Origin of the sequence: Deinococcus ficus (assembly GCF_003444775.1) — a bacterium.
GTDB classification, from domain to species: domain Bacteria; phylum Deinococcota; class Deinococci; order Deinococcales; family Deinococcaceae; genus Deinococcus; species Deinococcus ficus.
Map to the genome: position 1 here is coordinate 2548733 of NZ_CP021081.1, position 55803 is coordinate 2604535.

General features: G+C 69.9%; 52 protein-coding genes and 3 tRNA genes (2 of these 55 only partly in view). 26 read left to right on the top strand and 29 right to left on the bottom strand.

What is annotated here, in order from left to right:
• From DFI_RS12490 to DFI_RS12510, 5 genes are all read left to right on the top strand, one after another.
• On the top strand, nt 1-1916 hold the 3' portion of the coding sequence (locus tag DFI_RS12490; RefSeq protein ID WP_229829514.1) for a putative baseplate assembly protein. Its footprint begins 178 nt before the window's first position; the window shows 1916 of its 2094 coding nt (coding positions 179-2094); the start codon falls outside the window, past its left edge; its stop codon occupies nt 1914-1916.
• A gap of 40 nt (nt 1917-1956) precedes the next feature.
• Nucleotides 1957-3036 carry an FHA domain-containing protein gene (locus tag DFI_RS12495; RefSeq protein WP_081425944.1) on the top strand — a complete coding sequence of 360 codons (1080 nt, stop codon included), beginning with the start codon at nt 1957-1959 and terminating at the stop codon, nt 3034-3036.
• Entirely contained in the window at nt 3029-7837 is a 4809-nt protein-coding gene (locus DFI_RS12500; protein WP_027463801.1) for an FHA domain-containing serine/threonine-protein kinase, read from the top strand. Before DFI_RS12495 ends, DFI_RS12500 begins: the two co-directional genes overlap by 8 nt.
• An 84-nt stretch (nt 7838-7921) precedes the next feature.
• Complete coding sequence (locus DFI_RS12505) at nt 7922-8518, top strand: CIS tube protein (protein WP_051308134.1); 597 nt, start codon at nt 7922-7924, stop codon at nt 8516-8518.
• The gene (locus DFI_RS12510; protein WP_027463802.1) at nt 8515-10293 is read left to right on the top strand and encodes a VgrG-related protein; all 1779 of its coding nucleotides are present in this window, start codon (nt 8515-8517) and stop codon (nt 10291-10293) included. The genes DFI_RS12505 and DFI_RS12510 overlap by 4 nt, the downstream gene beginning before the upstream one ends.
• 63 nt (nt 10294-10356) lie before the next feature.
• On the opposite strand, the gene DFI_RS12515 is transcribed toward DFI_RS12510, so the two are convergent.
• Nucleotides 10357-10653, bottom strand: coding sequence for a hypothetical protein (locus DFI_RS12515; protein ID WP_027463803.1), 297 nt, complete (start codon nt 10651-10653; stop codon nt 10357-10359).
• Nucleotides 10654-10833: 180 nt separating this feature from the next.
• On the opposite strand from DFI_RS12515, the gene DFI_RS12520 reads away from it, so the two are divergent.
• From DFI_RS12520 to DFI_RS12535, 4 genes are all read left to right on the top strand, one after another.
• Nucleotides 10834-11376 carry a hypothetical protein gene (locus tag DFI_RS12520; protein WP_027463804.1) on the top strand — a complete coding sequence of 181 codons (543 nt, stop codon included), beginning with the start codon at nt 10834-10836 and terminating at the stop codon, nt 11374-11376.
• Nucleotides 11377-11492: 116 nt separating this feature from the next.
• Nucleotides 11493-12077 (top strand): 3'-5' exonuclease, encoded by a 585-nt coding sequence (locus tag DFI_RS12525; protein ID WP_027463805.1) that lies wholly within the window; start codon nt 11493-11495, stop codon nt 12075-12077.
• Nucleotides 12077-12706, top strand: a complete 630-nt coding sequence (locus tag DFI_RS12530) for an RNA ligase family protein (RefSeq protein WP_027463806.1) — start codon at nt 12077-12079, stop codon at nt 12704-12706. Before DFI_RS12525 ends, DFI_RS12530 begins: the two co-directional genes overlap by 1 nt.
• Nucleotides 12703-14001: an AAA family ATPase gene (locus tag DFI_RS12535; protein ID WP_162899078.1), complete on the top strand. Its 1299-nt coding sequence runs from the start codon at nt 12703-12705 to the stop codon at nt 13999-14001. The genes DFI_RS12530 and DFI_RS12535 overlap by 4 nt, the downstream gene beginning before the upstream one ends.
• Before the next feature lie 59 nt (nt 14002-14060).
• Here DFI_RS12535 and DFI_RS12540 read toward each other — a convergent pair.
• The 4 genes from DFI_RS12540 to DFI_RS12555 form a co-directional block, all read right to left on the bottom strand.
• Nucleotides 14061-14137 (bottom strand) — tRNA-Arg (locus DFI_RS12540).
• Nucleotides 14138-14152: 15 nt separating this feature from the next.
• Nucleotides 14153-14240: transfer RNA gene (locus tag DFI_RS12545), tRNA-Ser, on the bottom strand.
• A 17-nt stretch (nt 14241-14257) separates the two neighbouring features.
• Nucleotides 14258-14345 (bottom strand) — tRNA-Ser (locus tag DFI_RS12550).
• Nucleotides 14346-14413: 68 nt separating this feature from the next.
• Nucleotides 14414-15664, bottom strand: coding sequence for a nitrilase-related carbon-nitrogen hydrolase (locus DFI_RS12555; RefSeq protein ID WP_027463807.1), 1251 nt, complete (start codon nt 15662-15664; stop codon nt 14414-14416).
• A gap of 43 nt (nt 15665-15707) precedes the next feature.
• Between DFI_RS12555 and DFI_RS12560 the strand changes: the two genes are divergently transcribed.
• From DFI_RS12560 to DFI_RS12580, 5 genes are read left to right on the top strand one after another with little or no spacing between them, the layout of a single operon-like run.
• Nucleotides 15708-16379 carry a 5-oxoprolinase subunit B family protein gene (locus tag DFI_RS12560; protein WP_081425945.1) on the top strand — a complete coding sequence of 224 codons (672 nt, stop codon included), beginning with the start codon at nt 15708-15710 and terminating at the stop codon, nt 16377-16379.
• Nucleotides 16372-17349 (top strand): 5-oxoprolinase subunit C family protein, encoded by a 978-nt coding sequence (locus tag DFI_RS12565; RefSeq protein WP_244940274.1) that lies wholly within the window; start codon nt 16372-16374, stop codon nt 17347-17349. Before DFI_RS12560 ends, DFI_RS12565 begins: the two co-directional genes overlap by 8 nt.
• Before the next feature lie 3 nt (nt 17350-17352).
• Nucleotides 17353-18114 (top strand): LamB/YcsF family protein, encoded by a 762-nt coding sequence (locus DFI_RS12570; protein ID WP_027463810.1) that lies wholly within the window; start codon nt 17353-17355, stop codon nt 18112-18114.
• 53 nt (nt 18115-18167) lie between these two features.
• Nucleotides 18168-19292: a PfkB family carbohydrate kinase gene (locus DFI_RS12575; RefSeq protein ID WP_027463811.1), complete on the top strand. Its 1125-nt coding sequence runs from the start codon at nt 18168-18170 to the stop codon at nt 19290-19292.
• 57 nt (nt 19293-19349) lie between these two features.
• Nucleotides 19350-20282: a pseudouridine-5'-phosphate glycosidase gene (locus DFI_RS12580; RefSeq protein ID WP_027463812.1), complete on the top strand. Its 933-nt coding sequence runs from the start codon at nt 19350-19352 to the stop codon at nt 20280-20282.
• Between the two features lie 11 nt (nt 20283-20293).
• On the opposite strand, the gene DFI_RS12585 is transcribed toward DFI_RS12580, so the two are convergent.
• Both DFI_RS12585 and DFI_RS12590 read right to left on the bottom strand, forming a co-directional pair.
• Nucleotides 20294-20668, bottom strand: coding sequence for a hypothetical protein (locus tag DFI_RS12585; RefSeq protein WP_051308137.1), 375 nt, complete (start codon nt 20666-20668; stop codon nt 20294-20296).
• A 76-nt stretch (nt 20669-20744) separates the two neighbouring features.
• Entirely contained in the window at nt 20745-21794 is a 1050-nt protein-coding gene (locus DFI_RS12590; protein WP_027463813.1) for a bifunctional nicotinamide-nucleotide adenylyltransferase/Nudix hydroxylase, read from the bottom strand.
• 98 nt (nt 21795-21892) lie between these two features.
• Here DFI_RS12590 and DFI_RS12595 point away from each other — a divergent pair, with 98 nt between their 5' ends.
• The 5 genes from DFI_RS12595 (at nt 21893) to DFI_RS12615 (ending at nt 25947) form a co-directional block, all read left to right on the top strand.
• Nucleotides 21893-22798 carry a DUF1206 domain-containing protein gene (locus DFI_RS12595; RefSeq protein ID WP_081425946.1) on the top strand — a complete coding sequence of 302 codons (906 nt, stop codon included), beginning with the start codon at nt 21893-21895 and terminating at the stop codon, nt 22796-22798.
• Between the two features lie 119 nt (nt 22799-22917).
• Nucleotides 22918-23256 (top strand): methylglyoxal synthase, encoded by a 339-nt coding sequence (locus DFI_RS12600; protein ID WP_420810881.1) that lies wholly within the window; start codon nt 22918-22920, stop codon nt 23254-23256.
• A 53-nt stretch (nt 23257-23309) separates the two neighbouring features.
• Nucleotides 23310-24422 (top strand): PP2C family protein-serine/threonine phosphatase, encoded by a 1113-nt coding sequence (locus tag DFI_RS12605; protein ID WP_051308141.1) that lies wholly within the window; start codon nt 23310-23312, stop codon nt 24420-24422.
• 35 nt (nt 24423-24457) lie between these two features.
• Entirely contained in the window at nt 24458-24835 is a 378-nt protein-coding gene (locus tag DFI_RS12610; protein ID WP_027463816.1) for a RidA family protein, read from the top strand.
• Between the two features lie 236 nt (nt 24836-25071).
• Nucleotides 25072-25947, top strand: a complete 876-nt coding sequence (locus DFI_RS12615) for a PSP1 domain-containing protein (protein ID WP_051308145.1) — start codon at nt 25072-25074, stop codon at nt 25945-25947.
• A gap of 10 nt (nt 25948-25957) precedes the next feature.
• Here DFI_RS12615 and DFI_RS12620 read toward each other — a convergent pair whose 3' ends face one another.
• The 4 genes from DFI_RS12620 to DFI_RS12635 form a co-directional block, all read right to left on the bottom strand.
• Entirely contained in the window at nt 25958-26701 is a 744-nt protein-coding gene (locus DFI_RS12620; protein WP_027463817.1) for a metallophosphoesterase family protein, read from the bottom strand.
• Between the two features lie 55 nt (nt 26702-26756).
• On the bottom strand, nt 26757-27026 hold the full coding sequence (locus DFI_RS12625) for a hypothetical protein (RefSeq protein ID WP_027463818.1): 270 nt from the start codon (nt 27024-27026) through the stop codon (nt 26757-26759).
• Between the two features lie 17 nt (nt 27027-27043).
• On the bottom strand, nt 27044-27526 hold the full coding sequence (locus DFI_RS12630) for a flavin reductase family protein (RefSeq protein ID WP_027463819.1): 483 nt from the start codon (nt 27524-27526) through the stop codon (nt 27044-27046).
• Nucleotides 27527-27602: 76 nt separating this feature from the next.
• Nucleotides 27603-29198 carry a glycoside hydrolase family 10-like protein gene (locus DFI_RS12635; RefSeq protein ID WP_027463820.1) on the bottom strand — a complete coding sequence of 532 codons (1596 nt, stop codon included), beginning with the start codon at nt 29196-29198 and terminating at the stop codon, nt 27603-27605.
• Between the two features lie 662 nt (nt 29199-29860).
• Here DFI_RS12635 and DFI_RS12640 point away from each other — a divergent pair.
• Nucleotides 29861-30961, top strand: coding sequence for a PxKF domain-containing protein (locus DFI_RS12640; protein ID WP_162899079.1), 1101 nt, complete (start codon nt 29861-29863; stop codon nt 30959-30961).
• A 62-nt stretch (nt 30962-31023) separates the two neighbouring features.
• Here DFI_RS12640 and dnaX read toward each other — a convergent pair whose 3' ends face one another.
• The 10 genes from dnaX to DFI_RS12690 all read right to left on the bottom strand — a co-directional run bounded on the left by dnaX (nt 31024) and on the right by DFI_RS12690 (nt 42208).
• Nucleotides 31024-33390 carry a DNA polymerase III subunit gamma/tau gene (gene dnaX / locus DFI_RS12645; protein WP_118375891.1) on the bottom strand — a complete coding sequence of 789 codons (2367 nt, stop codon included), beginning with the start codon at nt 33388-33390 and terminating at the stop codon, nt 31024-31026.
• A gap of 207 nt (nt 33391-33597) precedes the next feature.
• On the bottom strand, nt 33598-36786 hold the full coding sequence (locus tag DFI_RS12650) for an efflux RND transporter permease subunit (RefSeq protein WP_027463823.1): 3189 nt from the start codon (nt 36784-36786) through the stop codon (nt 33598-33600).
• Nucleotides 36783-37265 carry a MarR family winged helix-turn-helix transcriptional regulator gene (locus DFI_RS12655; RefSeq protein ID WP_043779081.1) on the bottom strand — a complete coding sequence of 161 codons (483 nt, stop codon included), beginning with the start codon at nt 37263-37265 and terminating at the stop codon, nt 36783-36785. Before DFI_RS12655 ends, DFI_RS12650 begins: the two co-directional genes overlap by 4 nt.
• A 131-nt stretch (nt 37266-37396) precedes the next feature.
• Nucleotides 37397-38233 carry a 3-hydroxyacyl-CoA dehydrogenase family protein gene (locus DFI_RS12660; RefSeq protein ID WP_027463825.1) on the bottom strand — a complete coding sequence of 279 codons (837 nt, stop codon included), beginning with the start codon at nt 38231-38233 and terminating at the stop codon, nt 37397-37399.
• A gap of 241 nt (nt 38234-38474) precedes the next feature.
• Nucleotides 38475-38846, bottom strand: coding sequence for a WapI family immunity protein (locus DFI_RS12665; protein ID WP_043779084.1), 372 nt, complete (start codon nt 38844-38846; stop codon nt 38475-38477).
• Nucleotides 38847-38944: 98 nt separating this feature from the next.
• Nucleotides 38945-39253, bottom strand: a complete 309-nt coding sequence (locus DFI_RS12670; RefSeq protein WP_022800934.1) for a YciI family protein — start codon at nt 39251-39253, stop codon at nt 38945-38947.
• A gap of 24 nt (nt 39254-39277) precedes the next feature.
• Nucleotides 39278-40456, bottom strand: a complete 1179-nt coding sequence (locus DFI_RS12675) for a thiolase family protein (protein WP_027463827.1) — start codon at nt 40454-40456, stop codon at nt 39278-39280.
• A gap of 68 nt (nt 40457-40524) precedes the next feature.
• A complete protein-coding gene (locus DFI_RS12680; protein ID WP_027463828.1) occupies nt 40525-41406 on the bottom strand; it encodes an alpha/beta fold hydrolase in 882 nt (293 codons plus the stop codon).
• Complete coding sequence (locus tag DFI_RS12685) at nt 41403-41681, bottom strand: nucleoside triphosphate pyrophosphohydrolase (protein WP_027463829.1); 279 nt, start codon at nt 41679-41681, stop codon at nt 41403-41405. Before DFI_RS12685 ends, DFI_RS12680 begins: the two co-directional genes overlap by 4 nt.
• 62 nt (nt 41682-41743) lie before the next feature.
• Nucleotides 41744-42208, bottom strand: coding sequence for a hypothetical protein (locus tag DFI_RS12690; protein ID WP_022800930.1), 465 nt, complete (start codon nt 42206-42208; stop codon nt 41744-41746).
• 164 nt (nt 42209-42372) lie between these two features.
• Here DFI_RS12690 and DFI_RS12695 point away from each other — a divergent pair, with 164 nt between their 5' ends.
• From DFI_RS12695 to DFI_RS12710, 4 genes are read left to right on the top strand one after another with little or no spacing between them, the layout of a single operon-like run.
• Nucleotides 42373-43878 (top strand): hypothetical protein, encoded by a 1506-nt coding sequence (locus DFI_RS12695; RefSeq protein ID WP_022800929.1) that lies wholly within the window; start codon nt 42373-42375, stop codon nt 43876-43878.
• Entirely contained in the window at nt 43875-44327 is a 453-nt protein-coding gene (locus DFI_RS12700) for a prepilin-type N-terminal cleavage/methylation domain-containing protein (protein ID WP_043779087.1), read from the top strand. The genes DFI_RS12695 and DFI_RS12700 overlap by 4 nt, the downstream gene beginning before the upstream one ends.
• On the top strand, nt 44324-44764 hold the full coding sequence (locus DFI_RS20595; RefSeq protein WP_027463830.1) for a PulJ/GspJ family protein: 441 nt from the start codon (nt 44324-44326) through the stop codon (nt 44762-44764). The genes DFI_RS12700 and DFI_RS20595 overlap by 4 nt, the downstream gene beginning before the upstream one ends.
• On the top strand, nt 44761-45426 hold the full coding sequence (locus tag DFI_RS12710) for a prepilin-type N-terminal cleavage/methylation domain-containing protein (RefSeq protein ID WP_027463831.1): 666 nt from the start codon (nt 44761-44763) through the stop codon (nt 45424-45426). The genes DFI_RS20595 and DFI_RS12710 overlap by 4 nt, the downstream gene beginning before the upstream one ends.
• 291 nt (nt 45427-45717) lie before the next feature.
• On the opposite strand, the gene DFI_RS12715 is transcribed toward DFI_RS12710, so the two are convergent.
• From DFI_RS12715 to DFI_RS12730, 4 genes are all read right to left on the bottom strand, one after another.
• A complete protein-coding gene (locus DFI_RS12715; RefSeq protein ID WP_027463832.1) occupies nt 45718-46362 on the bottom strand; it encodes a hypothetical protein in 645 nt (214 codons plus the stop codon).
• Between the two features lie 460 nt (nt 46363-46822).
• On the bottom strand, nt 46823-49522 hold the full coding sequence (locus DFI_RS12720; protein WP_027463833.1) for a COG1361 family protein: 2700 nt from the start codon (nt 49520-49522) through the stop codon (nt 46823-46825).
• 710 nt (nt 49523-50232) lie between these two features.
• Nucleotides 50233-50532 (bottom strand): hypothetical protein, encoded by a 300-nt coding sequence (locus DFI_RS12725; RefSeq protein ID WP_027463834.1) that lies wholly within the window; start codon nt 50530-50532, stop codon nt 50233-50235.
• A gap of 26 nt (nt 50533-50558) precedes the next feature.
• A complete protein-coding gene (locus DFI_RS12730; protein WP_162145434.1) occupies nt 50559-50972 on the bottom strand; it encodes a response regulator in 414 nt (137 codons plus the stop codon).
• A gap of 294 nt (nt 50973-51266) precedes the next feature.
• Here DFI_RS12730 and DFI_RS12735 point away from each other — a divergent pair, with 294 nt between their 5' ends.
• Nucleotides 51267-52229, top strand: a complete 963-nt coding sequence (locus DFI_RS12735; protein ID WP_118375961.1) for an IS4 family transposase — start codon at nt 51267-51269, stop codon at nt 52227-52229.
• Between the two features lie 235 nt (nt 52230-52464).
• Here the strand turns inward: DFI_RS12735 and DFI_RS20250 are convergent, their stop codons facing one another.
• The 4 genes from DFI_RS20250 to DFI_RS12755 form a co-directional block, all read right to left on the bottom strand.
• Entirely contained in the window at nt 52465-52989 is a 525-nt protein-coding gene (locus DFI_RS20250; protein WP_027464336.1) for a hypothetical protein, read from the bottom strand.
• 72 nt (nt 52990-53061) lie between these two features.
• A complete protein-coding gene (locus tag DFI_RS12745; protein ID WP_118375962.1) occupies nt 53062-54024 on the bottom strand; it encodes an IS4 family transposase in 963 nt (320 codons plus the stop codon).
• A gap of 616 nt (nt 54025-54640) precedes the next feature.
• Nucleotides 54641-54946 (bottom strand): hypothetical protein, encoded by a 306-nt coding sequence (locus tag DFI_RS12750; RefSeq protein ID WP_027464094.1) that lies wholly within the window; start codon nt 54944-54946, stop codon nt 54641-54643.
• 110 nt (nt 54947-55056) lie between these two features.
• Nucleotides 55057-55350 carry a cupin domain-containing protein gene (locus DFI_RS12755; protein WP_043779479.1) on the bottom strand — a complete coding sequence of 98 codons (294 nt, stop codon included), beginning with the start codon at nt 55348-55350 and terminating at the stop codon, nt 55057-55059.
• A 370-nt stretch (nt 55351-55720) separates the two neighbouring features.
• On the opposite strand from DFI_RS12755, the gene tcmP reads away from it, so the two are divergent.
• A protein-coding gene (gene tcmP / locus DFI_RS12760; protein ID WP_027464093.1) for a three-Cys-motif partner protein TcmP crosses the window boundary here: on the top strand, nt 55721-55803 show its start. 748 nt of this gene lie beyond the right edge of the window; 83 of the gene's 831 nt are visible here — the first part of the coding sequence; the start codon lies at nt 55721-55723; its stop codon lies off the right edge, out of view.

Genomic DNA, 55803 nt, shown 5'->3' on the forward strand with positions numbered 1-55803 from the left:
TGCTGGTCACGTTCCTGGACATGATTGGCGTGCAGCTCTCGCCGCCGCGCGCGGCGTCCGCGCCGGTGACGTTTTACCTGAGCGCGCCGCAGGACGTGCCGCTGGCGCTGTCGCAGGGCACCGAGGTCGCCACGATCCGCACGGAGATCAACGAGGCGATCGTGTTCACGACCGAGCGCGAGGGCGTGATTCACCCGCCGGTCGTGTCGGGGCTGTTCACCGCGAACACGCTGGCGCAGCCGCAGGCGGGCACCGGCGAGGACGTCCGCCCGGAGGGGCTGGTCTCGCAGGTGCAGCAGCACGAACTGGCGCGCCTGGGCCTGCCGGGGCACAAGTTCCCGGTGTTCCAGCCGGAACCGCAGGCCGGGGACGCGTTCTTCATCCAGTTCGCCGGGGACCTCAGTGACCACGTGCTGGCCCTGACCTTCGAGGTGGAACTGGCCGGCGGGGCGGGCGTGAACCCGCAGTTCCCGCCGTACGTGTGGGAGGCGTGGCAGGGCGGCGTGGGCCGCTGGGCGCCGTGCGACATCGAGTACGACGGCACGCACGCCTTCAACATGTCCGGCGAGCTGATCCTGCGCGTGCCGACGATGCGGGAGGGGACCTTCTTCGAGCAGGGCGGGTACTGGCTGCGCTGCCGCCTGACCAGCGAGCAGATGTACAACGGCTACAAGGTCAGCCCGGACGTGGAGTCGCTGAAGGTGGACGCGCGCGGCATCACCCTGCCGGCCCGGCACGCGACCGTGGTGCACGGCGAGGTGCTGGGACAGAGTGACGGCCTGCCGGGGCAGCGCTTCACGCTGCTGAACAGCCCGGTGCTGAACCTGGACCCGGACGCGGACGTGATCGAGTGCGTGCTGCCCGAGGGCGTGGTGCAGGAGTACCGGCCGGTGAGCGACTTCTCGGAGTCCACGCCGAATGACCGGCACTTCATGCTGGACAACCTGGCGGCGGCGGTGTCGTTCGGGCCGGCGGTGCTGCAGACGGACGGCAGCATGTACCGCTTCGGGGCGATTCCGCCGCAGGACGCGGTGCTGCGCATGCGCCGCTACCAGTTCGGCGGGGGCACGGTCGGAAACGTGCCGGCGCGGTCGCTGGTGGTGCTCAAGTCCAGCATTCCGTACGTGGCGCGCGTGACGAACCACGTGGCGGCCGCCGGCGGCCGGAACGCGCAGACGCTGGACGACGCGATCCTGCGGGTCCCGCAGGTGCTGCGCACCCGCACGCGGGCCGTGACCGCCGACGACTACGAGTACCTCGCGGCGCACGTGGACGGTGTGGCGCGGGCGAAGTGCATCACACCGAACATGGCCACGCCCGGGCAGACGTACCCGGGGCAGATCCGGTCGCTGAGCGTGCCGCCCGGTCAGGTCACGCTGGCGCTGCTGCCGCAGGTGAGCACCGACGACCTGATCGCGCTGGACGACGTGGTGATCGATCCGCTCTCGCCGCTCTCGGGGCGCATCGCGCCGGAGCGCCTGACGCTGAGCGCCGAGCTGCGCGCGGCCGTGCAGGACGAACTGGACCCACGCCGGCCGGTGGGCACCACGCTGGACCTGCGCGCGCCCCAGTACGTGTGGGTGAGCGTGACCGCCACCATCCGCGCGTACTCGGGGGCGGCGCGGCCCGTGCGGGAGGACGTGCGCCGCCGCGCGCTGCGGGCACTGTACGCGTACCTGAACCCCTTCACGGGCGGCCCGGACGGCACCGGGTGGCCGTTCGGGCGGGCGCTGTCGGTGAGTGAACTGTACGGCCTGCTGCGCGGCGTGCCGGGCGTGGAGGTCGCGGAGGACGTGCAGATCGTCCTGACCGAGCCGGGCCAGCCGGACCAGCGCGAACACATCGTGGGCAGCCTGCCGCTGCCGCCGCAGGCTATCATCGTGTCGGACGTGCACCACGTCCGGGTGGACCACTGATGCAGCCGCGTGAATCTGCTCCCGGGCGGGTGAACGGCTGATGGCGCAGCTTCAGGTTCGCCGGCAGGGCGAGGTGCTGCGCCTGCTGCCGCTGGAGATGCGGCTGCTGTCCATCGGACGCACGCCCGACAACGGCCTGCCGCTGAGGGATTCGGCGGTCGCCATCCGGCACGCCGAGATCAGCGTGGAGGGCGGCGTGTACCTGCTCACCATGCTCAGCGCCGAGCCGCACCTGACCTTTGTGAACGGCCAGCGGCTCTCCCCGCACCAGCCGCACCGCCTGGAACAGGGCGACGAGATCCAGATCGGGCCGTTCACGGTCGCGTTCCTGCCCGAGGACCGCCCCGCCCCGGACGTGCAGCAGCCCCGCCCGCGCGGGCAGGTGGTCGCGCAGGGGGAACTGGGCACCGTGCCCGTCCGGCCCCCGGTGCCGACGTATCCGGCGCCGCAGCCGCAGCCGGGCGGCGCCGCGCTGTACCACCAGTTCCTGCCGCCCTTCTTTCAGGAATCCCCGCTGCTGGGGCAGCTGCTGAAGGTCTTCGAGACGATCTGGGAGCCGCTGCAGGTGCGGCAGAACCACTTGGACGCGCACTTCGACGCGCGGCTGTGCCCGCCGGAAGTGCTCGGCTGGATGGCCGGCTGGCTGGGCGCGCCGCTGGAAGGGCACTGGCCGGAAGGCCGGCAGCGGGCCTGGATGCACGAGGTGGTCAACCTGTACCGCTGGCGCGGCACCCGCTACGGCCTGAGCCGCGCGCTGGAGACCGTGTACGGCGTGCGGCCGGTGCTGATCGAGGACCAGACCCGGCCGCACACGCTCACCGTGCGCCTCCCCGACTCCCCGGACGGGGAGGACTTGGCGGGCCGCGACGCGGTCACGCGCTTCATTCACCAGCACGCGCCCGCGCACGCGCTGATCGAGGTGGAATTCGTGGACGCCCCCACCGCCCGCCCGGCCGCGCCGGACCAGCCGGACGAGGCCACGCCCCCGCCACCGGAACCGGTGCTGGCCGCCCCGCAGGCCACCCCCCCGCCCCCCACCGAGCTGCCGCCGGCTCCCCCGCCCCGGCTCCCGAGCCCTCTCCCGCGTCCCCGCCGCACCCCTTCCCTGCCCCATGACTGACAGCCGACTCTTCTACCAGTACCAGCTGCACCGTCCCCTGGGGGGCGGGTGGCTCGGCCCCGTGCACGCCGCCACCGACCTCGACGAGAACCGCGAGGTGGCCGTGCGGCTCGTGGACGACGCGAACGTCGCGCAGTCCTTCCTGCTGATGCAACTGGAGCGGCTGCTGATCAAGGTCAGCACGCTGCGCCACCCGCACATCCTGCCCACCGGGCTGCTGGAGCAGCGCGAGAAGCACGCCTTCTACGCCATGGACCTGGCGCAGCAGGGCTCGGCGCGGCAGCTGCTGCAGCGCCAGGGCCGCGCGGCGCAGGGCCTGCCGATCGTGACGGTCGTGGAAATGATCCGTCAGGCTGCCAACGGCCTGGCGCACGCGCACGCACAGGGCCTGATGCACGGCGACCTGAAACCCGAGAACCTGCTGCTCCAGCCGGGCCGCGCCCTGCTGGGCCACACCGGGTACCTGGTGCAGCTCGCGGACTTCGGGCTGGCCGAGCTGCGCGTGGGCGCCAGCGGCACGCACGACCGGGTGGTCGTGAACGCCCTGGCGTACACCAGCCCGGAGCAGACCCGTGGGGTGCGCAACGAACTGCGCACCGACATCTACACGCTGGGCCTGATCCTGTACGAACTGGCGACCGGGATGGTGCCCTTCGACATCCGGGACGCTGCGGACGCGCTGGAAAAACACCAGCATGTCGCGCCGCGCCAGCCGAGCGCGCTGCGCCCGGACATCCCCGAAGCGCTCGAGGAGATCATCCTCACCTGCCTGGCGAAATCCCCCGAGGACCGCTACGCCAGCGCCGAGGAGCTTGAACAGGCGCTGCAACTCGTCCTGAACGGCCTGATGCCCGGCGGGCCGGAGCCCACCGTGCGGCTGCCGACACTGCCGGTCATGCCCACCCCGCCGGAGGTGACGGAGCCGTCCAGCGGGACGCAGCCGCGCCTGCTGGTGTACAGCGAACGCCACGAGCTGCTGCGCAACGTGCCGCTGGCGGCCGGGACGTCCACGGTCGGGCGCGCGCCCGGGAACACGGTGCTGCTGGAGCACGCCGGTGTGAGCCGCCACCACCTCAGCGTGGAGTTCACGAATGGCGTGCCGTACGTCACCGAGCTGACCGCCACGAACGGCACGCTGATGGACGGCCTGCCGCTCACGCCCATGACGCGGCTGCGCTGGCCGTACCGCACGCCGCTGTACCTGCGGCCCTACTGGCTGGTCGTGCTGGGCCCGGAAGAGCAGAAGGCCCGGGCGCGCATCGTGGTCAAGCCGCAGGAAGAGCGCCTCACGCTCGTGCCCGGGCAGGCCCGGCAGCTCGAGGTGCTGCTGGCGAACACCGGGCAGACGGTGGACCACTTCCAGCTCAGCATCGACGGGATTCCCGCCGCGTGGCTGCAGAACCCGTACACCGAGGTGCAGCTCAACCCCGGCACGCAGACGAGCGCCACCCTGACGCTGCTCGCCCCGAAAACCAGCGACAGCCGCGCCGGCACGTACGACGCGACCATCCTGGCCCGTTCCCGCGAGGACACCGCCCAGTACGGCCGCGCCGCCCTGAAGGTGGACGTCGCGCCGTTCCAGGACGTGATCGCCACCATCACGCCGCCCATGCGCCGCACCTGGCGCCGCACCCGCTACACCTTCAAACTGGAAAACCGCAGCAACATCGACGGGGTGTTCACGCCCGCACTGCAGGACACCGAAGGCCAGATCCGCTGGCTGCCCCGCCCGCAGGAACTGATTCACCTCGACCAGTTCGTCGGGCGGCCCGGCATGGTCATGCCGCGGGTCGTGGACCCCACGCAGGTCGCGCGGGAAGCCACCCGGCAGCTGCAGGCCGAGGCGCTCATGCGCGGCGGGCAGCTGTTCCGGCAGGCGCTGGCCGGCGAGGGTCGCATCAAGCTCGAAAACCTCCCCGCCGTGATTCCCCTCAAGGCCGGGCAGAGCGTGCAGGAGGAAATGCAGGTCCGCGTGCCGCTGCGCTGGGTGGGCATGGCCTCGCAGCACCCCTTCACCGTGGACGTCAAGGACGCCCTGGACGACCGCGAGGACAAACCCAACGTCACCAGCGCCGAGGCGCAGCTGCACCACATGCCGCTGATCCCGCTGTGGCTGCTGCCGATCCTGCTGCTGCTGCTGGGCCTGCTGATCTGGTGGCTGACCCGCCCGCCCGCCATCAACGACTTCGACACCGACGTCGCCGAGAACGCCATCCGGCCCGGGCAGCCCTTCACGCTGCGCTGGGACACCGACAAGGCCCGCCGCGTGAAGATCGTGGAACTCGGCGAGAACGGCCAGAGCCTCCCGGTGGACGGCACCTTCAAACTCCCGGCCGGCATCAGCAAGGAACAGAAGTACACCATCGAGGCCCGCAACCTGATCGGCACGAAACGCAGCCGGACCCTGACCATCAGCCCGAAGTTCGCGCGGCCTGTCATCGAGGAATTCAAGGTCAGCCCCGCCCGCGTCGCCGGGAACAAGCCCGTCACGATCACCTGGCGCGTCAAGGACGCCGGGCAGGTCAGCATCAGCGAACTCGGGCAGGTCCCCGCCAGCGGCACGCGCACCTTCGTGCCCAGCAAGGACCTGAACCTCAAGATCGTCGCCCGCAACGGCACCGAAACCGCCGAGGACTCCGCCACCGTCACGGTCGCCGGCGCGCAGATCCTGTTCTTCAAGGTCAACCCCGAGAAGATCACCCGCGGCGGCAAGGCCATGCTCAAGTGGCAGGTTGAGGACGCCACCAGCGTTACCATCGAGGGCCTGGGCACCGTGAAGGCCAGCGGCATGCAGGCCGTGACGCCCAGCGCCACCACCACCTACACCATCAACGCCCGCGGCGGGAACAACACGACCACCACCGCCACCGCCCGCCTGGAAGTGGCCGCCGCCGCGCCCAAGGTCACGGCCCTGACCGTCTCGCCCACCGTGATCGACAGCGACTCCACGCAGCCCATCCAGATCAGCTGGAAGACCGAGAGCGCCAGCAGCGTGACGCTGCAAAGCGGCATGGGCGGCGCCCAGACCGTCAGCGCCTTCGGCACCGAGACCCTCACCACCGTGCCGCCCGCCACGACCCAGATCGTGGTGACCGCCATGAACGACGAGGGCGTGCAGGACACCAAGGCCGTCACCCTCACGGTCCGCCCCGTGGACGCCGAGGCGAAGAAAAAAGCCGAAGAGATACGCCTCAAGCAGGAGGAAGAAAAACGCCTGCAGGCCGAGGAGAAGGCCAACATCGGCAAGATCACCTTCACGGCCGACCCCATGCTCATTCAGGGCAAGGGCGACGTGAACCTGAACTGGAACGCGCCCGGGTTCAAGAACGTGCTGATCCTGCCGCTCAAAGGCCCGCGTGACGGGGTGTTTGAAACGACCGGCTCACAGACCGTGGAGAACCTGAACCGCACGACCACCTACACCCTGCGCGTCTACCTGCGCAAAGGCGGCAAGATCGACATTCCCCGCACGGTGAAGGTCGTGCCGCTCCCGGTGAAGGTCAACACCTTCACGGCCAGCCCCGCCACCCTGACCGCCGCCGGGAACGTCACCCTGACCTGGGACGTGGCGAACGCGGACGCCGTGCGCCTCAAGGGCGTGCCCGGCCCGCTCGCCAAGGGCCTGTGGCCCGCCAAGGGTCAGACCAGCGTGCCCGTGAAGGCCAGCACCACCTTCGTGCTCACCGCCGGGGACCAGGTCGCGCGGGCGCCCGTCGCCCTGAACCTGCCGCCCGCCCAGATCCGCGCGTTCCAGGCCACGCCGGGCAGCTTCAGCGGCAGCGGCACCGCCGTGCTCTCCTGGGACGTGGCGAACGCCACCGCCGTGAAGATCGACGGCGTGCGCGGCCCGAACGCGGACGGCAGCTGGCCCGCCCAGGGCAAGACCACCGTGCGGGTCACCAAGACCACCACGTACACCCTGCGGGCCCGGCAGGCCACCAGCACCGCGCAGGTCACCGTGACGCCGCTCCCCGCGCAGATCCAGGGCTTCAAGGCCGAACCGGCCGTGGTGAACGCCGGCGAGAAGGTCACCCTGACCTGGAAGGCCAGTGGCGTGCCCACCGTCCGCATCGCCAACCTGCCGGCCGGCCTCTCGAACAGGACCTACCCCGCCACCGGCAAGATCAGCTTCGTGGTGACGAAGACCAGCACGTTCCAGCTGACCGCCGGGAACGCCAGCAGTTCCGCCGGCGTGGTCGTCCGCCCGGGCGCCCCGGTCACTCCGCCCCAGCCGCCGGAAACGACGCAGGCCGCGCCGAAGCTCGTGTACTTCACTGCCAACCCGCCCACCATCCGCGCCGGCGAGAGCGTGAAGCTCAGCTGGAAGGTCCTGAACACCCAGAACGTCGTCATCGACGGGATTCCCGGCGCGCAGCCCGCCGTGGGCAGCGTCACGCTGATGCCGGGCGAGACGACCACCTACACCCTGAAGATCGGCAGCATCGTGTGGCCGCTCCGGGTGCCGGTGCGGCAGCAGGCCGTGGACGGGCAGAGCCCCTACCGGGACCTGCAGGGCACCTGGAAGCACCCCTTCGGGACGTTCACGATCACGAACGTGCAGGGCCGCAGCGCCAGCGGCACCTTCGTCAGCGAGCGGGACAACCTGCGGGACCTGCCGCTGGACATCAGTTTCGCCGGGCAGACGCTGGTGGCGTCCTCCCCGGACCTGAAGGACTTCAAGATCGTGCTGACCCTGGACACCTCCCGGCAGAGCTTCCGGGGCACGTACACCGCGCGCGGACCGCAGGAACGCTGGTGCGCGTACCGGCCTGGCGTCGCGCAGCCCAGCGGCTGCCAGTAGACTCTCAGGGTCGGCCGGCGCGGCCCCGCCCGGCACCCCCCCTTTTCCTTCCCCGCCTTATTCACGCCATTCCAGGAGGGTCCCATGTTCGCAAAAGCCTGTATCGTGCCCGTCGACGGCAACGGCAATGAGGGCGCACCGATCGAGTGCATGTTCAACCCGCGGGAATACACGGTGTCCCGCACCGTGAAGTGGGGCAACCAGTCCAACGACACCAGCGAGGCCGGCAACCGCGTGTACCAGGGCGGCACGCCCGCCAGCATGACCCTGGAGCTGTTTTTCGACACGTACGCGCAGCGCAAGGCGGCCGGGCAGGTCGAGGACGTGCGCAAGTACACGCAGCGGCTGTGGGCGCTGACGCGCATCAAGCCCGGCAGCAAGTCGCCGGCGGCGAACAAGGCCATCGACAAGGAAACGCCGCCGAAGGTGCTGTTCCAGTGGGGCGGCACGTGGCATTTCGCGGCGTTCATCGAGAGCATGGAGCAGCAGTTCACGCTGTTCATGCCGGACGGCACGCCGGTGCGGTCCATCGTGAAGGTCACGCTGACGCAGGCGGACGAGGCCACGCACTTCTACGGCAAGAAGGGCCTGAGCACGTACTCCATCAGTGCAGACATCCGGAAGAACACCAACCCGGCCAACGACCCGCGTTACACCGCGGCCGGCCAGGGCCGCCTGTGACGGCGGCGCGCACCGCCCAGCGCCCCACGGACGGCGCGGTCAGCATCCTGTTCCTGAAGATCGACGGGCAGGACATGGACCGCGGCCTGTTCGAGCAGATCGACGAGATCCAGGTGGAGAGCAGCCTGCAGCTGCCGGACGTGGCGACCGTCACCTTCCGCGATCCGCTGGGCAACCTGGTGGACGACGAGAAGCTGAAGCTGGGCACGAAGATCAAGGTCGTGGCCCGCGTGCAGAAGAATGAGGAGACGGTGTTCGACGGGGAGATCGTGGAGATCGAGCCCCGCTACACGCAGGCCACGCAGCAATTGCGGCTGCGGGCCTTCGACCGGCTGCACCGCCTGGCGCGCGGCACGCACACGCGCTCGTTTCAGAACGTGAGCGACATGGACCTCGTGAAGAAGCTGGCCGGGGAGGCCGGCATGAGCGCGAAGGTGCAGGGGGGCGGGGTGGTGCACCCGTACGTGCTGCAGCACAACCAGACGAACCTGGCGTTCCTGCGGGAGCGGGCCTCGCGGCTGGGCATGATCCTGTACGCCGACGGAAACAACCTCCACTGCGAGCCGTTGAAGGGGGACACGCCCATCACGCTGACCTGGGGCGACAACCTGTACGAGTTTTTGCCGCGCCTGACCAGCATGAAGCAGACCAGCAAGCACACCGTGCGCTCCTGGGACCCGCAGCAGAAACGCGCGGTGGTGGGGCAGGCCACCAAGGGCCGCGGGAAGGCGCAGGTGGCCGAGGGCACGCAGAGCGAGCAGGTCGCGCAGCAGGCGTTCAACATGCCGGCCGACGAGACGTCCAGCACCCTGATCGTGCGCGACCAGGGCTACGCCGCCGCCATCGCCGAGGCGCAGCGGAACGTGACGGCCGAGCACCTGCTGGAAGCGCGCGGCACGAGCGCCGGGTACCCTCGCCTGACCGCCGGGAACATTCTGAGCGTCCGGAACGTCGGGCAGCGCTTCAGCGGGGAGTACGTGGCGAGCAGCGTGCGCCACCTGTACCGCAACGGCGAGGGCTACAGCACGGAGTTCGTGGTGAGCGGCAGCCAGGCCGACTCGCTGGCCACCCTGGTCCGCTCCAGCGCCGGGCAGGGCGAGCAGGGGTACACGCCCATCCAGGGCCTGATGATCGGGATCGTCACGAACAACGACGACCCGGAAAACCAGGGCCGCGTGAAGGTGAAACTTCCCGCCCTGACCGAGGACGACGAGAGCGACTGGGCCCGCGTGGTGAACATCGGCGGCGGCAGTCACCGCGGCACGCACGTGCTGCCCGAGGTGAACGACGAGGTGCTGGTCGGCTTCGAGCACGGCGACATTCACCACCCGTACATCCTCGGGGGCCTCTGGAACGGCAACGACCAGCCTCCGCAACCGTCCGGGAAGACCGTGAAGAACGGCAAGGTCATCAAACGCACCCTGCGCACCCGGCTGGGTCACGAACTCGTCTTCGACGACCCCGAGGGCAGCGACCCGCCGAAGGTGACCATCAAGACCAGCGGGAATCACACGGTCGTCCTGAACGACGACAAGAAGGCCCCCTCGGTCGCCATCCAGACGAGCGGGAACCAGACCGTGACCCTCAAGGACGGCTCCTCGCCCAGCATTCACCTGAAGGACAAGAGCGGGAACGAGGTGATCATTGACACGTCGTCCGGCACGGTGCGCATCAAGGGCAACAGCCGCATCGAGCTCAAGGCGAACGCCGGGATCTCCATCGACGGGGGCGGCGGCATGGTGGACATCCGCGGCAGCATGATCAACCTGAACTGACCAAGAAAGGAAAACTCCCCGGTCTGACCTGTGCGGCCAGCCGGGGGTGGGTGTGTAGACTTCTCAGCGGGAGCGGCGCACGACGCGCTGGGGGTCCAGATCCACCCACCAGGCCGCCGCGGCGCCCAGGGCGCCGACCGGCAGGGCTGCCCACAGCAGCGCCGCCTGACCTTCGAGCAGCAGGGCCAGGCCCAGCAGCATGATCACGCCGGCCAGGGCCGCCAGCAGGGGCGTCACGGCCCGCCAGAACAGGGGACGGTCGCGGTAGTGCAGGCGGCTGGCGTCGTTGCGGATGGTCACCACGGCGTAGAACCAGGCGGCGAGGGTGAGCAGGATCAGCAGGTAATGCAGGTCTGACATCGCAATTGCCGATGATAGTGCGCTGATACGTGAAGGGAAAGTGAAAATGCGTGAGAGCAACCGTGAGGCATGGGGACTTCCCGGCCCGGTCTCCCCATGCCCCGGCATGGCAGAGTGAAGCCCAGCCTGTTGCTCCTCTTTCCCGCCCTTCACCCCGACCATGAACGCCCGAGGACTCACATGACCCCACGCTCCCGTCAGGACCGGGCCGCGGCCGAGATCGAGGCGCGGCTGCAGGGCCTCTTCACCAGTGAGCAGGCCCGGGCGGCCCTGAGCGCCCTTCAGGCCACGTTCGCCGCCCAGGTGGTCCGGACCCGCCAGCCCGCCACCCCGGGACTCGCGCAGGGAACGGAGGTGTTTCTCGACATCGGCGTCTACCTGACGCGCAGTCTGGCGCGGGTGGACCTGGACGGCCGGGTGCTGCTGGACACCGTGAACACCCTGTGCTGGGACCGGTACCACGAGGCCGGGGAGGCGCTGCCCCCGGACCTGCTGGAGGCAGCCGACGAGGCGACGAGTCCCGGTGGCGACCTGCCCGGGCTGTGGAGCGAGGTGCAGGGAGACGCCGCAATCGCCCGCGCGCTGGCCGAGCGGCTCGGCTGGTGGACGGTGGCGAACCTGACCACCAACGCCCTGCACCTGGAAGAAGGGCAGGCGGAGGAGGACCTGCGCCGCCTGTGGGTGGTGCTGGCCCAGGGCACGCCCCCGCCGCTGCCGAACTGAGCGGACCGGTCCGCCACTGCGCCTAGGGCGTGATAGGCCGCTGGCGGATGCCCTTTCAGTCACCGCGCCCTACTGTGACGGGACAGCTGCCGGAAGGCGGCGGAAGGACACCTGCCATGACTCCGGAACCCCTGAATGCGCTGCTGAACGTGATTGATGTGGAGGCCACCTGCTGGGCGGGCCCGCCGCCGTCGGGGCAGGTGAGCGAGATCATTGAGGTGGGCGTGTGCGTGCTGGACCTGCGCACCCTGGAGTGCGTGGAACGGCGCAGCCTGATCGTGCGGCCGGAGCGGTCGCAGGTGAGTGCCTTCTGCACGGCGCTGACGTCCCTGACGCCCGAGGCCGTGGCGGCGGGTCTGACCTTCCCAGAGGCCTGTGGGGTGCTGCGCCGGGACTACCGCAGTGATTTGCGCCCGTGGGCGAGCTGGGGAGAGTACGACCGCCGGCAGTTTCAGCGGCAGGCGGGGCAGGCGCCCTTCCCCTTCGGGGCGCGGCACACGAACGCCAAGGCCGTGTACGCGGCGGCGTTCGGCCTGCCCCGGCCCGGCATGGCGCAGGCGCTGGTGCACGCCGGCCTGCCGCTGGTGCGCACCCGCCACCAGGGCGGCGACGACGCCTGGAACATCGCGGCGCTTATCGCCCACCTCGTGCGACGTGGGCACTGGCCGGCGGCCGCTGCGGCGGTCCCCGGAGGGCACTGATGGACCGCGTGAAGTACCCGCGCACGCCGCACCTGCCGTGGTCGCCGGGGGCGAGCAGCGACGACACGCGCATGGCGGACGTCCGGCACTTCGAGGGTCAGGAGGTCGTGGTGACGGAGAAGATGGACGGCGAGAACACCACGCTGTACCGCGACGGCCTGCACGCCCGGTCGCTCGACCCCCGGCCGCACCCGTCGCGGGACTGGGTGAAGGCGCTGCAGGGCCGGGTCGGGTACCGGCTGCCGGCCGGCTGGCGGGCGTGCGGGGAGAACCTGTACGCCCGGCATTCCCTGGCGTACGAGAACCTGGAGTCGTACTTCTACCTGTTCAGCGTGTGGGACGAGGCGAACACCTGCCTGAGCTGGGACGACACGCTGCTGTGGGCGGAGGAGCTGGGCGTGCCGGTCCCGACCGTGCTGTACCGGGGGGTATGGAACGAGGCGCTGATCCGCCGCCTGGAGGTGGACGAGGCCCGCACGGAGGGTTACGTGGTGCGGACGGCCGCGGCCTTCCCGTACGCTCGGTTCGGGGAGCGGGTGGCGAAGTGGGTGCGGGCCGACCACGTGCAGACGGACGAGCACTGGCTGCGCCGGGCCGTGACCCCGAACGGGCTGAAGGGGGCATCATGAGTCCCGTGCATCCCTTCCTGCGAGACCTGCACGCCGGTGCCGCGCCCGCCTTCGGGGACTTCGTGGAGGCGCTGGGCGGGGAGATTCCGCTGCTGGCCGACCTGCACCGCACGCCGCAGGACCCCGAATGGCACGGCGAGGGCGACGTGGCCGCCCACACCACCCTGGTGCTCCGCGAGGCGTACCGGCTGGCCGACACGCACGCGCTGGGCCCGGACCGGCGGCTGGCGCTCGTGCTGGCCGCCGTGCTGCACGATCTCGGGAAGGCGCTCACCACCCGCCGCGCCGAGGACGACCAGGGCCGGATGCGCGTGATCTCCCCCCGGCACGCCGACCGGGGCCGGTCCTTCCTCGCCTACCGCCTGCCCGAGCTCGGACTGCCCGCCCCCATCATCACCGCCGTGATGGGCCTCGTCGGGCACCACCACGACCTCGGCCGGACCCTGACGGCGGGGACCGCCCCGGCCTACCGGCGGCTGGCCCGGCAGGCTGACCTGCAGCTGCTGGTCCTGCTGGAACAGGCGGACATCCGGGGTCGGGTGGCGGCCGACCGCGCGTCGAAACTGGAGGACCTGGAACTGTTCCGCCTCGGCGCGCAGGAGTACGGCGTGTGGGAGAGCGCGGAGAATACCGACCCGTACGCCGCGTGGCAGGAGGTGATCACCCGCGAGCTGGCGGCCTTCGCGCCCGAGTACCGGGACCTCGTGCTCGGGCAGGGCATCCTGGATTACGAGGCCGGCCTGATCCAGACGCCCGAGGAGGCCGTGGCCCGCGGGTACGCGGCCCGCGCGGGCTTCCCGCAGCTGGTGGTGACCTGCGGGCCCAGCGGCGCCGGCAAGAGCAGCTGGGTGGCCGACCACCTGCCGGACTTCGACGTGGTGTCCCTGGACCTCCTGCGGGAGGAACTGGCCGGGAAACGCGCGGACCAGAGCGTGAACGGCCGCGTGCTTCAGGAAGCCAAGGAGCGCCTGCGGGTCTCCCTGCGGGCCCGGCGCCGGGTGGTGTGGGACGCCACGAACACCCGCCGGGACTTCCGCGGCATTCCCCTGCGCCTGGGCTTCGATTACGGGGGGCTGACCACCCTGGTGGTCTTCCAGCCGCCCCTCAGCAGCCTGTTCGCCCGCAACCCCGCCCGCATGCACGCCGTACCCGCGCACGTGATCGCTGCGCAGGTGGAGAACGCGGAATTCCCGTACGCCACCGAGGCCCACCGGACCGTCACGCTGGATGAATACTTCCGGCCTTATCCGGCGTCCCCCGTCCTGCCCGGGGAGAAGGGAGCACAGGGCCTGTGAAGCACCTGACCGCCAGCTGAAACTGAAAAGGAAAACCCCCGCTTGCGCGGGGGCTTCTTTGGTGTGCCCGAAGGGATTCGAACCCCTGGCCTTCTGATCCGTAGTCAGACGCTCTATCCAGCTGAGCTACGGGCACATTCTGTGGTGCGTGTGGCGAAGAGGGGGGGATTCGAACCCCCGATACCTTGCGGTATACGTCCTTAGCAGGGACGCGGTTTCAGCCACTCACCCACCTCTCCGTTCTGTGGCTGCTGTTTGGCGAGGGGTGAGGGATTCGAACCCCCGGTAGGTTGCCCTACTACGGTTTTCAAGACCGTTGCCTTCAACCACTCGGCCAACCCCCCTTGCGGTGGGTGCGCCGCAGGGGCTGTCCTGAGCGCGAGGGGAAGTATAGGGGGGGACCCCGGGCTTGTCAACGCTTGCGGCGCCGGACAGCCAGGACCGTGAGGAGAAGGGCGGCGATCACGACCGGCCAGCGGCGCGGCGCGGCAGGGGGTGTGGCTTTGCCGCTGAGCAGGGCCTGCACGGCGTTCTCGTGCGGGGTGCGGGGGGGCTGGGGCAGGCGGCTGGCGGGCAGGGTCAGGTCGGCGTGGAGGACGTCGGTGCGGTAGGCGTTCTCGCGGGGGTGGCCGCTGTGCGCGGCGAGGTGCTCGCCGGTGCGGCGCAGGGTGTCGGGGTCGCCTTCCTCCACCCAGGGGGTCAGGGCAATGAAGCCCGGGCACGGGTCGGTGAGGACGTAGTGGCGGGGTGCGGGGGCGTCCTCGGGGCGGCCGGTGATGGCGCTCTGGCCGTCGAAGGTGAGGTCGAGGATGTTGCCGACGACCATGGGGTTCACGGCGTAGCGGATCTGGGCGCTGGTGGTGGTGACCTGGTGGCTGCTTTCCAGCCACGCGACCGGCTGGTCGCGGAGGTGGGCGGGGTCGGGCGGGAGGCCTTCCTGGGCGGTCCAGGCGCTGCCGTTCGCGTCGGGTTGCAGCAGGACGGTGCAGCCCTGCGCTTCCAGGCGGCCGATGACGTCCGCGCGGAAGGCGTCGAGGCTGATGGCGACGCCGAGGTCCCCGACGGGCGTGGGGAACACCCGCAGGTCCTCCAGGCGGCCGGGCGTGAGGTCCAGGCCGCCCTGTTGCTCGTCGGGGGTGAGATGGATCTTGTCGGTCACGCCGATCAGGTCGCCCTGCGGATCGAGAATGACCGTCTGGTTGGTGAGGGTACCGGGTTCGCGGGTGAGGCGGCCCCCGCGCAGGGCGAGGCGGGGCATGGGCGCGGAGCCGCAGCAGAGGTACACGCCGTACTCGCGGGCGAGGGCGCGGCAGGTGTGCAGGTACAGCGCGGTGTTCGCCCAGGTGCCGTCCAGTTGCAGCGCGCGGGCGGGCGACACCCGTTCGCGCAGCAGCAGGGGCAGCGTGCCGGGCAGCCGGGCGAGGAACAGCAGCGTGCCGGCCTGAGAGAGGGTGCGCAGCCGGGCGGCCCAGGGGGCGCCGCGGAGGATGAGCGGCATGGCGTTCAGTTCGGTCAGGACGACCAGGGTGGGCCGGTCGCGGCGGATGTGCGGGCGGGCCATGTCCAGTTGCGCGCGCATCCAGGCGCGGAAGGCGCCGTCGCTGGTGAAGTCGTGGGGGTGCCACTTCGGTTGCACGGCGATCACGCGGAAGTGGCGGGTCATGCCTTCAGGGTAGTGGCGGCGGGCGTGAAATGATGCCGGGAATATGAAGGCGGCCGGGGAACAGGCGGGCCGGGCGGCAAAAGGCGCGGCGCCCGGGGGCGGGCCGGACGTCCGGGCGGAGCGGCTGGGCGAGGCGGCGGTGGTGCTGCACACGCCGCGGGCGCGGGCGCTGTGGGCGGAGCTGAGCGCGTGGCCCCTGCCGGGCCTGCGGGAGGCCGTGCCGGCCCTGGGCACCGTGACGGTACTGTTCGACCCGCTGGTGACGGACGCGGAGAGGATCGCAGCGGGGGCCGTGGCCCGCTGGCCGGCCCTGGCGGAGCAGGACGCCGGCGCGACCCACATGCTGGTGCTTCCCGTCTGCTTCGACGGGCCGGACCTGGACGACTGCGCGGCGCAGGCGGGCCTGTCACGGGCGGCGTTCGTGGACGCAGTGTGCGCCTGCACGCTGGAGGTGGCGTTCCTGGGGTTCACACCGGGGTTCGCGTTTCTGACGGGCCTGCCGCCGGGGTTGCAGGTGCCGCGCCTGGACGCGCCGCGCGAGCGGGTGCCGGCGGGCAGCGTGGCCCTGGGCGGCCCGTGGGCGGGCGTGTACCCGCGGGCGACGCCGGGCGGCTGGCGGCTGATCGGGCAGACGGACGCGGCGATTCTGGACCTGTCCCGCCCGGATCCGGTGCTGTGGCGGGCGGGGGACCAGGTGAGGTTCCGGCGTGCCTGAGACCGGCGCGGCACTGGAGGTGCTGCACCCGGGGCTGCTGACCACGGTGCAGGACACGGGGCGCCGCGCGCGGGCGCAGGGATTCCCGGCGGCAGGCGCGGCGGACCCGGTGGCGTTCCGGCTGGCGGGCGCCCTGGTGGGCAACACGCGGGGTGAGGCGGCGCTGGAGGTCACGCTGCGGGGCCCACGCCTGCGGGTGCACGCCCCGGCGGTCCTGGCCCTGTGCGGGGCGCCGTTCGCGGCGACGCTGGACGGCCGGCCCTTTCCGCTGTGGCGGGCGGTGGCGGTGCGACCCGGGCAGGTGCTGGACGTGGGCACGGCGCCGCGCGGGCTGCGGGCGGTGCTGGCCGTGCGGGGCGGGCTGAACGTGCCCAGCGTGGCCGGCAGCGCGTCCACGGACCTGCGCGGGGGCTTCGGGGGGCAGGGTGGCCGGGCGCTGCGGGCCGGGGACGTCCTGAGCGGGCACGCGGTGCGGCCGGGCGTGCCGCCGGCCGGGGTGGTGGCGCCGGCCGGGCGCACCCCGGTGGGGCCGGCACACGTGCTGCGGGTCCTGCCGACGGCCGAGGCCACGCCCGAGCTGCTGCGCGCGCTGCCGGGCCGGGCCTTCCGGGTCATGCCGCAGGCCGACCGGATGGGTGTGCGGCTCGCGGGCCGGCTGCCCGCGGCGGCCAACCCGGGGCGGCTGAGCCTGCCGACGGTGCCGGGCGCCGTGCAGCTGCCCCCGGACGGGCAGCCGATCCTGCTGTTGCCGGACGCCGGCACGCACGGCGGGTATCCGGTGCCGCTGGTGGTGGCGGGCGTGGACGTGCCCCGGCTGGGGCAGCTGCGGCCCGGGGACCGCGTGGGGTTTCAGGTGGTGACCCTGGAGGCGGCGCGGGCGGCGCTGGGCGCGCAGGAGCGCCTCCTGCGGGGCGTGGCGCAGACGCTGGCGTGGCACTGGCGGACGGGCGGCCCCGGAGTGCGAGACTGACGCATGACCCCGAGCGACTCCCTCCGGCGCATGGACCTGAACGCGGACCTGGGGGAGGGCAGTCCGCACGAGGCGCAGGTGATGCCGGTGGTGACCAGCGCGAACGTCGCCTGCGGCGGGCACGCCGGGGACGAGGCGACCATGCGGGCCAGCGTGCGGCTGGCCGCGGCACACGGGGTGGAGGTGGGTGCGCACCCGGGCTTCCCGGACCGGGAGGGCTTCGGGCGGCGGGCGCTGCCCTGCACGCCGGACGAGGTGACGGCCTTCGTGACGGCGCAGGTCCGGGCCCTGCAGGCGGTCGCGGCGGCCGAGGGGGTGACGGTGGCGCACGTCAAACCGCACGGGGCGCTGTACAACCTCGCGGCGCGGGACGGGGCGGTGGCCGCGGCCGTCGTGCGGGCGGTGGTGGCCTGCGGCGTGCCGGTGGTGTACGGCCTGGCCGGGGAGTCGGCACTGCTGGAGGCGGCCCGGGCGGCGGGTCTGGGGGAGGTCGGGGAGGGCTTCGCGGACCGCGGATACGCGCCGGACGGCACGCTGTGGCCGCGCGGGCAGGCAGGTGACCTGCTGGGCGCGGACGCGGCGGTGGCGCAGGGCGTGGAGATCGCCGTGCGGGGCGCGGTGCGGGCGGTGACGGGCGAGCGGGTGGCGGTGCCGGCGCGGACGCTGTGCCTGCACGGGGACGGCCCGGAGGCCGCGCAGGTGGCCGGGGCGCTGCGCCGCGCGCTGGAGGCGGCCGGCGTGAGGGTGGTGGCCCCGGGACGCTGACGGGACGTTCTTCACATCCTCAGTGCAGCAAGCAGGCTTATCCTGCTGAGGACATGGCCCTGACCCGCAAGGAGCAGCAGCTCCTCACCCTGATCCGCGACCAGCCCCTCGCCACCCCGGAAGAACTCGCCCAGCAGCTCGGCAGCACCCGCGCCGCCGTGAACGTCCACGTCAGCAACCTCGTGCGCAAGGGCGCCCTGCTCGGCCGCGGGTACATCCTCCCCGAGGACCCGGACCGCTCCGACGGCCGGATCGTGGTGGTGGGCGGCGCGAACGTGGACCTCAAGGCCCGCACCAGCGCCCCCGCCCTGCCCGGCACCAGCAACCCCGGCGTGACCGAACAGGCGCCCGGCGGCGTGGGCCGCAACATCGCCGAGAACCTCGCCCGGCTGGGCGTGCCGGTCAGCCTGATCACCGCCGTGGGCCGCGACGCGCTGGGCGACACGCTGCTGCACGACACGCAGGCCGCCGGAGTGGATGTCAGCGGCGTGCTGCGCGTGCCCGGCGAGACCACTGGCACGTACACCGCCATCCTGAACGACCGCGGCGAGATGCTGATCGCGGTGGCCGCCATGGGCGTCATGGCGCGCCTGACGCCCGCCGCGCTGCGCGAACGCCGCCGGCTGCTGCGGGGCGCCGACTGGGTGGTCGCCGACGGCAACCTGCCCGAGGACACCCTGGTCGCCCTGCTGGGCCTGTGCCACGAGCGGGGCCTGCAGGTGGTGTTCGAGCCGGTCAGCGTGCCCAAGGCCCGGCACCTGCACGCCGCGCTGGAAGCCGGCCTGGCCGCGCCACAGGTCCTCACCCCGAACGTCGGGGAACTGGGCGCACTGCTCGGGCAGGACGTGACCGACCGCCTGCCGGACCTGAAACGTGCCGCCCGCGCACTGCTGGACCGCGGCGCGCAGATCGTCTGGGTGCGCCGCGGCCGGCACGGCAGCCTGCTGTGCACGCCCGGCCGCAGCGTGACCCTGCCTGCCCTGCCCGCCACGCCCCGCGACGTGACCGGCGCCGGGGACGCCATGCTGGCCGCCTTCCTGGCAGGGCTCACGCAGGGCCTCGCGCCGGAGGACGCCGCCCGCCTCGGCCACGCCGCGGCCGCCCTGACCATCGAGCACGCCGCGACGGTCGTGCCGGACCTCACCCTGGACCTCCTGCAACGCCGCCTGAACAGCTGAGCGGCCCCGCACCCCGCACCCACCCCGAAGCCCTCCCCCACCCCAAGGACCCTGCCCATGACCCAGATCACCCCGACCGCCCTGCCCTACCTCGACCTCCACCCCGAAGTGCACGCCGCCCTGCAGGCCGGGCAGCCGGTCGTGGCGCTGGAAAGCACCATCATCAGCCACGGCATGCCGTTCCCGCAGAACGTCGAGATGGCCCGCAGCGTGGAAGCCATCGTCCGCGAGCACGGCGCCACGCCCGCCACCATCGCCGTGCTCGGCGGCCGCCTGAAAGTCGGCCTGACCGAGGACGAACTGCACCTCCTCGCCACCGACCCCGCCGTGCAGAAGATCAGCACCCGCGACCTGCCCGTCACGGTCGCGCTGGGCGGTCACGGCGCCACCACGGTCGCCAGCACCATGCGCATCGCAGCCCTGGCCGGCATCCGCGTGTTCGCCACCGGCGGCACCGGCGGCGTGCACCGCGGCGCGGGCAGCACCATGGACATCAGCGCCGACCTGCTGGAACTCGCCCGCACCGACGTGTGCGTGGTCAGCGCCGGCGTGAAGAGCATCCTGGACATCGGCCTGACCCTGGAAGTGCTGGAGACGCAGGGCGTGCCCGCCATCACCCTGGGCAGCGAGGAATTCCCCGCGTTCTACTCCCGCCAGAGCGGCTTCCGCTCCCCCCTGACCGTGCACACCGAAGCCGAGGCCGCCCGCGTCCTGAAAACCAAATGGGATCTGGGCCTGGCGGGCGGCGTGATGATCGCCAACCCCATCCCCGAGGAAGCCGAGATTCCCGCCGCGGACATCGACCCGCACATCACCCGCGCCCTGGCCGACATGGACGCGCTGGGCCTGACCGGCAAGGACACCACGCCCTACCTGCTGGGCCGCATCGTGGAGATCACGGAGGGCCGCAGCCTGGGGGCCAACATCGCCCTGGTCAAGCACAACGCCGCCACAGCCGCCCGCATCGCCCGCGAGTACGCCCGGCTGTAACCCCCGGGGCCTTACGGCCCGGGCCTGAACCGCAGCGCCGACCAGCGGGCGTCCAGCGCGACCATCGCCACCGGCTGCCAGCCGCACGCGCCCTGCACGTCCTTCCAGATCGTGTCGCGGTTCAGGTCCACGCCCGCCCTGGCGCCCCCTTTCGGGTAAGCCACACACACCGGCACGCCGGGCATCCCGCCCGCCAGCACCTCAAGGAAGCGGGGCACGACATCCGCCTGCCGCTCCACGAACACCAGCACCACCCCCAGTCCCGGCGCGTCCACGGCCAGTCCGGCCAGGGCCGCCGGGGCGTGCCACACCTGCACGCCCATGCCGGACTTGACCCGCATCTTCCTCAGGACGTCCGTCCTCACCGCGTCATCCATGCCGGTCATTCTCCAGGGTCCTGGCGGTCAGCCGCGCGTCCGTTCGAGGGCGGTCGCTCGCTTCTCCTGATGCGCTGACGCCGGTTTATCCGCGCATGAGGAAGTGCTCAATGATCGCGTGGTGGTCCTCGAAGAACACCTCGGGGTGGCGCAGGGCGTCCGCGAGCGGCATCCACAGGGCGTCGCTGGCGTCGCTGCCGCCCTGCAGCGGCGGCAGGTGCCCGATGCCCAGGTCGAAGTGGAAGGCGTGGGTGACGGTGCGCCCGCGCTGGCTGCGGTCGGGGTAGTCGAACACCTGCTGGGCCTTGAGGTGGGTGTGCAGCGGCGTGCTGGGGCTCAGGCCGGTTTCCTCGTGCACCTCGCGGATGCAGCATTCCAGCAGGGTTTCCTTGGGTTCCAGGAACCCGCCGGGCATGGCCAGCCGCCCCAGGCCGGGCATGTGCCCGCGGCGGATCAGGAGGACGTGGCCGCTGCGGATGATCACGGCGTCGGTGGTCACGAACACCGGGGGGAAGGGCGCGTCTTTCCAGGCGGCGCGGTAGGTGCGCAGGTAGTCGTACTCATCTTTCAGGGCAGCGTAATCGGCGGTGCGGGCGAAGTCCTGCAGGAAGGTACCCACGGCGGGCGGGACCATGGCGGCCACGTCCGCCGCACGGCCCTCGAAGTAGGCGTTGCGGACCTGCGTGGCGCTCAGGTCGCTGATCACGTGCGTGGGAATGAACTCCCAGGCGGGAAAGGAGCGCAGGTAGTAGCTGCTCTCGTCCTTGATGTGCCCGATCAGGGCCACGTCGGTGCTGCCGTGCGTGTGGGCCTGCACGCCGGCCTGCACCTCGGACAGCCATAGGCTCTCGTTGTAGAAGTAGTCGCGGACCTGCACGAACAGCAGCCGGCTGCGGGACACGCCGGCCTGCTGGAGCATGGTGGTGATCAGGTGCTGGCGTTCGTCGGCGGTGAAGGGGTTCTTGGTGTTGCGCGCCGCGCGGGCCGACCCGATCACGACGATCAGTTTCTGCACGCTCTGAAGAGCCTCGAGCATCACCTGCAGGTGGGCGTGGTGCGGGGGTTCGAAGCGGCCGATGTACACCCCGAAGGTGCGTTTGCGCCGGGGAGCCGGCGGGGCGGCGGAGGAGCTCATGGCGTTCATGATGCGCCCTGGGGCGGGCAGGGCGGTGAAGTTTTCACGAACGCGTTCCGGCCCGCCCGGCCGGCCGCGGGCGGCACACTGAACCCATCATGGACGTCAAGAATTCCGGGAAGGGTGTGGCGCGGGGCGTGAAGGCCGGCGCGCAGCACGTGGGCGCGGCGGGGCAGGCGGCCGCGCGGGAACTGACGCACGAGGCCGCCCCGCAGCTGGAGGCGCTGGCCCGCGTGGGGTACGCCAGCAAGGGCGTGGTGTACGGCACCATCGGGCTGCTGGCGCTGGGCGTGGCGCTGGGGCGCGGCGGGGCCACCACGGACGCGCAGGGGGCGCTGCTGAGATTGCAGGACCTGCCGCTGGGCACGGCGCTGGTGTGGCTGCTGGTGCTGGGCCTGGTCGGGTACGCGCTGTGGCAGCTGATCCGCGCGGCCCTGGACCCCGAAGGGCAGGGCACGGAGGCCAAGGGGATCGTGAAGCGCGTGGGGTACGCGGTCAGCGGCGTGGGAAACCTGGCGCTGGCGCTGTTCGCGGCGCGGCTGGCGATGGCCGGCTCGGCCGCGCGCAACCAGGCGAGCGAGGCGCAGACGGCCCGGGAGGTTCTGCAACTGCCGGGCGGGCAGCTGCTGCTGGGCCTGGCGGGCGTGGCGCTGCTGGCCGTGGCGGGCAGCGGGCTGTACACGGCGTGGGGGGCGAAGTTCATGAAGCGCTTGAACTTCGCCGGCGCGCCGAAACCGGAGCTGCTCAAGCGGATCGGGCAGGTGGGGATCGCGGCGCGGGCGGTGATGCTGGCCATCATCGGGGCGTTCCTGCTGGTCGCGGCGTGGCGCAACCGCGCCGGGATCGTGCCGGGCATCTCGGAGGTGCTGACGTGGCTGCGTGAGCAGCCAGCCGGGAACGTGCTGCTGTTCGTGCTGGCCCTGGGCACGCTGCTGTACGGCGTGTGGTGCGTGGTGCAGGCGCTGTACCGCCGCATCCGGGTGGAAGGGAGCGCGGCCTCGTGACCGGCCGCTCCTCGTCCCCGGACCTGCCGGCCCCGGCCGTGCAGGAACCCGTGCCGCAGCTCGCGACGCGGGTGGAGGTGGCTCTCATCGCGCACGACCGCAAGAAACTGGAACTGGCGATGTTCGCCCTCCGGCACCGCGAGGTGCTGGGCGCGTTCCCGCTGGTGGCGACCGGCACCACCGGCAGCGTGCTGCAGAAGCAGGCAAACCTGACGGTGGAGCGCGTGCTGTCCGGGCCGCTGGGCGGCGACCAGCAGATCGGCGCGCGCATCGCGCAGGACCGGGTGCTGGCGGTGTTCTTCTTCCGGGACCCGCTGACCGCGCAGCCGCACGAACCGGACGTGTCGGCGCTGGTGCGGCTGTGTGACGTGCACGACGTGCCCCTGGCGACGAACCCGGCCACGGCGGAGGCGCTGGTGGCGTGGCTGGCCGCGCGGGGGCACGACCGGAACGGATGACGCCCCGGGCAGGCGGGGCGGAGGGAGGCAGGAGCGTGGCTTATATTGGCCTCATGCGCGGCCCGGCGACCCCGTCCCTGTCTTTCGGGGCGCTGTCTGATGTCGGCATTCAGCGGCAGGGCGGCATCAACCAGGACGCCGTGCTGGCGCAGAGCCTCCCGAACGGGGGGCTGTTTGCCGTCGCGGACGGCATGGGCGGGCACGCTGCCGGCGAGCTCGCCGCGAATCTCGCGCTGGATACCGTCCGGCAGCAGCTTGCCCCGGGCCTGCACCGCTCGGCCGCGCCGGTACGCCTGGCCGAGGCGGTGCAGGCGGCGAACATGGCGGTGCTGCGTCACGCGGTCGGGGAGTACGTGGGCATGGGCACCACCCTGCTGGTCGGGCTGGTGGACCGCGGGGCCCTATTGATCGCGCACGTGGGTGACTCGCGCGCGTACCTGCTGCGCGGCGGGCAGCTGTACCGCCTGACCGAGGACCACTCCTGGGTGGCCGAGCAGGTGCGCCTGGGCCACCTGACCGAGGAGGACGCCCGGCAGCACCAGTGGCGCAGCGTGGTCAGCAACGCCCTGGGCGCCGAGGAACGCGTGCGGCTGGAACTGTACGGCCTGATCCTGAAGACCGGGGACCGCGTGCTGCTGTGCTCCGACGGCCTGAGCAGCGTGGTGAAGGAATCGGCGCTGCTGACCCAGCTCTCGGCCGGACATCCTCCCAAAGACACCGCCCAGCGCCTGATCGCCGCCGCGAACGCCGGCGGCGGGCCCGACAACATCACGGCCGTGGTCGTGGACGTGGAACGCGAGGGCCGCCCGCCCGGGTACGAACTCCCGGTGCGGCGCAGCGAGGGCCCGGTGCACGTGGACGTGCTGGTCAACACCCAGAAGGGCAACAGCATGCAGACGTACCTGCTGCTCACCCTGGCGTATTTCACGCTGCTGGGCGTGATCCTGCTGCCCAGCAGCCGCACGCTGGTGGGCACGCTGGGCGTGGCGGTCATGGTGGGCCTGATGGTCGCGCAGCGGCTCTCTCTGGCCCGGCAGGCCCGGGCGTTCCTGGCGCAACCCGCTGCCGCGCGGGGCCGCCCCGGCAGCCCGGACGCCCCCCGGGCCCGCACGGACGAGGACCCGCGCCGCTCCACCGGCTCAGCGTCCTCCCGGGGCGGCCGCTGACGCCGGCCGGGGCGCCCGCCCGCTACAGTGGGGTCATGAAAGACGTCATCAGCACGACGGAAGCGCCCGCCGCGATCGGCCCGTACAGCCAGGCGGTGTCGTTCGGGAACCTGGTGGTCACCAGCGGCCAGATTCCCCTCAGGCCCGACGGCACGCTCGTGGAGGGCGGCATCACCGAGCAGACCGAACAGGTCCTCCAGAACCTGAAGGCGGTCCTGGCCGCGGCCGGCACGGACCTCGCGCGCGTCGTGAAAACCACCGTGTTCCTCGCCGACATGAACGAGTTCGCCGAGATGAACGCCGTCTACGAGCGGCACTTCCCCGCGCCCTCCCCCGCGCGCAGCACCGTGCAGGTCGCCCGCCTCCCGCGGGACGTGCGGGTGGAAATCGAAGTGCTCGCCGAACGGCACTGAATTCCCTGCCGGGCAAGGAGAGTGGGCGAAGGGACATCCCTTCGCCCCTGTCCATTTGACGGCGCGGACAGACCGAGTCCCTGGGACTGCCTTTGCCGGACGCGCTCTGAGGTTGGATGGCCTCACCCGTTCACGGGCGGCCGGTCACTCCTCCTCCTTCGTCACCGTCGGCGGACCGGCTCATTTGTGCCTCGGGTCTTGGCACGGCGCGGCCGGGCGTGACATTGTGCGCGGTGATGGTTGTCCTCCCTGTGCGCTTTGAACGGAGCCCCCGCCTGCACCCGATGCTGAGCGAGGACGCTCACCCGGTCGGCACGCGGGTGGTGGTGCAGGGCAAGCGCGGCCCGGAGGTGGCGGTGGTGCGCGGTGAGGCGCAGGAGCGCCGGCCGCAGGAACGGTACGGCACGGTGCTGCGCGCCGCCACGCCGGACGATCTGGCGCTCTGGGACGACCTGCACCGCCAGGGCGAGGACCTGAAGTGGCTGCTGCGTGCCCGCGCCCGCGAGCGGGGCCTGCCGGTGAAACTGGTGGCGGTGGAGTTCACGCTGGACGAGAGCCTGGTGACCGTGAGTTACAGCGCGGACGAGCGGATCGAACTGACCGGCCTGATCGGCGAGGTGCGGGCGCACACGCGGGCCCGGGTGAATTTCGCGGCGGTCGGGCCGCGCGAGCAGGCGCAGATGATCGGCACGCTGGGGGCGTGCGGCCGGGAGAACTGCTCCAGTCATCACCTGCAGGAGTTCGCGCCGGTGAGTATCCGTATGGCGCGCGACCAGCAGCTGCCGCTGAACCCGGAGAAACTCTCCGGGCCCTGCGGGCGCCTGCTGTGCTGCCTGCAGTTCGAGCACGGGCAGTACCTGGACCTGCTCAAGGACCTGCCGCGCAAGAACGCCCGGGTGTGCCACGACGCGAGCGGCGCGTGCGGGAAGGTCACGAAACTGCACCCGCTGGCGGGCACGGTGGACGTGCACACCGAGCAGGGCGTGCTGACGGGCGTGCCGGCGGGTGAACTGCGCCGCGCGCCGGAAGAGGCGCGTCCCGCTCCGGAGAAGAAGCCCCGCCGGACGGAGGGCGCCCGCAAGGACCGCACGTCGGACGCCCCGCCCAGCTGAGGGCCTGGGTTCAGCTGGCGGGTTCGCCGGTGCGGGCGCGGCGTTTCTGGTACGCGCCGGTCAGCAGTTCGGCGATGTACTCCTTGGTAAAGGGCATGCCGCTCGCCTCGGCGGCGCTGATCTCTTCGTCGCGGTCGTAGATCAGGCGCACGTACGTGGCGCTGTGATTGGGCGTGCGCTCGTCGAACTCCAGGATCAGGTAGCTGGGCAGGGTGCTGTCCAGCGGGTTGCCCACGCTGCCGCAGTTCAGCAGGGGGCGGCCTTCCACGTCCAGCATCAGAGTTTCGTGCGTGTCGGCGTACACCAGGGCGTCGGCGTGCTGGTGCAGGCCGTACTGCGGGTTGGGTTCGAAGGCGCGGAGCTGCTCGGGCAGGCTGCTGTGCGGGTACAGGCGGTGGAACAGGCCGTGGCTGCTGGCGTGCACGAACCGCCACCAGGCTCCCGCGAAGCTCTCCTCGATGCCGTACGGCAGGCCGGACAGGTAGGCGAGGTCGTCCACGCTGAGTTTGCTGCGCGGCCACAGGTCCTGCGGGCGGTGCGTGGCGCCGGCCACGCGGGCGTCCCAGTTGCCCTGGATGACGCGCGCGGCGTGCTCGCGGGTCCAGTCCAGCACTTCCTTCGGGCGGGGGCCCTTGCCGACCAGGTCGCCCAGCACCCAGATCTCCGTCACGCCGCGCCGCTGAATGTCGGCGTGAACCGCGAGCGTGGCCGCCAGGTTGGCGTGCAGGTCCGCGAGGATGGCGAGGCGAATCATTCCCGGCAGTGTAGCCCGCGCCCGCGCCCCGCCCGGTCGCAAGTGGCCGGCACGGTCAGGGCGCGGCGGTCAGGGCGCTGAACATCCGGTACGTGATCAGGGCCGCGAGCAGCAGCCCGGCCGGGAGGAACCACCCGGGCACGCGGCCCGGGCCGTGCGTGGCGCCGCTCCAGGCGAGGCGCAGGTTGATCAGCGCAAACGCCAGCAGGAACGCGTCCAGGGCGTCCACGCGGCGGCCCCCGCCGAGGTCCAGCGGGTACCCGGCGACGAAGGTCAGCGCGGTGAGCGCCGCGGCGACCAGCAGGGACGGCAGGAAGGGCGGCACGGCGGGCGCGGGGCGGCTCAGCCGAGCTCGTGGTACTGCCCGCGGAAGTACACGAGCGGATCGTCGTCGGTGTAGCGGCTGTACTCGATCAGGCCCAGGTACAGGGTGTGGTCCCCGGCGGGAATCACCTGCTGCTTGCGGCACACCAGCTGCGCGATGGCCCCGCCGATCAGCGGCAGGCCCTCGTGCTCGAACCAGGGGATGCTCTCCTCCGGCCCGGGCCGGCCGGCGAAGTGGTCACTGAGAGGACGCTGCGCGGCCGAGAGGACGTTCACGCCGAAGTGCGTGACCTCCGCCTCGTCCAGCAGGGTCTTCATGTGGGCGCGGTTGTCCACGCTGATCAGGATCAGGGGCGGGGTCATGCTCACCGACACGAAGGCGCTGGCGGTCATGCCGCGCCGCTCGTCCCGGTCGGCGGCCGTGATGATGGTGACGCCGCTGGCGAAGCGGCCCAGCGTCTGCCGGAACTCGAACGGCTCAATTCCCGCGTGGTCGGTCATGAGAGCAGTGTAACGCGCTCCCCCCTTCGGGCCCGGCGCCGGCATGGTAGTCCTGGACGGCCCGCGGCCCCGTCGCTCAGTTCTCGGGGGGCGGGGGAACGTCGTCGCCGTCCTTCACGGGTTCGGGCGGCGCCACCGGCGTCTGGATGACCGGCACGGCCACCGGCTTCATCTCGCGCACGAACAGGTTCGGCACGCGCACCACGCCGCGCGCCGGCACGGTGTCCACCCACAGCTGCCCGCTCACGCGGATCTCGGTCCTGCCGGCCGGCAGGGCCAGGAAGCCGTAGTAGCCGTTGCCGTCCGTGCGGGTCTCGCCGACGACCTTGCCGTTCTGGCTGGCGCGCACCAGCTGGTAGCCGGGAATGCCGGTGCCGTTGATCTTCCCGTACAGCCCGCGCGTGCTGGGCGGCGCTTCCTTCCATGCCAGCGGCGCGGCCAGCGCCCCGCCGGGCACGGTCAGCGCGGCGCGCACCAGTTCCAGGCCCTGCGCGGTGCTTTCCTTGGCGTTAAACACGTTCAGGGTGGGCGTGCGGTACGAGTACCCCACCCAGCCCAGGCCCAGCTTCACGCTGCGGGCCGCCTGCGACGCCGTGACCTCCGGCGAGTTCAGGTACATGGCTGTGCCCGCCGCCACGCCGCCCGTCAGGCCGTCGGCGCGGGCCGTCATGCTGCGCGCGAAGGCGTTCCAGCCGTCAAACCACACGCCCTGCTCGTTCACGCCGTCCCGCTTGTAGTTCATGGGGACGTTCAGGTCGATCAGGCCCTGCTTCACCCAGGTCGGCCAGTCCTGAAAGACCTCGGTGTACGTCCGCGTACGCCGGAATGCACCCAGGTCCCCCGGCGCCGGCGGGCGGGTGTAGGCGATGGTCGCCGCACTCACCCACAGTTCCGGCCGCACCGCCTTGACCTCCAGGCTGATGCGGCGCACCAGCGCCGTGACCTGATGCCGTTTCCACTCCTGCCAGGTGCCGTCATTCCCGGCGGGCGTACCTTTCTGCCCGGTTTCCGTGCGGTACCGCGCGAGCACCTTCGGGTCGTACCCCCAGTTCCCGCCGTCCGGGTACCGAATGCGGTCCAGCTGCACGCCGTCCACCGGGTAGTTCTTCACCACACTCACCAGCCCCGCCACCACGTAATCGGCCGCCGCGGGAATCCCAGCGTCCAGCCAGCCGTCGTTGCCCTCCTGCCAGGAGCCGTCCTGCCGGCGGGCCATCCACGAGTCCTTGCTGGTGGGTCCGTGCGTTTTCATCACGTGCTGCGGGCTGGTGTTCGGCGTGGCGGTGTTCGCGATCCCGGTCACGCTGGCCCACGCGATCACGCGCATGCCCCGCGCCTGCGCCGCCGCCGTGATGAACCCCAGCGGATCGAAGTTCTTCTCCAGGTCCTTGTCCGTCACGACCGGCAGAGTGCTTTTCAGGCACAGACAGTCGCCGCGACGGATGGCCTGCACGAACAGCGTGTTCACGTTCATGCGCGCCGCGTCCTCCACCACCCGCTGCGCCTGCGCGCGCGTCTTCAGGCCCGGCCCGAACGCGTCCACCCACAGGCCGCGCAGGTTCCCGCCCACCACCGCAGCGGCCGGAGCAGAAGAAGGCGTCGTCGCCTGGGCGCCGCTCACGCCCAGCGTGAACAGGCCCAGCATTAGGGCAAGGCGGGAAAACAGACTCATGTGCCCGGGCAGGCTAGCGCACCCCCCTGACCCGCACGTGAACGCCCCGGCCGCGCAAGAAGTTCACTCCCGCGCCTCCCCCAATGGGGTGATTGATCCACGACTCATCAGGGGCACACACTGTGAAAAATCACAAAGTCTGGGAGGCGACGACCTCTGCTCCGTAACGCGGTCACCTGGGGCAGGGCGAGCCAGTGGTGAGCCCGCCCCAGCGTGGAGGATTCATGCAATCAGCCCGCCCTGGACGCCCTGCCCCCGCCGCCAGCCTCCTCACCCTGCTGCTGCTTGCCGCCTGCGGCACCACCCCCATCGCCACCGCGCCCAGCAGCGAGAGCCTGACCATCACCGCTGGTGCAGACGCGCCCCGGAGCAGCGTCTCCGTGAAAATCCTTTCCGACGCGAGCTTCACTTCTCTCATAGCAACTGGTTCGCAGACATCCCCTCTTTCAATGAGCGGGTGTGCTACCACACCAACACCTGAACAACCCAGTATCCGCGTCTCATACTCCGTGACTGGAAGACAAGGCGGGACAGCCAAGCTAGGATTCCCTACGAAATTTACGTATGAGAACGGAGCATGGCAATCGTCTGGCATCATCTGGAAAGATGTGGTGGCGCCTTCTAGAGACAAAGACTCATCCAGCGGGTATTCGTCAGTCACGGTGACTTCGGAACCGATCACGCTTGCGGTCGGCTCCACCAACGCCAGCGGTGACCAGATCCTCAGCTTCAAACCAGAGGTGTCCAACGAGGGCATCAGTCAGGGGAAACTCGAAGTGAATTCATCAGCCACGGTCACTGTGTCCTTCACCACCTGTGCTCCGCCTCCACCTGCCTCCACCGTACTGGACAACAAGGCCCCAGTGCTCACCGTCCCGCAAGATTTCAGTAGAGAAGCCACCGGTCGCGTTACGGTCGTGGACTTCGCGGAGCAGTTGTCGGCAATAGACAGGGAGGAGGGCAATCTGACCGACAAGATCACCTGCACGCCTGTCAGTGGCAGCGGCTTCGCGGTGGGCGCGACTCTGGTGACCTGCTCTGTCAGCGACTCCGGCAAGCGCCTGCGGACCGACGGCAGCGCCGGGCCGGACGGTGAAGTCCTGACAACCACAGCCTCCTTCACGGTGACGGTGGAGGACAACACGGCGCCAGACCTGACGGTGCCCCAGGGCACAGTCTCCATCCCAGCAATCGACATCAACGGCGTGTCTCCTGATTACAGCAAGTGGGTGAGCGCCTGGGACCTCGTGGACGAAGAGGAGACGCCCATGCCCGTGTGCACGCCCGCCAGCCTGCCCATCGGCCTTGAACAGACGGTAGAGTGCACCGCCACGGACAGCCGGGGGAACCGGTCCGACCCGCAGAGCTTTACCGTGAACGTGACGTTCGCCAGCGCCTCCCGCGGCCTGCTGCAACCCGTCAACGACACGCGCAATGGCCTGCCGATCAGCCTGTTCAAGGCCGGGTCCACCATCCCTCTGAAGTTCCTGCCGCCCACCTTCGCGGGAGGAGATGCAGCGACCGGGCTGGCTGGCGGGCTGCGGCTGGTCGTGACGACGGTACCGGCCAGCGGGAACAGTGCTGAGGAGGAAACCACGGACCTGTCCAGCGGCAGTACGGCGTGGCGGTATGACCTCACGGCCGGACAGTACGTGTTTAACCTGAGCACGAAAAATCCCTTCTTCCGCGCTGGTATGGGTTACCGTGCGGAGATCAGCTTCCAGGGCGTGCCGGTCGCCAGGGGGGACTTCCGCTTGAAGTAAGCGGCCTGAGCAGACAGGGCGCTCCGACCACGAGTTGTCGGAGCGCCCTTCGTTGTTGATGTTCAGCTGTCGCTGTCGCCGGCTTCTTCCTCGGGCGGGGGGGCGTCGGTGGGGTCGGGGGCAGCCTGGATGCGGCGGTTCTTGCCGATCTCGCGCACGCGGCCGGAGAAGCGGCCCCGGATGTCCTCATACATGGGGTGCGCGCGGATGTCCCCGATCACCGCGCGGGCTGCCGGGGCGGTGGCCGGGGTGGGCGCGGGGGCAGGGGCAGCGCGGGGGGCGGGGTCCGGGCGTTTGGGCACGAATTCCGCGAAGGGGGAGTCGTCCAGGTCCGGCGCGGCTTCCAGCAGCGGGCCGCCCACGTTGCCGCCGATGTCGCCCCAGTCGGGTTCCTGCGTGATGGCTTCCACCACGTACAGGTCCCGGGACTGGCCGGGCGGGGTGATGCGGTCGCCGCCCTGCGCGTCGGCGGGGGCGGGCGGCCCGTCCGTGAGGGGCTCGGCGTCCCACGGCTCGGGGGAGGGGGCCGGGAGGGGCGCGGGGGCCGCGTCGTCCGGGCTGGGCGGCGGCACGCGCACCTCCGCCCGGGCGGTGGGGGCGAGGCTGGGGCGGGTGAGGGTCGCCACCGGGGCCCCGCGGGCGGGAGGGCGGGGGGGCAGGCCGGGCGTGAGGGGCACCGGTTCTGCCGCCGTGGCCTGTGGGGTCTCCGGGCGCGCGTGGGGCAGCGGCGGCTCGGCCGCGGCGGACGCGGACGGGGGCACCGGGTCGAAGGCCGGGCCGCGGGCGCTTCCGCGGCGCGGCGCCGGCTCAAAAGGGGCGACGTCCGGCCCGGGCGGGGTGGGCTCGGCGGCCGCGCGGGCCGGGGGGGTGGGGGCGGGCGGAGGTGCCGCGCTCATGCCCGCCGTTCCGGGAGTTCCGCCCAGGGTCACCTTGCGGCTGCCTTCCGGGGCGATCAGTTCGAAGGTGACGGGGCCGAACACCCGCTGGACGAGTTTGGCGACGTCATCGAACTTCCCGACGATCTGCTTGGCGTGGAAGGCGTTGCGGTCGTCGTAGGTGAGGCTGACGTATCCGGGTTCGGCGTGCGTCCGGGCGGGTTTCAGGAAGGCCTTCATCTGGATGCTGGCGTGCCGGACGACGTCCGTCCAGCTGCCCTGCACGGGCGCGGCGCTCAGGCCGGCAGCGGCGTCCTGCACGACCTCGCGGGCGGGCGCGGGGCCGCGGCGGGCCCCCGGGTCGAAGTCGGGCACGGCCGCGGCGGAGGCGGCGGGGCGGGGGCCGCTGGCGCGCAGCGTGGCGAGTTCCTTCTCCAGGCGGTTGAGGCGCTGGACGAGGTCGGTGGGCACGCTGGCCGCGGCCGGTGCCGCAGCATGCGTGGAGGCTCCGGCCGGGCTGCTGTCGGCGGCGAGCAGGGCGTGCGTGAGGGCCAGTTCCAGGCTCTGCTGGTCGGCGCTGCGGGCGAAGCGGGCGCCCTGTTCGTCCAGCGCGGCCTGCAGTTTGAGCAGCCGGGGCAGGTCGGCGCCGTCCAGGCGGCCGTCCGGGGTGAGGCCCAGTTCGGCGTGCAGGGCGGTGCCGAACGCGGCGACAAGCCCCTCAACGATGGTGCGGGCGGCGAAGCCGTCGCGGTAAAGCTGCGCGGCGCCGCCCAGGGCGCTGGCGGCGTCCCCGAGCACGAGGCCGGCGGCGATGGCGCGCACGCGTTCGCCGGGCGGGAGGCCCAGGGCTTCTTCCACGCCCGCGCGGGTGACAGCGCTGCCGGCGGCCAGCATGCGTTCCAGGAGGCTCTCGCCGTCGCGCATGGCGCCGTCGGCGAGGCGGCCGATCAGGTGCAGGGCGTCCGGTTCGGCGCTCACCCCTTCTTTCTGGGCGAGGCCGGCGAGTTTCCCGGCGATCTCCTCGGCGGTCAGGCGCCGGAAGCGGTAGTGCTGGCAGCGGGAGAGGATGGTGGGGATGATCTTTTCCGGTTCGGTGGTCGCCAGGATGAAGATGACGTGCCCGGGCGGCTCCTCCAGTGTTTTCAGGAGGGCGTTGAAGGCCGCGCGGCTCATCATGTGCGCCTCGTCCAGGATGTAGATCTTCTTGCCGCCGCGCATGGCGGCCAGGGAGACCTTCTCGCGCAGGTCGCGGACGTCGTCCACGCTGTTGTTGCTGGCGGCGTCGATCTCCATGACGTCCGGGTGCGAGCCGGCGCGCACGCTCAGGCAGGATTCGCACTCACCGCAGGGTTTGAGGCCCCCGCTCGTGCAGTTGGCGGTCATGGCGATCAGGCGCGCGGTGGTGGTCTTCCCCACCCCGCGCGGGCCGCTGAACAGGTACGCGTGCCCGACCCGGCCCTGTTCCAGGGCGCTGCGCAGCACGTCCTTGACGTGTTCCTGCCCGACCACCTCGTCCCAGCGGATGGGCCGGGCGCGCTGGTAGATGGCGCTCACCGCGTCCCCCGGGGCCGGGCTGCCGGGGCGGGTGCGCGCCGCGGGGAGGGCGGGGGCGTGCGCACGGCAGTCGGGTGGGGGGCGCGGTGGTTCACGACCTCAGTCTAGTGGGCCGGGGGCGGGGGCGAGGTGACCGGAAGCACAGCGCCCCCCGCCAAACAGAGGGCGGCCGGGGACGAACCCCCGGCCGCGCTGGCACCACGCCGATCAGTTCACGGTGGCGGGTGCGGGCTCCGCGCCGCGGCGGTCGCGGACGCGCTGCTGCCGGCGCCCCTGAAGCAGCAGGTACAGGGCGGGCACGACCGCCAGGGTCAGGAAGGTGCTGGAGGTCAGGCCGCCGATCACGGTGATCGCCAGCGGCTGGCCCACGATCCCGGCGCTCTCGCTCAGGCCCAGGGCCAGCGGCACCAGGGCGAAGATGGTCGCCAGGGCGGTCATCAGGATGGGCCGCACGCGCCGCGCGCCGCCCTCGATCAGTGCCTGCCGGACGTCCAGCCCGCCGGTGAGCAGCCGCTCGACGAGGTCGATCAGGACGATGGCGTTGGTCACCACGATGCCGGTCAGGAGCAGGAACGCGAACATGGTGCTCAGGCCCAGCGGCGTGCCGGTGGCGGCCATCAGCGGGAACGCACCCACCGCGATCAGCGGAATGCTGATCAGCAGGATCAGGGGCGTGAGGAGGCTGCGGAAGGTGGCGACCATGATCAGGTACACCAGCCCGATGGCGGCCACGATGGACAGGCCCAGGCTGCTGAAGGCCTGGTTCTGCTGTTCGGTCACGCCGCCCAGGCTCCAGCTCGCGCCGTCGGGCAGGGGAATGTCCTTCAGGGCGGCCTTCACGGCGGCGTTCGCGGCGCCGATGTTGCTGACGGTCGGGTCGGCCTGCACGGTGGCGAGGCGCTCGCCGTTCTCGCGGCTGAGGCTGACCGGGGACGCGCTGCGCTCGATGCGGGCCACGTCGCCCAGGGGCACGTCGGTGCCGGCGGCGCTGCGCAGCGGCAGGGCGCGCAGGTCGTCCACGCTGTCGTACTGCCCGTCGGGGTACACCACGCGCACGTCCAGGCGCTCGTCGCCGCGGGGCAGGCTGGTGGCGACCTTGCCGCTCAGCGCGGCCTGCACGGCGCCCACCGCCTGCACGCCGATCACGCCGCGTTTCACGGCCTCCTGGCTGTCCAGGCGGATGCTCAGCTGCGGCTGGGATTCGCGGACGCTGGACCGGACGTTCTCGATTTCCTTCACGTCCCTCAGCGCGTCGGCGATGCGGGCACTGGCGGTGTTCAGGTCGGCGACGCTCTCGGCCTGCACGTTCACCTTCAGGCTGTTCGAGAAGCCCCCGGACCCGGCGGCGCCCTGCGTGACGTTCACCTCGCCGGGCACGCCGCGCAGGGCGGTGCTCACGCGTTCCGTCAGGGCGTCCAGGTCATGGTCGCCCTCGGGAATCAGCGTGAGGCGGATGGGCGTGCCGCCGGCCCCGCCGCCCCCCAGCGCCGCGAACGGCCCGCTGGCGGACCCGACGGTGGTCTCCACGCTGCTCAGGCCGCTCACGCCCCGCAGGCGGCGTTCGAGGTCGGTGGCGACCGTGTCGGCGCGGGCCAGGCGGGTGCCGGCCGGCAGGGTCACGGCCACCTGAATGCGGTCGGACTCGCCGGGGTCGATGAAGTTGGTGGGGATGCGGCCCACCAGGGACACGCTGCCCACCAGCGCCAGCAGCGCCAGGGTGAGCGTCCAGCCGGGGCGGCGCGTGACCCAGGTGATCACCGGGGCGTACAGCCGCTCGATGGTGCTGACCCGCGCGGGGCCGCGCGCCGGCCGGGAACGCAGGAACAGGCCACCCAGGAGGGGCACCAGCGTGAACGCCACCAGCAGGCTCGCCAGGATGCTGAGGGTCACGGCGAGCGCCAGCGGCCGCAGGAACTCGCCGGCCACGCCGCCCACGAACGCCAGCGGCAGGAACACTGCGACGGTCGCCAGGGTGCTGGACAGCACCGGGGAGGCGACCTCGCTGGCGCCCTCGTACGTGGCGCGGGCGGGGCTGAGGCCCTGGTCGAGCTTGTGGTAGATGTTCTCCACGACCACGATCGCGTCGTCGATCAGGCGGCCCAGCGCGACGGTCAGGCCGCCCAGCGTGAGCACGTTCAGGGTCAGGCCCTGGGTGTACAGCAGGATCAGCGCGACCAGCAGAGACACCGGAATGCTGAGCGCCGTGATCAGCGTGGCGCGGCCGTTACGCAGGAACACCGCCACGACCAGCACCGCGAACAGCGCCCCGAAGGCCCCCTCGGTCAGCAGGCTCTTCACGCCCTTCTGGATGGGCGTGGCCTGGTCCTCCACGATCTGCACCTGGGCGCCCAGGCGGTCCCCGGCGCCGTTCAGGACGCCCTTGACGGCCTCGGCGACCTGCACGGTGTTGGCGTCCTGCGTCTTGTATACGGCGAGGCCCAGCGCGGGCTGCCCGTCGAAGCGGGTGATGCTGCCGGCCGGCGCGGTCACCAGCTCGACGTCCGCGACGTCCGAGAGCAGCACGGGCCGCAGCGGCACACCGGCCGTGGGAGCAGCGGCGGCGGCCGGAGCGCCGGGGGCACGGGCGGTGGGGGCGGCCCCGGCGGCCAGACCGGCGCGTGCGGCCGGCGGCAGGGCGCTGAGGTCCGGCGCGGCGCCCACGACCACCCCGGAGAGCGCGGCGATGGTGCTGGCCGCGCTGTCGATCTTCACCGGGAGTTGCAGGTCCCCCTGGGCCAGCGTGCCCACCGGGAAACTGAGCGGCGCGGCCTGGAGGGCCTGGGTGACGCTGTCGAAGCTGAGGTTCCGGGCCTTGAGTTCCTCGGGCTTCAGGGTGACGCGCACCTCGGGGTCGCCGTTGCCGGTGACGTCCACGCGGGACACCCCGGCGACCGCCTCCAGTTCCGGCACCAGCCGCGCGGCGACCTGCTGCTGCAACGCCTCGCCGGCCTTGCCGCCTGCGGTCGCCACGAGGTTCAGGATGGGCGCGTCCCCGAAGCGGATGGCGGCCACGTTCGAGTCGGTGGCGCTGTCGGGCAGCTGGGCGCGCACGCGGTTCACGGCGGAGTTCACGCGCGCCTCGGCCTGGTTCAGGTCGGTGCCGAAGCGGAAGTTCAGCACGATCACGCTGACGTTCTCGCTGCTGGTGGAACTGTAGCTGTCCAGGTCCTTCAGGTTCGCCAGGGCCGATTCCAGCGGGCGGGTGACCTGGGCTTCGACCTCGTTCGGGGCGGCCAGGGGGTAGGGCGTGACGACCGTCACGACCGGCAGGTTGATGTCCGGGAGGAGTTCCTGCTTCAGGCTGCGGGCGGCGAACACGCCGAACACCACGACCAGCAGGGAGGCGAGCAGCACCACGGAGGCGTTGCGTTGCGTGAAGCGGATCAGTGCATTCATGGGTGGGGTCCTGTGCAGGTCGGGGGGGTCTCGGGGCTGCTGAGGCGGTCCAGGGCCGTGAGCAGCACGCTCAGTTCGGCGGGGCTGAGCTGCTTTAGGCGCGCGCCCAGCCGGTCGTGCATGATCGCCTCGGCGCGGTCCAGCAGGGCCTGCCCCTCCGTGGTGACGGTCAGGCGCACGCGGCGGGAGTCCTGGGTGTCCACCTGCCGGGTGATCAGCGCCTGGGAGTGCAGGTCGGTCAGCAGCCGGCTCAGCAGGTTGGGGGGGATGCCCAGGCACTCGGAGAGCGTTTTCGGATAGTGCGCGCCGTCCCGGATGGTGTTCAGCAGGAAGTACGTGCGCGGGTCGGTGTGCGCCCCTTCGGCGAGCAGCGGGCCGAGCTCGTGACCCAGGTCGCGATGCAGCCGCCAGATGCTGGTCATGAAGCGCATTGCGGCGGCCTTCAGGTCGGGTGGGTGGGGGTCCGGGGAATCGGTCATGCGAGAAGCGTACTCGATTTAGTTCACTTTGAAGAATAATCCGGCTTACTGAACTACCGAACGGTCGGTCTCAGCGAAAATCAAAAAGCGAGCGGGGCCAGCCTCACGCCAGCCCCGCTCAGGCCAGAAAATCAGTACTTGTAGAAACCCTGCCCGCTCTTGCGGCCCAGCAGGCCCGCCTGCACCATCTTGCGCAGCAGCGGACTGGGCCGGTACTTGTCGTCCCCCAGACCCTGGTGCAGCACCTCCATGATCGCCAGGCAGGTGTCCAGCCCGATGAAGTCCGCGAGCGTGAGCGGCCCCATGGGGTGGTTCATGCCGAGCTTCATGATCCCGTCGATCGCCTCGGGTTCCGCCACGCCTTCCATCACGCACTGGATGGCCTCGTTCAGCATGGGCATCAGGATGCGGTTACTCACGAAGCCCGGGAAGTCGTTGCAAGACAGCGGCGTCTTGCCCATCTTCTCGGCGGTTTCCGTGACGATGCGGGCGGTCTCGTCGCTCGTCTGGTACCCGCGGATGACCTCCACGAGCTGCATCAGCGGCACCGGGTTCATGAAGTGCATCCCGATGAACTGCGAAGGCCGGCCCGACGCGGTCGCCAGGGCCGTGATCGGAATGCTGCTGGTGTTGCTGGCCAGGATGCCCTCAGGCTTCACGATCTGCCCCAGCTGACGGAACAGCTCATTCTTCACGCCCTGGTTCTCCACGATGGCTTCCACGACCAGGTCGCAGTCCGCGAAGTCCTGCAACTCCGTCGTGAACCGGATCCGGCCCAGCACCGTCGCCGGCGCGTCTGCGAGGCGGCCTTTCTCGTGCAGTTTGCCCAGGGACTTCTCGATCACGCCCCGGCCCCGATTCAGGAACGCCTGCTGCTGGTCGTGCACAACCACGTCGAACCCGCTCTGCGCCGCGACCTGCGCGATCCCGCCGCCCATCTGTCCCGCTCCGATCACACCAAATTTCATGCTTATCTCCTTGTGCCGGCGCGTCCCGTCCAGCCCGGACCGCCGCAAGTTGAGTCCTGCCAACCTCATGAGCTTAACGCCGCCCCGTTAAGTTCCGGGGTGAGGTTCCACGCCCAGCGTCAGCCGCGCCCCCACAATGGCGCTTTGGTCACTTGGCCCGCCAACCGGGGAGAGTCAACGCAGATCTTCCATCGGAATTTCAGGCCACGCAACACCCACACCGGTCCTTGATGCTGCGAAATCAGGGCCGGGAATGGGGCATCCCCCGCGCCGGGAAGCGGTCGAGGACGACATCCAGCTGCCTGATCAGCCTGGGCAAGTGACTCTGTTCAACCTGAAAATGAAACTGCTGCCTGTGCCCATGCCCGACAACTTCCAGCTGGGTTTCGAGGTGCCCCTGGGAGGCCGTCCAGAGATTCCAGTTCAGCTCAGGCTCCACCGTGCCAAGACTGACTGACCCATGCCCCTGAACAGACATGCGGACGAGGTCATCACGGAAGTTGGTCAGTTCCAACGTCGTGATGAAGGGTCCTGAGACTTCAGCCCGACCGGCACCGGACAACACGACTTCGGCAGTGGCGACCAGCCAGTTCCCGTCCTCTTCGTCGTTCATGTCAGGGAATTCGTACCGATGGACCCAGAGATGGAGAGGGCCGAACATCAGATCAGGCGTTCCCCAGTGCGCTCGCGCCCGTTTCCGGCCCTCGCTCATTACTCCACCAGAGGCACGCCGTCGAGTTCGATGCCCTTGCCGCGTTTGACGGGGTTGAAGGCCACGTAGCGGTACTTGGCGCAGCCGGCCTTCACGAAGGGGTCCTGGTCGAAGATGTCGGTGAGTTCCTGGAGGGTGTCGGCGCGGGCGAGCAGGATGCCGCCGGTGCCGTCCACCTTGCGGCCGCTGGTGAGGAACACGCCGCTGCGGTAGTGGCCGTCCAGCCACGCGCGGTGGTCGGGGGTGACCTTGGCGATCTCGGCGGTGGGCTGCAGGTAGGTGCTCTCGATCATCCAGAGGGTGGTCATGCGTTCACCTTAGTTCTGGGCGTCTTACAGGCGCCGCACGGCGAGGGCGAGGCCGTTGCCGCCGCCCATGCACAGGGTGGCGACGCCGGTTTCCTTGTTGTGCTGTTTGAGCGCGGAGAGCAGCGTGACCAGGATGCGCGCGCCGCTTGCGCCGATGGGGTGGCCCAGGGCCACGGCGCCGCCGTTCACGTTCACGCGGGCGGGGTCCAGGCCGAGTTCGCGGCTCACGGCGAGGCTCTGCACGCTGAAGGCCTCGTTGAGTTCCCACAGGTCCACGTCGCCGGCCTGCATGTTGAGTTTTTTCAGCAGGGCCTGCGTGGCGGGCACGGGGGTCATCATGACCCACTCGGGCGCGAGGCCGCCGGTGGCGTAGTCGAGGATCTCGGCGATGGGCGTGAGGCCCTGCGCGCGGGCGAAGTCCTCGCTGACGACCAGGAGGCTGGCGGCGCCGTCGTTCAGGCCGGGGGCGTTCCCGGCGGTGACGGACCCGTCCTTCTTGAAGGCGGGCTTGAGTTTGCCGAGCGTTTCCTCGCTGGTGTCGGCGCGGGGGCCCTCGTCGGCGTCCACGATCACGTCGCCCTTGCGGCCCTTGACGGTGACGGGCACGATCTCGTCGGTGAAGCGCCCGCCCTGCTGCGCACTGACGGCCTTCTGGTGGCTGGCGGTGGCGTAGGCGTCCTGTTCCTCCCGGCCGATGCTGTACTTCTCGGCGACGCGCTCGCCGGTCAGGCCCATGCCTTCCTCGTTGATGCTGCACCACAGGCCGTCGTGCATGTTGGCGTCCAGCACCGTCTGGTGGCCCAGGCGGTAGCCCTTCCTGGCCTGGGGGAGCAGGTGGGGGGCGTTGCTCATGGATTCCATGCCGCCGGCCAGCACGGCGCGCTGGTCCCCGGCGCGGATGCTCTGCGCGGCCAGGATCACGGCTTTCAGGCCGCTGCCGCACACCTTGTTGATGGTGAGCGCCCCGACCTCGTGGCTCAGGCCGGCTTTCAGGGCGGCCTGCCGGGCGGGGTTCTGTCCGCAGCCGGCCTGCACGACCTGTCCCATGATGACTTCCTCGATCAGGTCGGCGCTGAGGCCGCTGCGTTTCAGGGTTTCGGCCAGGGTGACGGCGCCCAGGTCCACGGCCTTCACGTCGGCGAGGGCGCCCAGGAACTTCCCGGTGGGCGTGCGGGACGCCGCGACAATCACTGCTTTGCTCATGCCGTTCAGTCTACCCCCAGCCGCCTAACGCTCGTTAGGTATCGGCGTCCGGGTGTCCAGGCGGCCGGTCAGGTCAGGAAGGCCAGGATCGCCTGCACGTACCCGTCCGGTTCCTCCAGGTCCGGGAAGTGAGCGCTGGAACCGAACACGTGCAGCTGCCCGGCCGGCAGGGCCGCCGCCAGCCGCTCCAGCTGCGCCAGGGGCACGTTCCGGTCGTGCCGGCCCGCCAGAATCAGGGTGGGGGCCGTGATCTCCGTCAGGTGCTGTGAGGTGCCGGTGGGCGGCTGCGCGGCCAGGACGCGGTGCATGGCGCCGCTGTTCGTCAGGCCGCTCTCCGCCCACAGGGCACGGTTCCGGGCGGCCACGTCCGCGCGCTGGAACAGGAACCGGTCCACGGTGGGCGTGTCCACCACCCCCCAGACGCGCTCCAGCTGCTCCTCCGGGGACAGCGCCTCACGCAGGATGGCCTGCACACGTGCCGCCACGTCCCCCTGCGCCACCTCCGCGAAGCCCGCCAGTTGCGAGGCGGTCACCTCCGGGTCCCGCAGGTGGAGGGCCGGCGCCTGCAGCACCAGGCGCCGCACCCGCTCCGGGCAGGCGCGCGCGAACTCCAGAGCCAGCCCCCCGCCGAAGCTGTACCCCAGCAGATCCGCCTGCTCCGCGCCCAGCCAGTCCAGCAGAGATCGCAGGTCCGCGGTCAGCAGCGGCATGCTGTACGCGTCCGCCGGTTCGGGCGGGTCGCTGCGGCCGCTGCCGCGCTGCTCGTGGTACACCACCGTCCGCGCCGCCTCCAGCCCGGGCCCGGCCACCCGCTCGAACACGAAATGGTTCCCGCCAGGACCGCCGTGCAGCACGACCAGCGGCACCGTGCCGTGCGCCGCGCCGGCCACCTTCACCCACTGCCGCACGCCGTTCAGGAGCGGGCGCGCCTCCCCGTCCGGGCGATTCATGCCTCCCACCACAGGCGGCGCAGGAAGGCGCCCCGCGCCTCGGACTTCCCGGCGCGCAGGACCTCCAGATCCGCAGGGGTCAAGCCGTCCAGCGCGGCGAGGGCATACACGACCTCCAGCACGTCCGCGAGTTCCTGCACGTCCCCGGCCTCCAGGTACTCCTCGGTTTCCTCCCTCAGTTTCTCGTGCAGCGCGGCCCGGAAGTCCGGGGGGTTCAGGGGGCGGGCCGAGCCGCCGAACAGGTCTGGGATGCGGTCACGCACGAGCTTCGCCATACCGGCGACCCTAACGCAAACGCCCCCGGTCCGGTCGGACGCGGGGGCGCAGGGTGTGGGGGTTACCAGGTCAGGTCGTAGCCGCCGATCTTGCCCCACTGCACGGCGGTCGTGCCCTTGACCTCGTTCAGGCCGGCGCGGATGCCGGAGATCAGGGCGTTCTGGCCGTCCACGTCGTACACGAGGTAGGAGCCCTGGTGGCTGGTGCTCTGCTCGCCGGCGTCGTACATGCCGTCGTTGTCGGCGTCCACGTACGCGACGACGTTGTAGTACCCGTCTTTCTGCTTCCAGTCGGCGGGCAGATCCACGGCGTAGCGCTTGTCGGAGGGGCTGAGGGTGATGGCGGCCTGCTGGGAGCCGTCCTGCACGACGCCGCTGGCGTTCGCGCCGACCAGTGCGAGGCGCACGGTGCCGGCGGGCGGGGTGCCCAGCACGGAGCCGCTCACGTCGAGGCTCTGGGGCAGGCCGATCAGGCCGCAGGAAGCGAGGGTCAGGGGGGCCGCAGCGAGCAGGAAGAGCTTCTTCATGCCCCCAGCCTGCCAGACCAGGAAAAGAAGGGAGCTGTTTGGCAAGCGAGCCTCAAGTCCCGATGAGAACGGGGGGAAGGGGCTGTCCAGAGTAGGTGTGAGAATGTGCCCAATACCCCCGTAATGGTGTGACATTTTTTACAAAAATCACCCACACTGTTCTCATGCGGAAAAATCCAGATGGCTACGCTCTGATCCTGGCGCTCTCGGCTGTCGTCATTCTGGGCCTGCTGATCTTCAGCCTCCAGATGGTGAGCCTGAGCAGCGTCCGCACCGTCAGCGACGAAGGGCAGCGCACCCAGTCCTTCTACGCCGCCCAGTCCGGACTCGAACGCGTCACCCGGCAGCTCACCAACCGCGCCAAGACCCTGGCGCCCAGCACCGCCGAGGCGGCCGCCACCGGCCTCAGCACGCCCGCCAGCCACCTCGGCAACACCGGCGCCGGGAGCTTCAACGTCGCCATCACCACCGTCAGCGTCGCCGGAAACGACGCCGTGCTGCGCCTGCTCGCCTCCGGCACCACCACCGCCGCCACGCGGGTCATCTCGCAGGACGTGAAGGTCACCCTGATCGGCGGAAGCGCCGGCGCGTTCCCCCCCACCGCCCTGATCGCCACCGGGAATATCAAGGACGCCGGGGCCGCGCCCGTCGCCGGGGAGAAGGTCCCGGCCGGCTCCCACGTCTTCACCTGCGCGCTGACCGGCACGGTCCCCGCAGGCGTCAGCCCCTGCCAGGTGAAGGCCGGGGGGCTGAACACCTACAACGTGCAGACCACCAGCAACCCGCCGCCCGTCGCGGGGCAGTCCCTGAAAGACGCCGCCGGGAACTACTACACGGTGCAGAAGGTCACGCCCGTGGCCGGCGACCCCACGCGCTGGAACGTGTCCCTGGCCGCGATGAACGAGAACCCCACCACCACCACCGTCACGCAGCCCATGAACACGGCCCTGCTGGCCGGCCCGGTCACGCTCAGCAACGCCAACACCGGCGCCATGGCCGCCCCGACCGGGTCCACGCTCACCACCAACAGCAACAACACCGGCACCGTCTGCGACCCGGCCGTGTACGGGTGCAGCACCTACAGCTTCCCGCCCAGCGCGCTGTTCCAGCTGATCTTCGGCGTGCCGAAGACCGAGTTCTCCGGCCGCATGCAGGAGCAGGGCAGTTACTTCACGGGAATCGGCACGCAGGCCGGGCAGTTCTCCGGCGCGGCGTGCACCACCCGCAGCGTGATGTGGCTCAAGGTCACGGACCTGGACGTCCCGCAGGACTGCATGGGCAGCCCCACCAGCCCGAAGGTCCTGATCGTGGACGCCTCCGAATCCAGCAGCCAGGTACAGGTGAAGGTGAACAACGGCGTGTTCTACGGCCTGATCTACATCATCTCCAACGACAAGGTCACGCTGGCCGGCAACGGCACGTACGTGGGCAGCGTGGTGTCCGAGACCGGCATCGAGACCGACCCCAGCAACAACGACCTGAGCACCGTCACCGGCAACGGCTCGTCGGTCTGCCCGGCCCTGCCCGGCAGCAACGGCAACAACACGAAGGCCGCCAAGATCTGTTACAACCGCGACGTCGTCGCCCGGATCAACACGGACGTCGCCCTGCAGCTCAGCCACTACGCCGTGACCCGGCTGCCGAACAGCTGGCAGGAGCACAGCCGATGAGGGGCGCCACCCACGGGTTCACGCTGCTGGAAACCCTGATCGTGGTCGCCATCATCGCCATTCTGGCCGGCATCGGCCTGATCAGTTACCTGAGTTACCGCGCCCAGGCGAACCTGGACGAGGGCACCGCCACGCTGGAACAGGCCATCTCGCGCGGCGTCGCCGAGGCCCGCCGCACCAGTCAGCCCGTGACCGTCACCCTGAACACCACCGCCCGGACCGTGCAGGTCACCCGCGGCGGCACCACCACCGTCCTGAACGCCACGCTGCCGGTGGACAGCTGGACCATGACCTGCCGCCTGAGCCCCTGCGCCGCCGGCAGCACCACCTTCACGCTGATCACGCCCGGCAGCAGCTTCCCCGACGACCTGTCCATCACCCTGACCAGCCGCTCCAAGACCCGCTCCCTGCGCATTCTGGGCCCCGCGGCCCTGGTGGTCCGACCATGAACAGACCCTCCAACGCCGGTTTCACCCTGATCGAGGTGCTCGTCGCGATGGCGGTGTTCTCCGTCAGCGTGCTCCTGATCGGCCTGCTGATCTCCCACATGCGCCTCAACGCCGCCTCGGCCCAGCGGGTCACCGCCGGACAGGCCCTGCAGGACGCCCTGGAACGCACCGCGCAGAAATTCCAGAGCGTGGCGAACTACGGCGTCCTCACCGCCGCCGACGCGCCCGCCACGCTGGCCGGGCACACCTGGACGGTGTCCCTGTGCACCGCCTCCCCCACCGCGGACACCTGCACCGGCACCGCCACCTTCACGCAGGGGGGCGCGTACGCGTACAGCAACCCCACCGCCGACCTGATCCGCATGACCGTGCAGTACACCCCCACGGCCATGGGCACCGCCACCACCCGCGCCGCCCTGGAGATGGCCCGCCCATGACGAGAGCCGCCACTTCTCCCGCGCAGGGATTCACGCTGATCGAGCTGCTGGTCGTGATGGCGATCCTGGGCGTGATCGGCACGCTGATCATCTCGTTTTTCACCACGACCTCCCAGTCCGTGACCGAGCAGACCCGCGTCGCCTCCCAGACCGGGCAGATCCAGCGGGCGCTGGGCCTGATCGCCGACGACATCCGCCGCGCGGACAAACTGGTCGTCACGGGGGCAGCCACGCCGCTGGCCCTGGGCGGCATCGCCGTGACCCCGCCGGCGCAGACGGGCGCCAGCCGCCTGGACCTGTACGTGCTGCGGCCCGCCAGCGGTTCGCCGTGCGCCAGCACCAGCGGGTATGAGTACCGGTCGTACTTCAGCGTCGCGCGCAGCACACTGACCGCCGCGTCAATGAACGCATGGGTCAGGCTGCCCGAGGACGCCAACAACGCGGCCCGGAACGTGCTGCTGCAGTACGTGGGCTGCGCCGACACCCTGACCGGCACCCCCAGCTACGGCAGCCTGCGCCCGGTCGTGGACCACGTGGGCACCCTGACCTTCACGCAGACGGCGTCCAACGTCAGCGTGGCCCTGCAGGGCCAGCGGCAGATCGGCGCGCGGACCTTCACGACCCCCCTGGCGTCCGGCACGTACTACTCCCGCCGCTACTGACCCAGGGTTCGCTGCCCGCCGTAACAAGAAGAAACTCCCTCACGTGGAGGGAGTTTCTGTTGCTGGTCGAGGCGGCGAGATTTGAACTCACGACCCCTACCACCCCAAGTTGACCACCACACTCCCACTTAATCTAGCGACCTCCCAGAAATGCCCACTAAATGGGCATTTTTTGCCGTCATTTCATCACCTGAGCTTTCGTGATCCCACCGTTTCCCACTTCTATTGCACACGCATTGCACACGCCGACTATCGTCGTCTGTTCCGGCCCTAGCGCTCGCCCGGCCTGATTTACGAGCAGCTGGGTGGGGTAAAGGTGTTCACCCGCTCGAACCGCAACTGGGTGGTCGTCGTGTTCCCCTGCCGCGTCGTCCGGCTCGCATCCCGGAACTCCGGCACCTTCTGCTGCCTGACCACACTCAATTCCGGCCAGCGGAGCACCGTGTAGATCACGTTCAACCGGTCCCGGCCCGTGATGCACACGTGCCGCCGGGACACTTCTATCTGCTGCACGCCCAGCGTCCCCAGCACCTTCGTTTTCGGAATGCCGGTCACCTCATCGGCGTTCCAGATTCTCAGGGTGTTGTTCCCCATGCCCAGCAGCCAGCGGCCATCTGGGGTGTACGCCATCTCCCTCACGTCACTGTTGAACAGGAACACGGGCGCGACGTCCTTGTTCACGACCTGCAACTGGCAGCCGTAAAACTTGAGGGCCTGCCAGCACCATTGCAGGGTCTTCTGCGGCTTCTGGGGACTGGCCGGGCGGGTGATCATGCCGGCGAGTGCGTAGTCATAACTGTCTGTGCCCTGGGGGCCCTGCACGCGAACCATGTTCCAGTCGTGGAAGTACACGCTCACGATGGGAGGTTTGAAGCCCGTCTGGGCCTGCGCTGTCACCAGGGTGGACATCAGGGAAGCCAGCAGGATGCGGGACATGCCCCAGCGTAGAGAGGGAACCGGGGCAGGGCATCCGGCAAAAGAGGGAGAAAGGTTCAGGTCAGGCCACTGCGAGTGCAAGCGCGCCTGGTCGCCCCGGACCTTCAGGCCTTCTGCGCCTCTGACTGCCGGACCTCCAGTCTGGTACGCCTCGATGCGGGCCGTGTCCTCACGGCCCGCGATCACCCACACGCAGCTGTTCTCCAGCATGGACGCCACGTGGGCCGCGAAGCCCTCTTCCCAGCTCGTCTGCGCGAACTCCGCCGCGTCGGCTTCACTGGCCGGGGAGTGGAAGTAAGCGCCTGACAGGGGACACAGATGCTCGACATACTGCCATTCACCTGGATGAATATGGGCCGCACGCCCCAGCCCAGGTGACAAGTGGTGAAACGGATGAACCCGCTTCCCGCGGCAGAAGAGGAAGGCCCTTGCGGACCTTCCTCTCTGGTGAACTTGAGGCTCAGGGGATGACGGTGGTGGATTCCGTCTTGTAGTTCGTCTGGGCCGTGCCGCTGCTTTCGGCGGTGTTGTTCCAGCGCATGGTTTCGAAGTACTGGCGGGCGGCCGTGCCGGCGGGCGCGGTGACGATCGTGCGCACCCAGATCACACCGCCGGGGGCGACGCGGAAGGACGGCGCGAAGGTCAGGGTCTGCTGGCCCGTACCAGCTTCGGCGCTCGGGGTGTACTGGTTCCCGGCAGTCAGCAGGACACTGGTGGCGTTCGTGTAGTCGCTGGTTATGGCGCCCGTCTGCGGGTCACGCACGGGAGTCGGATCGTAGTAGACCTGGGTGCCGGAGAAGTTGAACACGCCGGGAGTCTGCTGGATCGGGTCGAGTGTGCCGAAACCGTAGATCAGCACGTTGTTGATGGCGCCCTCGTTGCTGGAGGGTTCCACGCTCGCGGCGCTGGCGACGATGGTGCCGGTCGTGTCGCCCTGGCGGATCGGGTCGACGGTGTCGGTGAGCTGGGTCTGCTCGGAGATGAAGGACGTGACGGTGACACACGCGACGGCCTGGCCGCTGCCACCGTTGGTGCTGCTGTAGGAGCCGGTGTCGCAGTACTCGCCGCGGGGCGTGCCGGGGGCGACGGTGCTCGTGAGGTTCAGCGTCAGGGTCTGCCCGGGCGCCAGGTCGAGGGTGGCGGGGACGGTGCTGACGGTGCGGGTGGCGGCGTCGAAGGTGACGCTGCCGGTCTGGGCGGTGCCGCTGACGGTGTAGCTGCCGCTGCCGTAGTTCATGTACACGCCGTTCAGGTTGCCGAGCAGGTCGCGCACGGCGACCGCAGTGGCGGTGGCGGAGCCGGTGTTCGTGACCGTGATGGTACTGGCGTAGCTGCTGCCGGGCGTCAGGACGTTCGTGGCTGGCTGGCCCGCAATCTGCGAGTTCACCTTGGTGATGGCCAGCTGCGGGGACGCGACCTTGAAGCAGGGAATCTGCGAGGCGACCGGACCGATGGTGGTGCCGTTGTTGCTGGTGGCAGTCATGGTGCCCTGGTCGCAGTACGTGCCGTCGGCAGAGCCGGCCGCGGCGAACGTGAAGGTCTGGGTGGCACCGGCGGCCAGCGTGAAGGGCGCAGTGGTGAAGCCGTCGTCGCCGGCAGCGGTGACGCCCACGGCCTGCGGGGCAGCGGCCACGGCGCCCTGGATGGCGTAGTTGGCGGCCACGGTGTTGTTGGCGAGCGCGTCGGTCACGACCACGTTGGTGGCATCCGCGTTGCCGTTGTTGGTGACGGTGATGCGGGCGTACACCGGGGTGTTCGGGGCGACGGTGATGTTGTCGGCGATCGGGTTGCCGTTGGCGTCCACGAGGCTCTTGACGATGTTCAGGTTGGGCGCGGTGACGGTGAGGCAGGCCTCGTCCTGCAGGCCGTTCGGCGTGACGGTGCCGAAGGCGCCGTTGGTGTAGCTGACGATGGTGGCGACGTCACAGTAGACGCCGACCGCGCTGGCCTGCGCCGGGAAGGTGAAGGCGCGGCTTTCACCAGGGGCCAGGTCGAAGGTGGCGTCGAAGCCGTCGGTGGCGTTCGCGGTGGTGCCGGCCGGCGCGGTGATGCCGTACGCGGCGGCGTCCCCGGAGCGCAGCACGTCGTTCAGGGCGATGCCGGTGGCGGGGCCCTGACCGGTGTTCGTCACGGTGATGGTGAAGTTGCGGGCCTCGTTCAGACCGGCCGTCTGGCTTTCGGGCGCCTTGGTGATGACCAGGTTCGCGCTGGGGGCGAAGGTCTTGTCCAGGAAGCGCTTGGTGACTTCCGTACCGTTCACGTACGCCACGGCGCGGATGCGGGCGGTGGCCTGCGTGGTGACGGCGGGGTCGTGGTTCAGGGCGGTCCAGGTGAAGCCGTCCGTGTCCGGGGTGTTCACGCCGGTCATGTTGTACAGCGGGTAGTCGGCGCTGCTGGGGAAGCGGACGTTGTTCCCGCCGGCGCTGTTGGTGTAGGTGTTGGCGCTCAGGGCGTTGTCGTTGATGTCCTGGGGGGTGATGGGGGCGCCGGAGGGCTGCCCACCGTCATCGGCCGCGGAGAAGCGCACGCTACCGGTTTCTTCCAGGATGTCCCAGCGGACGTTGGCGCCCACGATCGGGTAGACGTTGCCGTCCGCGGCCTTGTAGCCCACGTACCCGCCGACGACGTTCTGCCGGTTGAGCGGCGCGACTTCATTCATCTCCGCCGCAGTGGGCATGCCGGGGTCGGTGATGCCGCCCGTGAGGGTGGGATCGATGCCGCCGGCTTCGTTCTCCATCCAGGAGTAGAAGACGAAGCGGCTGCCGGCGTTGTCCAGGTCGTCACGGGTGATGAACACGGCCTGGCCGTTGGCGTCGTAGTAGAACGCGCCGCTGCCGGCGGGAATGGCCTGGAGGGTGGGCGCGACCAGGGAGACGGTCTGGCCGGCGGCGACGGAGAAGGACACGGTCTGGCTGACGTACCCGTCGCGGCTGTAGGTGACGGTGTAGTTGCCGGGCGTGAGGTTGTTGTAGCTGCTGCTGGGGATGACGTTGCCGTTGGCGTCCTTGACGACGACGGTGTAGCCGTTGGGGTTCTGGATGCCGACGCTGCCGACCGTGGAGGACGTGGGGGGTGGGGTGGGGGCGCTGCCGCCGCCGCAGGAGGCCAGGAGGAGGACGCCGGTGAGGGCCAGGATGCCGAGTTTCATGTGGTGGTTCATGTCTTACCTCCGGGAAATGAACCTTCGGGGTCCTGCAGCAGCCAGCGGCCAGGACGCGATCCGTGTCGCGACTGGTGGACGAGGTGAGTGCGGGTCTCCGATGGACTAAGCACCTTGTAGCGCTACCAGAAATCTCACGCAAGCGTTTCTCATGTTTAGTGACGCTTCATTTCTAAATGACAATCAGAAATGCAAATCCGGTGAACTTGACAATGAGAAGCAGCCTAATTTCGAGTCGTATCTGATTGATAAATGAAAGAATTTTCACCGGATTCAACCTCGACATGGCTTTATGGTGAATTTAACTTCATGATGAGATACTTTTAATGAAACGTCTATCTGGTCAGGAATGTGAGGCATATTGGCTCACGATTTACTCACTGACATGAAAATGGGGGCAGTCAACGGGGGAACACGAAAAGGAAAATACCCCCATTCGGGGGGATTATTGTGTCGTGAGGCGGTGCAGGAAATGCGCGACTTTCCTTCAGAGGCCGCTTAACAATTCAAGGAGATTTCAGCTGCACTGTCGGTCACTCCGGTCATCACCTGGTCTCAGGACGAAGTGAAGACCATTCAAGAGAACAGGTAGCGCACTGAAAACAGGTCAGTACAAGGCGTCGGCAGCGAGGACGACGAGCCCCAGAACAACGAGAGCCATCAGGCACTGATACGTCAGGTGCAGCCAGTCCCGTTTCATACGCGCCACTCTATGCCGCACGAGCTGGGCTGTCCCGCAACTCTGCCGCCACCGGGGAGGGCGTCAAGGAGTCTGCAGGTTCCCCACGGGCTCTCTGAGCGCTGCTCCACAGGGCCACCTCGCGTTCCCCGGCGGCCTGGGCGAGCGCGACCATCAACCAGATCAGGACCTCGCCCACGCCCCACAGCAGCCCGGCCAGGACTGCGGGCACGATACAGGGCTGCTCACAGGGCCGACGCTCCCGCCAGGCCGAACGGAGCAGCAGGCCGGCCGCACTCAGCAGGAGCATGACCCCCAGCAGCCACGCCATGGGCGCCAGGTCTGCCGTTGAGCCAGTCACTGGCCGGACGGCTGAGGGCCAGACGTAGGACCGCCGATGGCCCGGTGCTGAAGGAGACCGATCATCACACTCAACTCCTCCACCAGGGCGCGGTAGGAATTGGGCTTGACGAAATACCCCTCGACCCCGAGGGCCGCGGCCTGCTCCCGGTCCTGCTCCGCGGGGGAAGTGGTGAACACCAGGACCGGCAGGTGTCGCCACGCAGGGCAGGCGTGCAAGGCGCGAATCAGGGCGAAGCCGTCCCGGCCGGGCATGTTCAGGTCGGTGATCACGGCGTCCGGCGCGACCTCACCGCGGTTCAGGGCGGCCAGGAACTCATCCGCATCCAGGAAGTGACGACACCGGGTCGAGAGATCCAGCTCGTCCAGCGCGTCCTGAAGGAGGAGGTGGTCGGCCTCGTTGTCGTCCACGAAAGAAAGAGAGAGGCCCGGCACCCTGCAACCTTAGCCTCTTCTGTATCCCCGCGTACGATCAAATCGTCAATTCCCTCTGTACCGGACATCTTCAAGTTGAGGCTGTGCTGGACGGGGAATTCCTGAACGTGTGATCGGTCGCGAAGCGGCACGACAAACGGCGGTGTTTTGGGTGTGACCAGCCCAAAACCCGAAGGTCTCCAGCGTACTGAACTCACCCGCCACTTCAAAGCCTGCGTGCCATTCCTGCGCCACGACACGCTGCAGCGTGTCGTGGACATCGTCCTGGCGATGGTCACCGCAAGGAGCGTGAATCAGAGTGACCTGTGCGCCCACCTTCCCGGGGCAAGCTCCATCGACGCGAAGCGACGCCGGGTGGAACGAGGGTGCCGGGATCCCCAGCTCACCGAGCCCGTCTTTCTGGCCTTTCTGCTGGCCCTGCTGCCCCCTGGGAAACTGCTGCTCAGCATGGACCGCACCACCTGGGAGCGCGGGAATTCACCGCTGAACCTCCTGGTGCTGGGCGTCGTACTGCACGGGTACACGGTGCCGCTCGTCTGGACCGCCCTGGATCACGACGGCAACAGCGGCACGGTCCGGCGCATCCAGTTGGTCTCCAGGCTGCTGAAGGCCCTTCCAGCGGCACGCTGGAAGGGCCTGGTCGCTGACCGGGAGTTCATCGGCGGAGAGTGGTTCAGGTTTCTGAGGCGCAAGGGCATCAAACGGGCCATCCGCATCCGAAAGAACGCTGTGGTCGACGAGCTGCGCGTGGACGCGTGGTTCGGTGATCTGAAGGTTGGGGAAGTCCGGTGCCTGGCTGAAAAAGCGTACGTCTACGGGGAGGTGATGCAGGTCGTGGCCACCAGGTCCCCTGCGGGGGACCTGGTGGCTATTGCCACGGATTTCAGCGTGTGGGACACCTGCGTGCTGTACCGGGCTCGCTGGTCGGTGGAGTGCACGTTCGCGAGCCTCAAGGTCCGCGGGTTCGATGTGGAGCGGACCGGCATCACCCGCCCGGACCGGCTGGAACGTCTGTTCGGGCTGGTCGTCCTGGCCTGGATCAGCTGCCTCCGGGTGGGCGTGTGGCTCCAGGCGCAGGTTCCGGTCAAGGTGAAGGCCCATGGCCGGGCGGCCATGAGCCTCGTGCGGTACGGCGCGGAGCGGCTGTGCCATGCCCTGCGGTGGAATCTCCTCGAGTTACCCGCACTGATCAGGCTGCTGAGCACGCCATTTCACGTGCTAGGCGCGGCTTGAAGGCAAGATGTCCGGTACAGAGGAGCCACTCCCAAACGTGTGGCCACGTCTGCACGACAGCATGTCGCCACTGTCACTCGTTCGCCGCCGGTGTCACAAACCACCGCCAGTGATCATCCCGAAGCCGGGTCGCGTCTTGGTTGCCCCCGGAGTGCGTGCCACACGGAGAGGCGAAATGGTCAACTTGACCAGCACGCTTCTCGCTGCCCTACGCTCGCTTGCAGAAGCACGAACATCACCTCTCCGGACCTCCTGTCCGGGCGCTGATTGGCCACCCGGCGCTGAACGCCAAGAGGACGAAACCAGCAACGACGGCCGCCACTGCCGGTGCGAGAGGCCAGTGCAGGGCCCACCCCACGGCTCCCAGGAGCGCCACCGCGACCAGTGCGCCAGCGAGCCGTCGAAAGACGGGCGCATGAAACGCTCCAGCGAATGGGTAGAAATGCGCGCCGACCACAGCGATCACCCACAGGATGATCAGATCCGGCCAGCCGGCAGCGGTCAGGCCCCGCGCGCCCAGTGGAAGGGCCAGCAGCATGAGCAGCACACTGACCTGATACAGCCGCCATGCCCGCGCAGCTGGACGGGACTGTGTGCCGGCACGCCAGTGTGGCAACTGCCTTAAGGTGAAGAGAAAAGCCAGCAGGCCGAGGAGACGGACAAGCCAGGAGACCGCACCCGGCAACTGCCCTGCATTGACCAACACGAAGGCGAGGCCACCAATAGCGCCGATTAGCGCACCCAGTTGTCTGCCGTGCATGTGGGGAGTCTGGCACTGAAGCGTGAGTGTTCTGGACACAGAGCCAGCACCTCTGTACCGGACATCTTGGCTTCAAGCCGCGCCTGGCGCGTGAAACGGCGTGCTCAGCAGTCTGATCAGAGTGGGTAAGTGGGACAACTCCCACCGCAGCGCATTGCACAGCTGCTCCGCGCCGTATCGCACCAGGCTCATGGCCGCCCGGCCATGGGCCTTCACCTTGACCGGAACCTGCGCCTGGAGCCACACGCCCACCCGGAGGCAGCTGATCCAGGCCAGGACGACCAGCCCGAACAGACGTTCCAGCCGGTCCGGGCGGGTGATGCCGGTCCGCTCCACATCGAACCCGCGGACCTTGAGGCTCGCGAACGTGCACTCCACCGACCAGCGAGCCCGGTACAGCACGCAGGTGTCCCACACGCTGAAATCCGTGGCAATAGCCACCAGGTCCCCCGCAGGGGACCTGGTGGCCACGACCTGCATCACCTCCCCGTAGACGTACGCTTTTTCAGCCAGGCACCGGACTTCCCCAACCTTCAGATCACCGAACCACGCGTCCACGCGCAGCTCGTCGACCACAGCGTTCTTTCGGATGCGGATGGCCCGTTTGATGCCCTTGCGCCTCAGAAACCTGAACCACTCTCCGCCGATGAACTCCCGGTCAGCGACCAGGCCCTTCCAGCGTGCCGCTGGAAGGGCCTTCAGCAGCCTGGAGACCAACTGGATGCGCCGGACCGTGCCGCTGTTGCCGTCGTGATCCAGGGCGGTCCAGACGAGCGGCACCGTGTACCCGTGCAGTACGACGCCCAGCACCAGGAGGTTCAGCGGTGAATTCCCGCGCTCCCAGGTGGTGCGGTCCATGCTGAGCAGCAGTTTCCCAGGGGGCAGCAGGGCCAGCAGAAAGGCCAGAAAGACGGGCTCGGTGAGCTGGGGATCCCGGCACCCTCGTTCCACCCGGCGTCGCTTCGCGTCGATGGAGCTTGCCCCGGGAAGGTGGGCGCACAGGTCACTCTGATTCACGCTCCTTGCGGTGACCATCGCCAGGACGATGTCCACGACACGCTGCAGCGTGTCGTGGCGCAGGAATGGCACGCAGGCTTTGAAGTGGCGGGTGAGTTCAGTACGCTGGAGACCTTCGGGTTTTGGGCTGGTCACACCCAAAACACCGCCGTTTGTCGTGCCGCTTCGCGACCGATCACACGTTCAGGAATTCCCCGTCCAGCACAGCCTCAACTTGAAGATGTCCGGTACAGAGGTCAATTCCCAAAAACGCACCCAATCGGGGGCAGTCGAGCCCGCACCCGGCGTTCACGCAGAACCGGTACGCTCACCGCAACCCACAACACAGCGCCGCCCAGGTGAAGGCGGCCGGGCCTGCCCCACCTCAACCGTGGGGCTTTGACCTGACCCCTTCCCGGATGGCCGTCCAGGGGCACCTGCACCGTCCACGACCCCGTCGTCGAACCATTTCGGTGCCTGCCATCACCGAGGAGTCTCTCAGTGCGACCCCCACGAAGGCTTCTTGATCCACCGTTCGCCCGCACTCTTCTGCGTTTGCGGCCCCATCAGCCGGCCAGCCGGATGGCGGGACCCAAGCGCCGGCAGTCATTTCCTCGTCGGCCTTTCTCAGTCGCAGCCGGCGGGAGACCTGGCCTCACTCACTCAGCGGCGCACCGAGCACGCGGCACAGTTCGTCAGTCGCCTGCCAGAACAGGGCCGAAAGCTGCTCCTCCGTCGGCGGGTAGGCGCAGTTCTCGTTGCAGACTGACGCCACCCTGCCGTCACGGGCCCGGTACACCACGGACACCCGGGGTTCGGGCAGCCAGCTGCTCACCACCACCTCGGGGGCGTACCCCCTCGAACTTAACTGCTTGAGGTAGCGGGTGGGATCCGGGTGGATGCAGCGGCGCCAGTCCCGGTCGAGCGGCACGACGTCTCTCGTGTGCTGCAGAGCTTCCATGGCTCACGGTACCCCCAGGCAGCGACCCCGTCCTCTACGAAACCCACACGATTTCTCCTGAAAACTTGAAGGTGCGGGGCCAGGCAGGGCATGCGCCAGTGGCATGACACTCAGGTCGTGGAGAGAGTGAGCAGGGTGACCAGGACCTTGGTGTCGTCCTCGAGCGCGAGGCTGGAGAAGTGCCCCTGACCGCGGGTATGCATCACCTCTCCGGCCGCCAGGTCCGTGTCATTCCCCTCCACCGTCAGTCTCAGGCGGCCGCGCAGGACCGCGACGATCACCGCCTGACCCGCGTGCGTGTGCGGCGGGAGGCCCTCACCGGTGCGGTAGTGAAACAGCAGCGCCCGCCCTCCTTCGGTCTTCGCGAGGACTTCTGGTGCGGCGGGACGAAGTTCAGTCGACATGGAATCTCCATTTGGGGTGTTATTCGGACCGGCCTCGGTATGTTCGAGTCAGGTAGGTCTCTTCAAACGCGTGAAGCTCAAGCATGCCAGAGTGCTGCCTGCTGCAGCCGAGGAACCGCAACCAACAGAGCAAGCCTCAGACCCCGCCCCAGTGAGCTGACCGGCCTATCCTAAGGGGGACCGAGCCGCAGCCCGATGGGGCTCTGGAATTCACAAGTGCCTCAAATGCCTTACGCCTAAATGGCCGTCCAGGTAGCAATCAAGGTGAACGTCAGCACATGCCCTCAACTGGCAAAAGCATGCCCGCAACAGGCGCAAATTCGTACGCATGTATGAAACGACCATGCTGTAATTGCGTGACGGAGGCAATATGACGCACCGGCGAGGTCACGTGTGGACGGCCAGCAAGCTTGACTTTCTGGAGAAATACCTTCCTGCATTCCAGCGGGTCTG

Coding starts and splice junctions, on each gene's coding strand:
- DFI_RS12495 (WP_081425944.1), top strand. CDS start 1,957: ATGGCGCAGCTTCAGGTTCGCCGGCAGGGCGAGGTGCTGCGCCTGCTG.
- DFI_RS12500 (WP_027463801.1), top strand. CDS start 3,029: ATGACTGACAGCCGACTCTTCTACCAGTACCAGCTGCACCGTCCCCTG.
- DFI_RS12505 (WP_051308134.1), top strand. CDS start 7,922: ATGTTCGCAAAAGCCTGTATCGTGCCCGTCGACGGCAACGGCAATGAG.
- DFI_RS12515 (WP_027463803.1), bottom strand. CDS start 10,653: ATGTCAGACCTGCATTACCTGCTGATCCTGCTCACCCTCGCCGCCTGG.
- DFI_RS12520 (WP_027463804.1), top strand. CDS start 10,834: ATGACCCCACGCTCCCGTCAGGACCGGGCCGCGGCCGAGATCGAGGCG.
- DFI_RS12525 (WP_027463805.1), top strand. CDS start 11,493: ATGACTCCGGAACCCCTGAATGCGCTGCTGAACGTGATTGATGTGGAG.
- DFI_RS12530 (WP_027463806.1), top strand. CDS start 12,077: ATGGACCGCGTGAAGTACCCGCGCACGCCGCACCTGCCGTGGTCGCCG.
- DFI_RS12535 (WP_162899078.1), top strand. CDS start 12,703: ATGAGTCCCGTGCATCCCTTCCTGCGAGACCTGCACGCCGGTGCCGCG.
- DFI_RS12555 (WP_027463807.1), bottom strand. CDS start 15,664: ATGACCCGCCACTTCCGCGTGATCGCCGTGCAACCGAAGTGGCACCCC.
- DFI_RS12560 (WP_081425945.1), top strand. CDS start 15,708: ATGAAGGCGGCCGGGGAACAGGCGGGCCGGGCGGCAAAAGGCGCGGCG.
- DFI_RS12570 (WP_027463810.1), top strand. CDS start 17,353: ATGACCCCGAGCGACTCCCTCCGGCGCATGGACCTGAACGCGGACCTG.
- DFI_RS12575 (WP_027463811.1), top strand. CDS start 18,168: ATGGCCCTGACCCGCAAGGAGCAGCAGCTCCTCACCCTGATCCGCGAC.
- DFI_RS12580 (WP_027463812.1), top strand. CDS start 19,350: ATGACCCAGATCACCCCGACCGCCCTGCCCTACCTCGACCTCCACCCC.
- DFI_RS12585 (WP_051308137.1), bottom strand. CDS start 20,668: ATGACCGGCATGGATGACGCGGTGAGGACGGACGTCCTGAGGAAGATG.
- DFI_RS12590 (WP_027463813.1), bottom strand. CDS start 21,794: ATGAGCTCCTCCGCCGCCCCGCCGGCTCCCCGGCGCAAACGCACCTTC.
- DFI_RS12595 (WP_081425946.1), top strand. CDS start 21,893: ATGGACGTCAAGAATTCCGGGAAGGGTGTGGCGCGGGGCGTGAAGGCC.
- DFI_RS12600 (WP_420810881.1), top strand. CDS start 22,918: ATGTTCGCCCTCCGGCACCGCGAGGTGCTGGGCGCGTTCCCGCTGGTG.
- DFI_RS12605 (WP_051308141.1), top strand. CDS start 23,310: ATGCGCGGCCCGGCGACCCCGTCCCTGTCTTTCGGGGCGCTGTCTGAT.
- DFI_RS12610 (WP_027463816.1), top strand. CDS start 24,458: ATGAAAGACGTCATCAGCACGACGGAAGCGCCCGCCGCGATCGGCCCG.
- DFI_RS12615 (WP_051308145.1), top strand. CDS start 25,072: ATGGTTGTCCTCCCTGTGCGCTTTGAACGGAGCCCCCGCCTGCACCCG.
- DFI_RS12620 (WP_027463817.1), bottom strand. CDS start 26,701: ATGATTCGCCTCGCCATCCTCGCGGACCTGCACGCCAACCTGGCGGCC.
- DFI_RS12630 (WP_027463819.1), bottom strand. CDS start 27,526: ATGACCGACCACGCGGGAATTGAGCCGTTCGAGTTCCGGCAGACGCTG.
- DFI_RS12635 (WP_027463820.1), bottom strand. CDS start 29,198: ATGAGTCTGTTTTCCCGCCTTGCCCTAATGCTGGGCCTGTTCACGCTG.
- DFI_RS12650 (WP_027463823.1), bottom strand. CDS start 36,786: ATGAATGCACTGATCCGCTTCACGCAACGCAACGCCTCCGTGGTGCTG.
- DFI_RS12655 (WP_043779081.1), bottom strand. CDS start 37,265: ATGACCGATTCCCCGGACCCCCACCCACCCGACCTGAAGGCCGCCGCA.
- DFI_RS12660 (WP_027463825.1), bottom strand. CDS start 38,233: ATGAAATTTGGTGTGATCGGAGCGGGACAGATGGGCGGCGGGATCGCG.
- DFI_RS12665 (WP_043779084.1), bottom strand. CDS start 38,846: ATGAACGACGAAGAGGACGGGAACTGGCTGGTCGCCACTGCCGAAGTC.
- DFI_RS12670 (WP_022800934.1), bottom strand. CDS start 39,253: ATGACCACCCTCTGGATGATCGAGAGCACCTACCTGCAGCCCACCGCC.
- DFI_RS12675 (WP_027463827.1), bottom strand. CDS start 40,456: ATGAGCAAAGCAGTGATTGTCGCGGCGTCCCGCACGCCCACCGGGAAG.
- DFI_RS12680 (WP_027463828.1), bottom strand. CDS start 41,406: ATGAATCGCCCGGACGGGGAGGCGCGCCCGCTCCTGAACGGCGTGCGG.
- DFI_RS12685 (WP_027463829.1), bottom strand. CDS start 41,681: ATGGCGAAGCTCGTGCGTGACCGCATCCCAGACCTGTTCGGCGGCTCG.
- DFI_RS12690 (WP_022800930.1), bottom strand. CDS start 42,208: ATGAAGAAGCTCTTCCTGCTCGCTGCGGCCCCCCTGACCCTCGCTTCC.
- DFI_RS12695 (WP_022800929.1), top strand. CDS start 42,373: ATGCGGAAAAATCCAGATGGCTACGCTCTGATCCTGGCGCTCTCGGCT.
- DFI_RS12700 (WP_043779087.1), top strand. CDS start 43,875: ATGAGGGGCGCCACCCACGGGTTCACGCTGCTGGAAACCCTGATCGTG.
- DFI_RS20595 (WP_027463830.1), top strand. CDS start 44,324: ATGAACAGACCCTCCAACGCCGGTTTCACCCTGATCGAGGTGCTCGTC.
- DFI_RS12710 (WP_027463831.1), top strand. CDS start 44,761: ATGACGAGAGCCGCCACTTCTCCCGCGCAGGGATTCACGCTGATCGAG.
- DFI_RS12715 (WP_027463832.1), bottom strand. CDS start 46,362: ATGTCCCGCATCCTGCTGGCTTCCCTGATGTCCACCCTGGTGACAGCG.
- DFI_RS12720 (WP_027463833.1), bottom strand. CDS start 49,522: ATGAACCACCACATGAAACTCGGCATCCTGGCCCTCACCGGCGTCCTC.
- DFI_RS12725 (WP_027463834.1), bottom strand. CDS start 50,532: ATGGCGTGGCTGCTGGGGGTCATGCTCCTGCTGAGTGCGGCCGGCCTG.
- DFI_RS12735 (WP_118375961.1), top strand. CDS start 51,267: ATGGTCACCGCAAGGAGCGTGAATCAGAGTGACCTGTGCGCCCACCTT.
- DFI_RS20250 (WP_027464336.1), bottom strand. CDS start 52,989: ATGCACGGCAGACAACTGGGTGCGCTAATCGGCGCTATTGGTGGCCTC.
- DFI_RS12745 (WP_118375962.1), bottom strand. CDS start 54,024: ATGGTCACCGCAAGGAGCGTGAATCAGAGTGACCTGTGCGCCCACCTT.
- DFI_RS12750 (WP_027464094.1), bottom strand. CDS start 54,946: ATGGAAGCTCTGCAGCACACGAGAGACGTCGTGCCGCTCGACCGGGAC.
- DFI_RS12755 (WP_043779479.1), bottom strand. CDS start 55,350: ATGTCGACTGAACTTCGTCCCGCCGCACCAGAAGTCCTCGCGAAGACC.